Annotated in this window: 56 protein-coding genes and 2 pseudogenes (1 of these 58 only partly in view); 11 read left to right on the plus strand and 47 right to left on the minus strand. The window is 38.1% G+C overall.

Going from position 1 to position 57,671, the window contains the following annotated elements; translation table 11 throughout:
- From BMZ06_RS08785 to BMZ06_RS08800, 4 genes are all read right to left on the minus strand, one after another.
- On the minus strand, positions 1-833 hold an 833-nt coding region (locus BMZ06_RS08785), incomplete at its 3' end, for an Ig-like domain-containing protein (RefSeq protein ID WP_175477842.1).
- Between the two features lie 76 nt (positions 834-909).
- On the minus strand, positions 910-1,590 hold the full coding sequence (locus tag BMZ06_RS08790; RefSeq protein WP_089751683.1) for a class C sortase: 681 nt from the start codon (positions 1,588-1,590) through the stop codon (positions 910-912).
- Positions 1,583-2,425, minus strand: coding sequence for a class C sortase (locus BMZ06_RS08795; protein ID WP_089751684.1), 843 nt, complete (start codon positions 2,423-2,425; stop codon positions 1,583-1,585). The genes BMZ06_RS08790 and BMZ06_RS08795 overlap by 8 nt, the downstream gene beginning before the upstream one ends.
- Positions 2,426-2,452: 27 nt before the next feature.
- Entirely contained in the window at positions 2,453-4,189 is a 1,737-nt protein-coding gene (locus BMZ06_RS08800) for a SpaH/EbpB family LPXTG-anchored major pilin (RefSeq protein ID WP_089751685.1), read from the minus strand.
- A gap of 195 nt (positions 4,190-4,384) precedes the next feature.
- Here BMZ06_RS08800 and BMZ06_RS08805 point away from each other — a divergent pair.
- A pseudogene (locus tag BMZ06_RS08805) lies at positions 4,385-4,827 on the plus strand (hypothetical protein); the annotation flags it as partial.
- A 353-nt stretch (positions 4,828-5,180) separates the two neighbouring features.
- Here the strand turns inward: BMZ06_RS08805 and BMZ06_RS08810 are convergent.
- The 5 genes from BMZ06_RS08810 to BMZ06_RS08830 form a co-directional block, all read right to left on the minus strand.
- The gene (locus BMZ06_RS08810) at positions 5,181-5,432 is read right to left on the minus strand and encodes a hypothetical protein (RefSeq protein WP_089751686.1); all 252 of its coding nucleotides are present in this window, start codon (positions 5,430-5,432) and stop codon (positions 5,181-5,183) included.
- Between the two features lie 229 nt (positions 5,433-5,661).
- On the minus strand, positions 5,662-6,063 hold the full coding sequence (locus BMZ06_RS08815; RefSeq protein ID WP_089751687.1) for an HI0074 family nucleotidyltransferase substrate-binding subunit: 402 nt from the start codon (positions 6,061-6,063) through the stop codon (positions 5,662-5,664).
- Positions 6,039-6,362, minus strand: a complete 324-nt coding sequence (locus BMZ06_RS08820; protein WP_089751688.1) for a nucleotidyltransferase family protein — start codon at positions 6,360-6,362, stop codon at positions 6,039-6,041. The genes BMZ06_RS08815 and BMZ06_RS08820 overlap by 25 nt, the downstream gene beginning before the upstream one ends.
- Before the next feature lie 267 nt (positions 6,363-6,629).
- Positions 6,630-8,945 carry a TOTE conflict system archaeo-eukaryotic primase domain-containing protein gene (locus BMZ06_RS08825; RefSeq protein ID WP_089751689.1) on the minus strand — a complete coding sequence of 772 codons (2,316 nt, stop codon included), beginning with the start codon at positions 8,943-8,945 and terminating at the stop codon, positions 6,630-6,632.
- A 3-nt stretch (positions 8,946-8,948) separates the two neighbouring features.
- Positions 8,949-9,149: a hypothetical protein gene (locus BMZ06_RS08830; protein WP_245755986.1), complete on the minus strand. Its 201-nt coding sequence runs from the start codon at positions 9,147-9,149 to the stop codon at positions 8,949-8,951.
- 1,207 nt (positions 9,150-10,356) lie between these two features.
- Between BMZ06_RS08830 and BMZ06_RS21275 the strand changes: the two genes are divergently transcribed.
- Positions 10,357-10,500: a homoserine O-acetyltransferase/O-succinyltransferase family protein gene (locus BMZ06_RS21275; protein ID WP_139205812.1), complete on the plus strand. Its 144-nt coding sequence runs from the start codon at positions 10,357-10,359 to the stop codon at positions 10,498-10,500.
- A 34-nt stretch (positions 10,501-10,534) separates the two neighbouring features.
- Positions 10,535-12,007, plus strand: a complete 1,473-nt coding sequence (locus BMZ06_RS08835) for an alpha-amylase (RefSeq protein ID WP_089751690.1) — start codon at positions 10,535-10,537, stop codon at positions 12,005-12,007.
- Positions 12,008-12,188: 181 nt separating this feature from the next.
- On the opposite strand, the gene BMZ06_RS20655 is transcribed toward BMZ06_RS08835, so the two are convergent.
- The 31 genes and pseudogenes from BMZ06_RS20655 to BMZ06_RS08990 all read right to left on the minus strand — a co-directional run bounded on the left by BMZ06_RS20655 (position 12,189) and on the right by BMZ06_RS08990 (position 40,962).
- A complete protein-coding gene (locus BMZ06_RS20655) occupies positions 12,189-12,344 on the minus strand; it encodes a hypothetical protein (RefSeq protein WP_175477843.1) in 156 nt (51 codons plus the stop codon).
- Between the two features lie 187 nt (positions 12,345-12,531).
- Entirely contained in the window at positions 12,532-12,978 is a 447-nt protein-coding gene (locus BMZ06_RS08840) for a threonine/serine exporter family protein (protein WP_089751691.1), read from the minus strand.
- 18 nt (positions 12,979-12,996) lie between these two features.
- On the minus strand, positions 12,997-13,740 hold the full coding sequence (locus BMZ06_RS08845) for a threonine/serine exporter family protein (protein WP_175477844.1): 744 nt from the start codon (positions 13,738-13,740) through the stop codon (positions 12,997-12,999).
- 42 nt (positions 13,741-13,782) lie between these two features.
- A pseudogene (locus tag BMZ06_RS21280) lies at positions 13,783-13,966 on the minus strand (hypothetical protein); the annotation flags it as partial.
- Positions 13,967-15,159: 1,193 nt separating this feature from the next.
- Complete coding sequence (hsdR, locus tag BMZ06_RS08855; protein WP_089751693.1) at positions 15,160-17,484, minus strand: EcoAI/FtnUII family type I restriction enzme subunit R; 2,325 nt, start codon at positions 17,482-17,484, stop codon at positions 15,160-15,162.
- 13 nt (positions 17,485-17,497) lie between these two features.
- Positions 17,498-18,718 carry a restriction endonuclease subunit S gene (locus BMZ06_RS20960; protein ID WP_217646820.1) on the minus strand — a complete coding sequence of 407 codons (1,221 nt, stop codon included), beginning with the start codon at positions 18,716-18,718 and terminating at the stop codon, positions 17,498-17,500.
- Complete coding sequence (locus BMZ06_RS08870; protein ID WP_089751694.1) at positions 18,715-20,169, minus strand: class I SAM-dependent DNA methyltransferase; 1,455 nt, start codon at positions 20,167-20,169, stop codon at positions 18,715-18,717. The genes BMZ06_RS20960 and BMZ06_RS08870 overlap by 4 nt, the downstream gene beginning before the upstream one ends.
- A gap of 844 nt (positions 20,170-21,013) precedes the next feature.
- On the minus strand, positions 21,014-21,919 hold the full coding sequence (locus tag BMZ06_RS08875) for a toprim domain-containing protein (RefSeq protein ID WP_089751695.1): 906 nt from the start codon (positions 21,917-21,919) through the stop codon (positions 21,014-21,016).
- A gap of 59 nt (positions 21,920-21,978) precedes the next feature.
- Entirely contained in the window at positions 21,979-23,472 is a 1,494-nt protein-coding gene (locus tag BMZ06_RS08880; RefSeq protein WP_089751696.1) for an ArdC-like ssDNA-binding domain-containing protein, read from the minus strand.
- On the minus strand, positions 23,459-23,740 hold the full coding sequence (locus tag BMZ06_RS08885; protein ID WP_089751697.1) for a hypothetical protein: 282 nt from the start codon (positions 23,738-23,740) through the stop codon (positions 23,459-23,461). Before BMZ06_RS08885 ends, BMZ06_RS08880 begins: the two co-directional genes overlap by 14 nt.
- 40 nt (positions 23,741-23,780) lie before the next feature.
- A complete protein-coding gene (locus tag BMZ06_RS08890) occupies positions 23,781-24,209 on the minus strand; it encodes a hypothetical protein (protein WP_089751698.1) in 429 nt (142 codons plus the stop codon).
- A gap of 9 nt (positions 24,210-24,218) precedes the next feature.
- The gene (mobP2, locus tag BMZ06_RS08895; protein ID WP_089751699.1) at positions 24,219-25,382 is read right to left on the minus strand and encodes a MobP2 family relaxase; all 1,164 of its coding nucleotides are present in this window, start codon (positions 25,380-25,382) and stop codon (positions 24,219-24,221) included.
- On the minus strand, positions 25,379-25,636 hold the full coding sequence (locus BMZ06_RS08900) for a hypothetical protein (RefSeq protein WP_014641917.1): 258 nt from the start codon (positions 25,634-25,636) through the stop codon (positions 25,379-25,381). The genes mobP2 and BMZ06_RS08900 overlap by 4 nt, the downstream gene beginning before the upstream one ends.
- Positions 25,637-25,883: 247 nt before the next feature.
- Positions 25,884-26,750 (minus strand): hypothetical protein, encoded by an 867-nt coding sequence (locus BMZ06_RS08905; protein WP_089751700.1) that lies wholly within the window; start codon positions 26,748-26,750, stop codon positions 25,884-25,886.
- Positions 26,751-26,752: 2 nt separating this feature from the next.
- Positions 26,753-27,325: a coiled-coil domain-containing protein gene (locus tag BMZ06_RS08910; RefSeq protein WP_089751701.1), complete on the minus strand. Its 573-nt coding sequence runs from the start codon at positions 27,323-27,325 to the stop codon at positions 26,753-26,755.
- Positions 27,326-27,340: 15 nt separating this feature from the next.
- Complete coding sequence (locus tag BMZ06_RS08915; RefSeq protein ID WP_089751702.1) at positions 27,341-28,441, minus strand: lysozyme family protein; 1,101 nt, start codon at positions 28,439-28,441, stop codon at positions 27,341-27,343.
- A gap of 2 nt (positions 28,442-28,443) precedes the next feature.
- Positions 28,444-30,366 carry a VirB4 family type IV secretion system protein gene (locus BMZ06_RS08920; protein ID WP_089751703.1) on the minus strand — a complete coding sequence of 641 codons (1,923 nt, stop codon included), beginning with the start codon at positions 30,364-30,366 and terminating at the stop codon, positions 28,444-28,446.
- Between the two features lie 3 nt (positions 30,367-30,369).
- Positions 30,370-31,029, minus strand: a complete 660-nt coding sequence (locus BMZ06_RS08925; protein ID WP_089751704.1) for a hypothetical protein — start codon at positions 31,027-31,029, stop codon at positions 30,370-30,372.
- A complete protein-coding gene (locus BMZ06_RS08930) occupies positions 31,030-31,236 on the minus strand; it encodes a hypothetical protein (RefSeq protein ID WP_089751705.1) in 207 nt (68 codons plus the stop codon).
- Positions 31,220-31,543 carry a DUF5592 family protein gene (locus BMZ06_RS08935; protein ID WP_245755987.1) on the minus strand — a complete coding sequence of 108 codons (324 nt, stop codon included), beginning with the start codon at positions 31,541-31,543 and terminating at the stop codon, positions 31,220-31,222. Before BMZ06_RS08935 ends, BMZ06_RS08930 begins: the two co-directional genes overlap by 17 nt.
- Before the next feature lie 27 nt (positions 31,544-31,570).
- Positions 31,571-33,472: a pLS20_p028 family conjugation system transmembrane protein gene (locus BMZ06_RS08940; RefSeq protein WP_089751707.1), complete on the minus strand. Its 1,902-nt coding sequence runs from the start codon at positions 33,470-33,472 to the stop codon at positions 31,571-31,573.
- Positions 33,473-33,502: 30 nt separating this feature from the next.
- Positions 33,503-35,992 (minus strand): VirD4-like conjugal transfer protein, CD1115 family, encoded by a 2,490-nt coding sequence (locus BMZ06_RS08945; protein ID WP_089751708.1) that lies wholly within the window; start codon positions 35,990-35,992, stop codon positions 33,503-33,505.
- A 13-nt stretch (positions 35,993-36,005) separates the two neighbouring features.
- On the minus strand, positions 36,006-37,115 hold the full coding sequence (locus BMZ06_RS08950) for a hypothetical protein (protein ID WP_089751709.1): 1,110 nt from the start codon (positions 37,113-37,115) through the stop codon (positions 36,006-36,008).
- A 14-nt stretch (positions 37,116-37,129) separates the two neighbouring features.
- The gene (locus tag BMZ06_RS08955; RefSeq protein WP_089751710.1) at positions 37,130-37,393 is read right to left on the minus strand and encodes a hypothetical protein; all 264 of its coding nucleotides are present in this window, start codon (positions 37,391-37,393) and stop codon (positions 37,130-37,132) included.
- 15 nt (positions 37,394-37,408) lie between these two features.
- Positions 37,409-37,603, minus strand: a complete 195-nt coding sequence (locus BMZ06_RS08960) for a hypothetical protein (protein ID WP_089751711.1) — start codon at positions 37,601-37,603, stop codon at positions 37,409-37,411.
- Positions 37,604-37,672: 69 nt separating this feature from the next.
- Complete coding sequence (locus BMZ06_RS08965; RefSeq protein WP_089751712.1) at positions 37,673-38,113, minus strand: hypothetical protein; 441 nt, start codon at positions 38,111-38,113, stop codon at positions 37,673-37,675.
- 421 nt (positions 38,114-38,534) lie between these two features.
- On the minus strand, positions 38,535-38,777 hold the full coding sequence (locus BMZ06_RS08970; protein WP_139205813.1) for a hypothetical protein: 243 nt from the start codon (positions 38,775-38,777) through the stop codon (positions 38,535-38,537).
- An 8-nt stretch (positions 38,778-38,785) separates the two neighbouring features.
- Positions 38,786-39,805: a DnaD domain-containing protein gene (locus tag BMZ06_RS08975; protein ID WP_089751713.1), complete on the minus strand. Its 1,020-nt coding sequence runs from the start codon at positions 39,803-39,805 to the stop codon at positions 38,786-38,788.
- Positions 39,806-39,816: 11 nt separating this feature from the next.
- Positions 39,817-40,308 (minus strand): helix-turn-helix domain-containing protein, encoded by a 492-nt coding sequence (locus BMZ06_RS08980; RefSeq protein ID WP_089751714.1) that lies wholly within the window; start codon positions 40,306-40,308, stop codon positions 39,817-39,819.
- 99 nt (positions 40,309-40,407) lie between these two features.
- Positions 40,408-40,731: a DNA-binding protein gene (locus tag BMZ06_RS08985; RefSeq protein WP_089751715.1), complete on the minus strand. Its 324-nt coding sequence runs from the start codon at positions 40,729-40,731 to the stop codon at positions 40,408-40,410.
- Positions 40,732-40,752: 21 nt separating this feature from the next.
- Positions 40,753-40,962, minus strand: a complete 210-nt coding sequence (locus tag BMZ06_RS08990) for a helix-turn-helix transcriptional regulator (protein WP_089751716.1) — start codon at positions 40,960-40,962, stop codon at positions 40,753-40,755.
- 191 nt (positions 40,963-41,153) lie between these two features.
- On the opposite strand from BMZ06_RS08990, the gene BMZ06_RS08995 reads away from it, so the two are divergent.
- Positions 41,154-41,564 (plus strand): helix-turn-helix domain-containing protein, encoded by a 411-nt coding sequence (locus BMZ06_RS08995; RefSeq protein WP_089751717.1) that lies wholly within the window; start codon positions 41,154-41,156, stop codon positions 41,562-41,564.
- A 146-nt stretch (positions 41,565-41,710) separates the two neighbouring features.
- Here the strand turns inward: BMZ06_RS08995 and BMZ06_RS09000 are convergent, their stop codons facing one another.
- Both BMZ06_RS09000 and BMZ06_RS09005 read right to left on the minus strand, forming a co-directional pair.
- Positions 41,711-43,036, minus strand: a complete 1,326-nt coding sequence (locus tag BMZ06_RS09000) for a protein kinase family protein (protein ID WP_089751718.1) — start codon at positions 43,034-43,036, stop codon at positions 41,711-41,713.
- Entirely contained in the window at positions 42,981-47,072 is a 4,092-nt protein-coding gene (locus BMZ06_RS09005; RefSeq protein WP_175477845.1) for a hypothetical protein, read from the minus strand. Before BMZ06_RS09005 ends, BMZ06_RS09000 begins: the two co-directional genes overlap by 56 nt.
- 245 nt (positions 47,073-47,317) lie before the next feature.
- On the opposite strand from BMZ06_RS09005, the gene BMZ06_RS09010 reads away from it, so the two are divergent.
- From BMZ06_RS09010 to BMZ06_RS20660, 3 genes are all read left to right on the plus strand, one after another.
- Positions 47,318-47,815, plus strand: coding sequence for an ImmA/IrrE family metallo-endopeptidase (locus BMZ06_RS09010; RefSeq protein WP_089751720.1), 498 nt, complete (start codon positions 47,318-47,320; stop codon positions 47,813-47,815).
- A 23-nt stretch (positions 47,816-47,838) separates the two neighbouring features.
- Complete coding sequence (locus BMZ06_RS09015) at positions 47,839-49,011, plus strand: site-specific integrase (RefSeq protein WP_089751721.1); 1,173 nt, start codon at positions 47,839-47,841, stop codon at positions 49,009-49,011.
- 254 nt (positions 49,012-49,265) lie between these two features.
- Positions 49,266-49,427, plus strand: coding sequence for a hypothetical protein (locus BMZ06_RS20660; protein WP_175477846.1), 162 nt, complete (start codon positions 49,266-49,268; stop codon positions 49,425-49,427).
- 32 nt (positions 49,428-49,459) lie between these two features.
- Here the strand turns inward: BMZ06_RS20660 and BMZ06_RS09020 are convergent, their stop codons facing one another.
- The 4 genes from BMZ06_RS09020 to groES form a co-directional block, all read right to left on the minus strand.
- Complete coding sequence (locus tag BMZ06_RS09020; RefSeq protein ID WP_089751722.1) at positions 49,460-50,440, minus strand: hypothetical protein; 981 nt, start codon at positions 50,438-50,440, stop codon at positions 49,460-49,462.
- Between the two features lie 361 nt (positions 50,441-50,801).
- Positions 50,802-51,227 (minus strand): hypothetical protein, encoded by a 426-nt coding sequence (locus BMZ06_RS09025; protein ID WP_089751723.1) that lies wholly within the window; start codon positions 51,225-51,227, stop codon positions 50,802-50,804.
- A 357-nt stretch (positions 51,228-51,584) separates the two neighbouring features.
- Positions 51,585-53,222, minus strand: coding sequence for a chaperonin GroEL (groL, locus tag BMZ06_RS09030; protein ID WP_089751724.1), 1,638 nt, complete (start codon positions 53,220-53,222; stop codon positions 51,585-51,587).
- Between the two features lie 63 nt (positions 53,223-53,285).
- The gene (gene groES / locus BMZ06_RS09035; RefSeq protein WP_014641699.1) at positions 53,286-53,570 is read right to left on the minus strand and encodes a co-chaperone GroES; all 285 of its coding nucleotides are present in this window, start codon (positions 53,568-53,570) and stop codon (positions 53,286-53,288) included.
- 305 nt (positions 53,571-53,875) lie between these two features.
- Here groES and BMZ06_RS09040 point away from each other — a divergent pair, with 305 nt between their 5' ends.
- The 3 genes from BMZ06_RS09040 to BMZ06_RS09050 are packed head-to-tail and all read left to right on the plus strand — an operon-like array spanning position 53,876 to position 55,357.
- A complete protein-coding gene (locus BMZ06_RS09040; RefSeq protein WP_089751725.1) occupies positions 53,876-54,586 on the plus strand; it encodes a CPBP family intramembrane glutamic endopeptidase in 711 nt (236 codons plus the stop codon).
- Between the two features lies 1 nt (position 54,587).
- Positions 54,588-54,788 (plus strand): YdiK family protein, encoded by a 201-nt coding sequence (locus BMZ06_RS09045; protein WP_175477847.1) that lies wholly within the window; start codon positions 54,588-54,590, stop codon positions 54,786-54,788.
- Between the two features lie 23 nt (positions 54,789-54,811).
- Positions 54,812-55,357: a GNAT family N-acetyltransferase gene (locus BMZ06_RS09050; protein ID WP_089751727.1), complete on the plus strand. Its 546-nt coding sequence runs from the start codon at positions 54,812-54,814 to the stop codon at positions 55,355-55,357.
- A gap of 28 nt (positions 55,358-55,385) precedes the next feature.
- Here BMZ06_RS09050 and BMZ06_RS09055 read toward each other — a convergent pair whose 3' ends face one another.
- Positions 55,386-56,810 (minus strand): MDR family MFS transporter, encoded by a 1,425-nt coding sequence (locus tag BMZ06_RS09055; RefSeq protein ID WP_089751728.1) that lies wholly within the window; start codon positions 56,808-56,810, stop codon positions 55,386-55,388.
- 249 nt (positions 56,811-57,059) lie between these two features.
- Here BMZ06_RS09055 and BMZ06_RS09060 point away from each other — a divergent pair, with 249 nt between their 5' ends.
- A protein-coding gene (locus tag BMZ06_RS09060) for an SDR family oxidoreductase (protein ID WP_089751729.1) crosses the window boundary here: on the plus strand, positions 57,060-57,671 show its 5' portion. Its footprint extends 213 nt past the window's final position; only the first 612 of its 825 coding nucleotides appear in the window; the start codon lies at positions 57,060-57,062; the stop codon falls past the right edge of the window.

The following is a 57,671-nucleotide window of genomic DNA, read 5'->3' on the forward strand; positions in this document are numbered from 1 at the left end:
TCTTCTGTTTCGTTTGAAGAATCCTTTGTTTCTTCGTCAGTTTCTTCTTCTACATTGGAATCTGATTCTTTACTTTCTTCCTCTGGTTCTGGATCCTTCTCTTCAGCTTCTAATTCAAAAGAAAGTGTTTTTGTTTCATTATTAGCTAATTTGAACTCAGCTGAATGTTTTTCTTTTTCCAAGTCTTCTTTCAGTATAGCTGAAACTGTGATATCAGCTTTTACACCTTGACCAATGATGTCCTCATTGAAGACGACTTTCACTTCCTGATCGGAATCAATGGAATATTTACCAACAACTTGACCATCTTCACCTTTTACGTCTGTCTGAGACTCTTTGGCAACGGCAAGAAGGTCTGGTATTGAGAATGTAAATGCAGCTTCATCTCCGTATTCATGATCCTTTGGCAGGAACAAAATGTACGCTATATCTATGTTTAATTCCTGAGCTTCTTCAGCGTTCAGAACCTTTGGGAGGTCTCCACCCTGCTTTTTCGTCCATTCAACCTCATTTATTATGTTTTCTTCTACAGCTTTTCCTTTCTCAGGAAGTTCTTTTTCTTCTTCCTGCTCTGGAGCCTCAGAACTTTCTTGGGTTTCTTGCTTTTCATTTTCTTTTCCTTTATCGGTTTCTTCTTTATTGTCTTCCTTTTCTCCATTTTTAGTTTCTTTTTCTTCATTTGTTTCCGCTGGCTCATCCGTTGAAACTTCTGCATCGCTGCCTTCAGCATTAACAATCCCAGATGAATAAGGAAGTGTTTGCGTACTAACCATGATCGCCATGATCCATACTAAGGCCATTTTCTTCATCATTCGTTTCATATTTTTATTCAAACGCACTCACCTCTTTCTAAATAGCTGTGTGTGAACTATGTTAATTTTACTTTCAACTTAAGAGCTAGAGGGAAGTTTAGTCGACCCGTTCCCCCCATTTAAGCAGTCTTTTATCATTGACTGGATAAGGATGACAAGTAAATAATGTAACAAGATCTCTTCCTTCTTGTATGCCAAGATGATCTGTTTCCCACGGTTGCACAACTTCTGTTTGAAAAATTCGATAAGTCAGTTTTTTATCGAAAAAATAAATATGGAATTTATCGCCTTCCTTGAGTTTGTCCAAATGCCTGAACATCTCCTTAGTTGCCATTCCTCGATGACCAGCTAATAAAGAGTGGGACCCTGATTGACCTGTAGGTAAAGAGGATCTCTCCACTATCCCCACCCCTTCAGATAACTGAGCTTCTGATGCCCCTAAATATATTGGGAGCTGAATTTCAAGTTTAGGAATCGATAATACAGCAAAGACTTCATCTCCGTAGTCAGCAAAACAATCTTCGACAGGAGAGTCTTTCTCAAATGGATCTTCTAATTGATCAGACGTATTAATAAAATTCTCATTACACTGCTTAATCAGTTCAATTTCTTCCTTTTCCCTTTGGTTGAGCTCATATTCTTTAAACTCATGCATATAAGACTCAGCTGTTTTGGAGAGAACCTGGTTATTTACCCACTTCGCAGCCCAGGGGTACAGGGTAATGGCTAGTCCGAGAAACAGTACGAATAAAGCGATAACTTTACCCTTTTTACTCAATTGACTTCACCCTTTTCATCCTCCTCCACATTACTATGGTTAAAATAAGGAGGAGTACTCCAGTAAGCACTACGAGGCTACCAATATTGCCCCCATTGCTCTCCCCGCCACTTGCGGATTCTTCAGTTGTTTCCGCAGTCATTTCTTTCTCTGGCTCTTCAACTCTTTCTCCTCGAACGAGCATTCGGTGAGTGTTTTTTCCGTAGGGAGTACAAGTAATTAAAGTGACCAGGTCTTTGTCCTGCTTAACTCTTAAATCTTCTGTCTCACTAGGGAGAACCACTTTTACCTGATCTATCTGATAGTAAAGTGTTTCAGAAAGAACTTGAACTTGAAAGATATCTCCTTCTTCCATCTGATCTAAATCTGTAAACATATCGGCACTCGGCAATCCGCGGTGGGCTGTAATCACCGAATGAGTACCTTTGCCTCCCCCGGGAAGTGAGGTGTTTGACATATGTCCTGCCCCCCGGCTTAACACTTCTTCTCCTGTACCGTGATAGATGGGAAGTTTAACACCAATTTTAGGAACTTCTACATATCCCATCGACTCTCCAATGTTTAGTACATTGTAATAGCCGCTTTCTGCGGTTTGTTCTTCATCAGTATCAAATGGATCGAGAAGGGGAGCATTGTCAAGATTACGATTCTCATTATAAGACTCAACTTCCTGTTTCATCGCTTCAATTTCTTCAGGATCAAGGTTTTCTACCTCTTCTTCGTAATCATTCGTAATTTTGACCTGCTTTTCCGTCATTATCCAATTGCTTACATAGGGGTAAGAAAAAATTCCTAATCCTAACAGGAAAATTAAAAGAATCATTAATTTGCGCACTTCTCCCCCTCCCTTCTCTTAAACATCTTACAATTCGCTGTCTACTTTTCTTTTTCTCATCATATAAACACCTGCTGCAACCATCATAAGAAAACCAATTATGGTGAACCATGTGGTGCCCATACCACCGGTTTGTGGTAGTTCCCAGCCAGATTTAGAGTTCTCTACCGTCACATTGTAATCATCGGCTGAAGCTTCCGTAATAGTAATATCGATTGGGCTTGTTAATAAGCGGTAAGAATTGGTCTCTCCGTTTTCATTCACATAAGTAGGAGCCTCAACTTCTTCCAGCTGATAATCGCCAAGATTCAATCCTGTAACTTCAAAGCGTCCCTGCTCATCGGTCGTTAAACCTTGGAGGGAAGTCACGACTTCTCCATTCACTCGAACGACAGAGTTTTCAGGTACAGCAATTGGGTTTCCTTCAGCATCATTAAGATCAAACACTGCACCTTCTAGAAGAATACTGTTATCATCTTCATCCACTTTAATAACAGTAACTCCACCATCAGCCGGAGTTACGATAACAGGCGGTGTTGTCGGTGGGTCTTCTGGATTTTCTCCTCGGTCGTTATCAAAGTCTAAAGTAGCGGTGTTTGGAATACCTGTTTCTTCTGGATTTAATTCAGCATCCGAGTTAATGGTCGCATCAAAAGTTACCGTAAGCGTTTCTGCGCCAGCTAGAGCTGAAAAATCATTGACCGTGGTTATAATCGTCTCTCCTTCAGTAACGCTCACAGCATCTCCAGCTGGATTTCCGTCAATAAGTACTTCGACAGATCCTCCCACAAGAGATAAACGATCATCTAACGAATCACTAATTTCATATTCAGCGTATTCTCCAATATCTCCTGGCAGGTTAGAATCGATTTGGTAGGAATAGGCCTTATCACGGTTAATATTAAGGTTATCTATCAAATCGCCCGTTTCAGGATCAACAATCTTCTTATCTATTTCAGGCATCTCATAGTTTACTCTCTCTGTATCTACTACCACTCCTGTTGTCTCTCCATCAGCAGATATCGTCCCCGGTTCCACTATTGAGAATTCAACCGGCGTGTTATCAATCGCATGGCCTTCGGGAGCTTCGGTCTCTACGAAATAATAATCCCCATAGGCAAGGCCATCAATTTGGATAAGACCAGCCGCACTAGTAGTATAGGTACCGCTTGATACATCTTCACCCGTTTCTGATGCTTTAAACAGTTCAAAGACAGCTCCAGAAAGAGCCTGACCGTCTTCTCCTGTCTTCGTGAGCTCAACCGCACCACGGATAATTTCATTTTTCGGATAAACGTTGACATCATAATTCAACGTATTGCCATCATTTTGTGTTAACGGAACATCAACAGAAAAAACTTCCGTATTCAACACGACATCCTCAGGACCATCGATTTCTTGGAACGTATATCTTCCTAAAGGAAGATTATTAAGAACAACTTGTCCGTTCTCGTCCGTAACCCGCGTGTAATCGGCTCCTGTTCCATCAGTGATTTCTGTCCAAGTGTTAGTTTCTGAATCAAAGGTATGAGTTTGATTGATTTCAAAAGTTACACCTGGCAGTGGATCTCCTTCTACATCATTAATTTCTGATCCATTTCCTTCTCCATTTTCAGAACCTTGTTCTTGTTCGTATTTATTAATGGTAAGAGAAGGATTATCTGGAGACCCGCTTACTGTAAGCGCAGAAACACTTTGAGGAGTAATGACAGATCCAATTAACACTAAAGCCATTAACAATATGCTATTTATTTTTTTATTCATTTTTCTTACCTCCCTGACATTTTATAGTTTAGTAATCACCCAAAAGAAACGGAGTTCTCTCCGCCCTCCTTTCAAATCAAAATGACTGATTCCTAAGTAAGTAGAATGGAGAAACGAGATTTTCAATCAATATGTACTTAGGCACAATTATTCTATCAGTGGTAAATATACAAAAAATCTACATTTACGACATTCTTATACAAAAACGAAATCCTCGCGTACAGAATTAGCGGTAAACAATTAGATATGTTAAGGAAAGTTTGCGAAGGACGTGACGTATATGGAGTGATCTTTCATAGCGATCAAGATTCGCAGTGTACGTCCTATGAATTTCAAGAATTGACCATAAAAAGAGGCATTATCAGAGCATCTCCCGATGAGGGAGTTGCTCTGATAATGCCGTCTTCGAATCTTTTCAGTCTACGTTAAAATCGGAAGAATTCATTCCTGTAGATCGAGGGAAGATTTGTCATCATATCGTACGCTCAAAAATCGACACGTACATGTATTACTACAATTATTGTTGCCCTTTTCAAAAGCTAAACTGCCAAACTCCAATTGAATTCAGAATAAAGGTAGCCCAGATGTTTTCTGTTTTTAAGACCACATACTTTTTAAAATTTAAACATTTTTCTTAATTTCTTCTTTTGTTAACAATTTATATAATAGCTCAATAACCTCATGTTGTTTTCGTTTTTTAATATAACCTCTTCTAGCTAAAGATTTCCTATCACAACCAAAAGATTTCTATAAAATATTTAGGAAGTATGAGGAACCTTCATTCTAAAACTTATTAACCTAATAAAAAGTCTTGTACAGTATTTTTCACCTACTTTAAAAAGTAAAAAAGCCTCTCAAGAGTTCGGGGAACTAATGAGAGGCTACCTAGATTTAGACATTAAATTATAGAAATCCAGTCATCTATATTGGAATAAGTGCATTTTTTGAATAGGTTTTAAAATAATTTTTTTAAATAAATAAGAATTTTATTTCATGACCAACACACTTCGTCAATCTCATAATCTTCTGAGGCATCCGCTTCCCCAGTTATACAAGAAAAACATCCCTGGTAAGCAACTGCACTGCCAATAGCCCAAATTTCCTGATCACAGGTGAAGCAGCTGGCCCCATTTTTCTTATCAATAACTGCCTCTTTAAGCCTTTTTTTTAATTTACTTGGTTCTTCGGCAGGATTACTCTTACAATGTTTATTCACAAAGGATCCTATAGAAATAGGTACCATAAATGATTTCCTTTCTTATCGTTTTTCTTTTATTCATTAAAGGATTTTAACTTCTTTTCAATACTAGCTAAGGAATGTTTATACTCTTTTGTGTATTTTAGTTAAAGATTCAATTTCAATATAAATGAACGCCACTGTACTAGAAGTTTGATTTAATATACAAACCAAAATACACCTTCTCAGCGAACTAGAAATCATAAAGCCATTCTTAGCTGTAACCGCTGGAACCTTATCTTTTAATGACTTTCCCATTCATCCGTTCAACCCACTGATGGAGTAGGTTATTATACCGGAGAAGGTTTTTGTGGATTTTAATGGCCACTTCTTCATTATAGGTATGGACGGTCAAATTACGATCATTTACCATTTCCAAAGCCAGAACAGTCTCTTCATCCTCCAACAAGTGGACCTCCCTGCAACTGCGAATGACGCTCTTCGGAGAACCGGCATCCACCCCTTCTACGTCATATAAATATTGCTTAGCCGCTTTCCAACTTGCCTCGAAAGTGAATTCAAATCGTTGAATCGCTGCATCTCGTTCCACATCATTCGGATTTTTAAGGGTAGCTAGCTTTTCAAAGGCAACCAACGCTTTTTCTGCTGCTTCTAATCGTTGGCGTAATCTTTCCATAAAATCCCCTCCTCTTTCACTTGTTGGACTAAAGATTCTTTGGCATCATGTAAATCGACCACATCTACCTTGTAAGGAATGGTAGACTCTTCGATTTGCTCGATCAATTTATTCCATTTAAAAGCAGAGATCGGGGAGTGGGAATCAATAGCGATGTCGATATCCGAACTATGTTTTTCTTCCTGTCGAGCCCAAGAACCAAATAAGTAAACACGTGCTTTTTCCTTGCTGAGTTGTTCATTCAAAATCGATTTTAGTTGTTCTAAAATTTGTTCCCGTAAATCTGCAGGAGATCCCATAGAATCCCTTCCTCTTTTTTTGTACCATTATAGCATATGTACGTTTTCTCTTTGCTGGATTTTCCTTCCCCACTTCCACCATTCAGAAATTCGATTGGTAACAGCCCCAATATTAACTACATTAATACCTAGATGGGTCTTCCGATAACTGCGCTGTAAAGTTATTGCAAAAAAGTCTCTGCTAGTGCTAGTTAATTTCACACGTCTTTGAATTATGAATTTCATTCTTATATTTTAAATACTCGTTCAGACCCATAATTTTATCTATCAAAATAGCTTCATCTGCTTCCCACTACTATTTTCTTCATCATTGCCTTGAACTTTGTAATCCATCGACTTATATCCGTGCATGCGCTTTTCATACATTGCCCTCAACTCGGGAACCTGATAATCAACATAATCATACACTTTTACCACATTCTTATCCGCATGAACGCGATGCAATCTACCGACATATTGTTGAAGCGTTCCTTTCCAGGCTATTGGCATGGCAAGGAACAAAGTGTCCAATCTAGCATTGTCAAATCCTTCTCCAATATACTTGCCAGTTGCAATAATAAGCCGCTCTTCATTATCTGAAAGATTTTCTATTATCTTTAAGCGGTCTTTCTCTTCTTGCTTACTCAGTTTACCTGTTAATACGATTATGTTCTTAGCAAATCCTTCAAAGAGCTTCTCCAATTCATGCACATGATCAATCCGCTCTGTCAGAATAATTGGATGCGAATTATTTTCAAGTTCTTTTAATACATCATTGAATATCAACTTGTTCCGTTGTTCATTACTAGCCAAATTTGCATAAATCTGTTGAATGTTGTCGCCATTATTTTTGAAACTAGTAAATCGTGGAATAAGTATGTGGTCAAACGGATGGAGTTTCGCCTGGCTTTTGGCGGTAACTTTATAACAGATTTCCCCACACTGCATAGCAACTATCTTTTGTAGCCCGTCTTTTCTAGTTGGTGTTGCAGTTAGTCCGTGAACGTAAGCAGCCTCAACTTCCCTTAACACTTTTTCAAAGCTTACCGCTGAAATATGGTGGCATTCATCGACAATTACCTGTCCATAGTCCTTAACTTTTTCACGCATATCTTCTGATCTGCTCAAAGTCTGAATCATGGCAATATCCAATTTACCTGTTGGCTTCTTTTTACCTCCACCTATTTGACCAACCTTGTTTCCATCCAAATCAAGAAAGGACTGCAAACTTTCTTTCCACTGAGTAAGCAGTTGCTTGGTGTGCACGATGATTAATGTGTTGATATTTCTCTCTGCAATTAGCGCTGCCGCCACAACGGTTTTACCAAAACCAGTTGCCGCTGATAGGACACTACAAGTACTTATTTCCATAGCGTTGACCGCTTCTTTTTGTTTTGGCAGAAGACTCCCACGAAAATGTATATTGTAACTGCTACCTTTGGTGGTTTGATCATCGATGTAGAATTTGATTTTGTTCCTAAATAAAACAGCTTTTATATCTGCCAGACAACCGCGCGGGATAATCACCGAGTCTTCCATCTCATAACTACAGTCAATTTTTCTGGGGATCCTGTGCGTAGAGAGCCTTTTGGATTGTGCTTTAAAAAATTCTGGATTGTTAATGACGGCAAGTTTTATTAACTCGTTCAAAACATTTGGTGGAAGCTTATTTTTGGGAATATGTATGCCGTTTTTTCTTATGATGGTTACTTCAGAAGGTATATTTACCTCATATGATGATGGTTTACTTTTTACAGTGTAACTGATGGAATCATTGTGTCTTACCAGAATGGATTCAACTGTTTTTTTACTGATTTTTTTTACAGACTCCAAGTACGTCCATTGATCAATATACGGTTCGAATTTTTCATTAACAAAAACACTATAACCGTTTTTCCTGGGGAATTGCTGTAAAGGTAGTGCAATCAGGTTTCCAAATCCTCCTTTAGGCATAGTATCCTGATTGGGGAAAAAACGATCAAACGAATCCACACCTGTCTCGTAACGTTTTTCCAGGGTCCGGTTCATAAGAAGATTCCCTAATCTACGAGCAGTTTTCGCAGTCATTTTATCACTAAAAAAAATCCAGACGTGGCAACCATCTCCGGATCTAGAGATTTCCATACTTGCAGGTACGCCTGCTTCCTTACAAACACCGATGAACGTCAAAGCGTCCTTTTGCCAGTCTTTTTTATCAAAATCAACTGCCAAAAACCAACACGTTTCATCTTTTAATAAAGGATAGATTCCAATAGTTTTATTGCCACGCAAGTGATTTTCAATAACATGGTCCGTTAGTGGCAACAACTCACGCTCTTTATATTTTTTATTGTGGTCATATTTTCTTGCCGGTGCATAATTTGACCCTCCATCGGATACCCAATGCACCGCATACACGTCTGTTCGTCCTTTAAACAGACCTCTAAAAATATTGATGCGCTTCTGTAAGATTTCATTTCTCGCCATGTGTTGACTTTGGGGGGCCTGATTGTTAGAGACAGGAATTTGATGCTTTGCCAGCATTTTTTTCAATTTGTGGTTTTCATCTTTTAGCTGGGTAATTTCCTTTAATGCGATTTCCAATTTCCGCTCTAAATCGTTCATGAATTATCCCTCTTCATGCAATTTGATCTCAGCTTTTAAATATATTAAGTCATATCTAACAAATCGTCTAACATCATCAAGTTGCTTATAGAACCTATTTTTATTGTAAAATGAGGATGTTAATCTGTCTATTAGAAGTATATTCAGTTTTTCATGTCCTAACAAGCTTTGAATAACTACGATTGTCTCTCCATTATTAAGCATATGAGTAGAATAACTATTTCTTAATTGATGAGGTGTTCTTTATTAATATTTACGCGACTTGAAACCCGTTTAATACTATATCGAATAAGCTTAATACTCATTCCTTCTTAGATCCTCTCTTTTTAATAAATATCCACCATAATCAGTGCATTCCTCTAATATATCTCCAACCAAAGCTAACAACTTTATTAAAGCAGATTTCTCTTTCTTTCCCTGTAAACACTCCTATTTATTAATCTTGGGATAAACAAATGTATCCTCCCGGCTCATATTTAAGAATAAAAGAAAAGCCTCTCAAGAGTTTATAAACTCTTGAGAGACTTTTAGATTTAGTAAAAGATTTTAAAAACCAGTCAATTTGTTCTCAAACCCTATGATGATAGGGTTACGGGGGCTATCACATCATGCCACCCATTCACTGTATTTAATAAAGAATAACGAATAGGATATAGAAACCCCTATATAATCGGCTTTCTAGCTTTACTCTATTAGTATGAGTTTAAATAAGATATCAGTAATAATATAGAAAATCCAATCAATATTAGGTTAAACCCTATTAAATCATTCTTTCTTAGTATTAAATACTACCGTTAAACAAATGGGGCAATAATAATAATAAAATTCTGCCCCATCTCATGTGTTGTTAGTTTTGAAGTTACTTCATTATAATTAATTATCTATAAAAAGCAAAGACCCGCTAAGAGAATGTACAGGTTTAATTAAAGCACCGCAAATTTGACGGAATAATTATTAAAAAGGGTTCCTATTGAGCACTTCCAGTTTGAAAAAATCCAATATTGGGAAAAGTTGATTATGGATTGAGTAGAGGAAAATGTAACCTCTGTCCTTCATATATGCTAGGGCGCTCAAACGACACTTTTTCATCATTATGGTACCGATAGATTTGCCCTTCAGGAAAAATATTTAAGTACTTTTACCATAGAACCTTTAATAGTCACGGAGACATTAAGCTCTTGCAAGGATTTGACGATGAGTTTATAGCTTTCCCCTCACTACATACAAATAGATCAGCAGATTAAATAAATGCAGCAGTTGAAGAGTTAGAGCTGTTAGTTTCTTCATAAGAGGCAGACCGATTTCTCATGATGTCCAAGGTTAGTACACACATTATAGGTACTGGACGATTGGAATACGATAAGGAGATCCCTTAAGGAAATATAGGAGCGAGATTTAGACAGAGAGTTAAGTGCAGAATTTACCCGCGCATTATTTTCCAACTAATCCCCCTCCAGAACTCCCATCGAATCGGTGGCCTTCTCATGCTCGTTTATTATTTTTAAATTGTCCCAATTATTATGAGTATAAGGAAGCGCTATATAAGTGGAAATGAGAGAGACAGAAATTAGTGAAATGAGGAAGATAATATGGAGCGTAATCACACCATGATGCAATTTTTTGAATGGCACTTGGCTAACGACGGTGACCACTGGAATCGTCTAGCGCTGCTAGCAGGTGAAATAAAAGAATGTGGCATCGATGCTTTATGGATCCCCCCCGCAACAAAGGGTATAAGCCAGGAAGATAATGGATACGGAATTTATGATGGTTACGACTTAGGCGAGTTTGATCAAAAGGGTACAGTTCGTACAAAATACGGAACGAAGCAAGAACTCTTAGAAGGCATAGCCGCTTGTAAAAATGTAGGAATTCAAGTTTACTCAGATGTTGTCATGAATCATAAAGCCGGTGCCGATGATACGGAGCGCTTTGAAGTGATCGAAGTAGATCCTAATGATCGATATAGAGTTGTCTCTGAGCCCTTTGAAATCGATGGATGGACAAAGTTTTCATTCCCTGCACGAAACGGGAAACATTCCTCCTTTAAGTGGTCCCATTACCATTTTAACGGCACGGACTATGATGCCAACGAAGATAGAATTGGTATTTTTCAAATATTAGGAGACAATAAACGCTGGAATAGACATGTTGATAAAGAATTTGGAAACTATGATTATCTCATGTTCGCTAACATTGATTACCACCATCCAGCCGTACAAGCAGAAATGCTTTACTGGGGTGAATGGTTTATTAACACAACCACATGCGACGGTCTTCGGCTAGATGCGATTAAACATATTAATCATAACTTCATCTCTGTTTTTGTTCATTCCATGCGTTTGAAATTTGGAAAAGATTTTTATTTTGTAGGTGAGTTTTGGAAGCCAGACCTAGAAGCATGTCAAAACTTCTTAAACTATGTAGATTACGAAATTGATATATTTGATGTAAGTCTTCATTATCACTTTCACGAGGCTTCATTGGTTGGTCGTAATTATGATTTAAGTAAAATTTTTGAAGACACCCTTGTTGGTACTCATCCTAAGAACGCAGTGACATTTGTTGATAATCATGATTCGCAGCCTCAAGAAGCTTTGGAGTCCTGGGTGGAAGACTGGTTCAAACCTTTGGCATATGCCCTCATCCTCCTTCGTAAAGATGGTTATCCATGCGTTTTTTACGGAGACTATATTGGTATAAATGGTGAAAATCCGATCCAAGGTAAAAAAGATATGATTGATCCGATCTTAGATGCAAGATATCATTACGCTTACGGTGACCAAAAAGACTATTTTGATCATGGAAATACGATTGGTTGGGTAAGAAAAGGCGTCTCGGACTTTCCAGGATCAGGGTGTGCCGTAGTCATGACTAATGGTGATGATGGAAAAAAACGCATGTATGTCGGAAAAAAACTCGCTGGACAAATCTGGATAGACATAACGGGTAACCATCCCTCACGCGTAAAAATTACAAAGGATGGCTTCGGGCAGTTCCGTGTAAAAAGCTCTACCGTCTCTATATACGTTAAAGAGAATGCATTAGAAGAACAAGAATAAAAGCGCTAACGCGCCTTCTCCACGTCCCAAGCATCGGTTAGTCTCTTGGGGCGTCTTTCGCTATGTCCATCGTGCTTCGCAAAAAGGACACACCACTTCCACTTTCCAAAAGTCACGTAAGAATATTCCACGTAAAAAAGCAGCCAGAAGGGACACCCCTGGCTGCTTAATGCTTGTATTGTCAGTTTACTGGACCTTTGTTGGCACCAGTAGAATCATTATTATTATCGTCATCTTTTTGTTCGAACGCGCTTGTGGTAGCTACTACTTCATTCTCTGCAGAATCCGACAGCTCATCTTTAGCTGTAGAGGTTGAAAGAGTTTTGAGGGCTATCACATCATGCCGACCATTCACTCGTGCTATATAATAGGACAATAATAAGACCTACAAAACCTAATTATACTATGGTTTCCATCGCAAAGTTAATTTATAATACAATAACTTTAAACACTTTATGAACTGTATCCAGTCATAATCCATGTGGATTATAAAGACAAACAAAAACGCAAGTGAGGCTCACCCATTACCTCAATTGCGTCTTTGTTTGTCTCATCTTTTTCATAATCTGGTTAAGCACTTCCGAGAACACGAGCCCAAATGCAATAGCACCCGATATCATAAAAGCTTTCGCTGCAATGGAGATAGCGGCGCTGTAGTCATTTTGCACAAAGCTTCGCATGGCGTCATACGCGAGACTTCCTGGTACGAGTGGAATAATCCCTGGTACGCTAAATATAATCATAGGCGTTTTGTATATCCTTGCCAGCATCTGGCTGACAATGGCAATAACAAAGGAGGCGATGAGTGTAGCTGGGACACTGTCGACTTCTGCCCATACTAAGGATATGTAAATGACCCAACCAATCATGCCGACGAGACCACATTTGATGATCGTATTTCTTGGCGCCTGATAGATGATTCCAAAGGCAGCTGATGCAAAAAAGCTTGCTATGGCATATTCAATCAACATAGTTATTCCTCACGATCTCTAAAATAGTGCAAACATCACAGCAATACCTGCCCCAATTGCAAAAGCCGTTAAAAAGGCCTCCGCCCCCTTGGCGAGTCCTGAGATAAGATGACCTGCCATCAAATCCCTTACAGCGTTGGTGATGAGCAGGCCAGGGACCAACGGCATGATAGAACCAACAACTACCTTATCAACTTCCTTCCCAATACCTAATAAAAAAAGGGAAAAGGCTGTAAAACCAATCAACAACGAAGCAACGAATTCAGCAACAAATTTAATTTCAAATAATCGAATAAAGTTCATTAATGCAATAAATCCCAGTCCTCCTGCTATGCAGGCTGGCAGGAAATCGTACCAACTTCCCTGAAACATGAGAGTAAAGAAACCACTCGCTAACGTGGCAGCGATGATTTGCATGAGCATAGTATAATCTGTAGGACTGGTTTCAATTTTTCTAAGCTCTTTATACGCTACATGAGTAGACATGTCTCCATTTGTAATTTTTCTAGAGACGTTATTCGCGAGCTTTACTTTTTCGAGATTTGTCTCTCGTGCTGAAACTCTTACTAATTTTGCAGGGGCACCAGGGCTGATCGTAAACAAAATCCCAGTAGGTGTTACATAACTTTGTGCTTCATCCCGTCCAAAAGATTGGGCAATCCGCGTCATCGTATCTTCCACACGATAGGTTTCTGCTCCATTTTGTTGCATAATCTTCCCCATTAATAAACATAACTCAATTAAATCCTCTGTACGCTCCACTCGGTCACCTCAATTCGTATTACAGTATGTTTAGTGTATCTATTCATAGACTAAACGCTTAAAGCCCTTTTTAAAAATTTCCACAATCTCGAAACTTCTCCACTTTCTTTTGCACGAATGGCCGGATCTTAGCTCCATATTTGTTCTTAAAGGCTTCCCAATATTGAAGTTCATCAAAGAAAATTCGTCGTAAAATATTCGTCTCCTTACAAGTACAATACCACATCATCAAGGGCTGAGTATTGTCAAAAGTTATACACTCTTTACTTTGACAAAAACTAATAAAAGAACTATCAGGAAAAGAGGTGTGCATTAGTCCCTTTCCACACCTGGGTTTCTTGAATGTATAAACCATTCGGGTATGGGGACTTTAGATATTAATAATATCTGCTATTTTTTTCTGTGGGCGCGTTCGGAACAGTGGCAGGTGCCATCGTTCACTCGGTTTACGATGGCCAGATGCCCGAAATAAAGTAGAGGGAATTAAAAAACAAATCCTTTTGGAAAAAGTTATTTGGATTGTAACGAAGTTAAATACAGCTCCTAAGAAAAGGATTTGTTACTTAGATAGTTTTAAATCCCCACGAAATATTAGCTCTCATATGGGGCCTTTATGCCTCTGAAATCTATACCAAGCAATTGAGAAACTACATTTTCCTTAATGACACCTTCTTCAACCAAATAATTTAAAAATGCCCTGATTCGCTGTAATTTTGTATTTATCGCTCCAGCATTATTACCATAGTTTTGCCACTCTCTTAGAAATGTTTTTACAAGGCTAGAATTTACGGTCTTCTAAAAAACATGAAATGCAAATTTTAAAAGCAAAAAAGGACTACCTCCTTTATTTAGGAAGTAGTCCTTTAATTACTAACTATTTATACATTGGACAGCTTCATATCAGCTAAATAGGGGAAGTGCAGGATTTTCTCCTACATCATGCCGCCCATTCACTGTATTAAATAAATAATAAAAGATACGATGTAAAAACCCCTATATAATCGGTTTCCAACTTTACGGTATTAGTATGATGTTAAATAAGATATCAGTATTAATAAAGAAAATCCAGTCAATATCCAGTCGGGAGTACCACCTCAAACCGGCCACGAAACGACCTACAGCTTAGAAGGCTGTTGGGGTTACCCTAATTAAAAAGCACTGCTTAGCTTAAAACCCTATTAAATTAACTTTCTCTGGTATCTAGTCAAATATAAAATAAAGAAATTGGGGCAGAAATAATAAAGTTCTGCCCCAATAATTCTGCCCCAAAAGAAAATTTCGCTCTTACAATGCTCTCTCCAACTATAACTATTATCGCATCATTCTTTTTCTCATTGCCAATTCATTTAAAAAACTTATCAATCCATTTTTTCAAATTAAGTGCGCCATTTTGAAGGACTAACTTATACATTTATAGAATTAAGACGCCTCTTGGTGATACAAAGCTTTTTGAAAAGAGGTAAATGTTTCTTGGATCTTACTTACGTCACCAAGTACTTCCAACGCATCTGAAATTGAATGATATTTCAATTCAAGTAATCGTGGTAATTTTTCTTGATCGAGCTCTTCAAAGCCAGTTTCAACATACTTAGATAGTACAAAATCAAGAAATTCTTTTTCTTTGTCTTCTAGATCTTTAAAAATACTAGACTTTGCTTTTGCAACTCGCTCTTCTCTGGAAATAGGCTTGATAGCATACGAAACAAATTCAAGGACATCAAACAAATCACTATTATCAGCATTTATTAAACTTTGTAATGCAGATAGTTCATCTTTTCCATATCCTGCGTCTGCCAGATTTTCTAATAATGCTTTCCGAGTCTTAGGATTGGACCATATTTCACGTAACTCTTCTTCACTTTTAAAGAAGGTCGGAAGCGTACCATACAAATTTTCTAAGAACTCTTCAGCCGAAATAGGTTTTCCATCAACACTCCAAAAGCTCGTAGCAACCGTATGTTGGATTTCTCGTTCTTTTCCATCTCTTAGCTTCACCCTTATTTTTTTATTTGGTTCATTTGGGTCATCTGGATCCCCCGGATCATCCCCTGGATCACCAGGGTTACCTGGATTATCTGGACCTCTTGGATCCTTAGGCTCCTTCGGTTCTGGTTCTACTGGCTCTCCATCCCACTCTGGATCATTAAAATTTAGATAAGCATCAACAAAGTCATATATAGTAAAAAATTTTTTACCCTCATATAGTCTTGTTCCCCGTCCAATAATTTGTTTAAATTCAATCATTTGTTTGACAGGACGCATAAGCACTATATTACGAACATTCCGAGCATCAACACCTGTAGACAGCTTTTTAGATGTTGTGAGAACTGTTGGGATTGTTTTCTCATTATCTTGAAAGTCCCGTAAATAAAGTTCCCCTAAAGCTGAATCCTCTGCAGTTACACGAACACAATATAAAGTTTCTTTACTATTACTATATTGATTAATAAGATCCCGAATAAGTGCCGCATGAGCTTGTGTTGCGCAAAAAACTATTGTTTTTTCTTTCTGATTAATCTCAGAAAGAAAAATTTGCACTCGTTTAGCTTCCCGCTCTCTTATTTCAATATTTCTATTGAAATCATCTTCGGTATATATTTTCCCTTCTTCTATTTCACCCTCAAGTACTTCATCGTCTGATGTATAAAGATAATCATCTAAAGTCGTTTTAATACGTTTTACTTTAAAAGGAGTTAGAAATCCATCATTGATTCCTTCTTTTAACGAGTAAACATAAATTGGCTTGCCAAAGTATTCATAAGTGTCAGCATTATGTTTTCTCTTTGGTGTCGCAGTTAGCCCTAGCTGAACCGCTGGATGAAAATATTCTAATATATCTCGCCAACTACTTTCATCATTAGCTCCCCCACGATGACACTCATCAATAATAATAAAATCAAAGTAATCTGGTGGATAATCACCAAAATAAGGCTTATTATCCTTTCCACTCATAAACGTCTGAAAAATAGTAAAGAAAATGTTGCCGTTTGTTGGTACTCTTCCTTTCTTTTTTATCTCTTTAGGGTTGATACGGACAAGAGCATCCTCAGGAAAAGCGGAAAAAGCATTAAAAGCTTGGTCGGCTAAAATATTTCTATCAGCTAAAAACAAGATGCGTGGCCTACGTGACCCATCACGTTTAAGATTCCAACGTGATTGAAATAGCTTCCAAGCAATTTGAAAGGCAATAAAGGTTTTACCTGTACCAGTAGCCAAAGTAAGTAATATACGCTGTTTCTCTTCAGCGATGGCCGTAACTGTTTTATTAATAGCAATTTCTTGATAATAACGAGGGGTTTTTGTGCCACCTATATCTTCAAATGGAACGCTATTGAACTTATCTCTCCATTCGTTTTGATCTGAAAAGATTCTATTCCATAGCTCATCAGGAGTCGGGAAAGAAGCCACTAAGCCTTCGTTTCCGCTTTTAATACACATCTCGTAAATTTGTTTTCCATTACTTGAATATGTATAATCTAACTCTAGCTTTTGGGCATAATCTTTGGCTTGGGCTACTCCTTCGCCTACTTCTAATTCATCACTCTTCGCCTCAATAACTGCTAACTTAATGCCATTAAAAACAAGGGTATAATCAGCTATTACTGGCTTTGCACGCCCACCAGCTTGAATTTTCCCAGCAGTAATATGAAACTCACGTAATACTTTTGAACCTTCAACAACTCCCCAACCGCTTTCTCTCAACTTTGGGTCAATAAGCTCAGCCCTTGTTTCAGCTTCATTCATATTTTAGGCCTCCTCAGAGTTCACCGTTAAAAGCTTTTTGTAATATTGATTTTCTCAGCTCATCTAAGTTAGTGAGTTTCTTTTGATATATATCTTCTAGTTTTTTTGTTTCTACTGAAAGTGCCTCCAACTTTTCTACAATGCTTTGTTGTTTCTTAAGAGGTGGGAGATTTATCTGCAGTTTTTTTGAATCGGGTACTCTCATATGTTGAACAGTAGAACCAGAAGCCAACGATTGTATTTGATGCTGTATATCATTTGATTGAAATGCATATAGCAAATATCTATTTTCTAAAACAGAACTGTTAACTCTATAGGAAACTAATCGCTGTCCCAAAAATACATGGTCATTGGTTTTAATCATACCGACCTGACCTAATGGAGCCTCACGGGTCAGAATTACATCCCCTCGCTTCGGAACTTGACGCCGGGTCCAAAGATTAAACGTTTCTTCATTTACATATTTCACAGCATCTAGATTTACTTGACCATTTTTCACGTTCGTAGTCCTAATCATCTTGAAAGGTGTTGACTCGTCTACTATTGGAGCTGTTTTATTTATGCAATCTATGATAGATTCACATACATCATCAATATATACTCTCTTAAAATTATCTCTTTGATTAGCAAAAGTTCCTTGCAAAGTTGACTCAAATAACTCTCGAGAATTCTTAAGGTTCTTTTCGTCATTTTCTTTTGTTTTATTAATATGATTAAAAGCTTTATCAATAAGAGCGACTATTCGGCGTTGTTCAGATAATGGTGGAATAGGTACTTCAATTTCCTTATATTCCTTAAGCTGAAGATTTCTAATACCAGTTGAATGTTTTTGTAAATCCTCCGTCAAGCCGGACAAATAGAAATAATGCAAAAATCTATGCAAATAATGACAATCTAATTCTTCTTTATTTACAATCCTTATTAAAGAAGTAAAGTTACTAAAAGAAAAATCCCCGCTCGTTTTATCGAAAATTACTACTCTTCCAACTGGCTGCTTTTTTCCGCCTCCTGATTTTTCCAGGATTATGTCGCCATATTCTAATTTTCTTTTAGCATATTGAGATTGCTGAACATCTAAATATGCTATTTCAGTAAAATCCAGTGTTCCTTCTTTTGTGAAATTTTTATTTCTGATAACACCTACTTCAATATAAGGAGGTTTTTTACCTTTCCAAAGTCCATTTATAAAACTACAAATATCCCCTAGTTTCTTCCTTTCCCAACCTTTCTTCATAGTAACCTCCTGATAGTACTTAATATTTCCGCACTCTCATCATCCAAATTTGCTATTTCATCTAGTATCTCTTCGGGGTCTCGTAAAATTATTTCGTTGTTTTTGTTTGGGTTTCTCACTGATAAGTCAAATGTTTCGGAATCGACATCTGAAATATTAACTGTCCATGAATTAACGGAATCAGCTTTAGTTTTCTGTAGTTCAATAAAATCCAGTAAGTCATTTTCATTTAAAGGATTTGTTTTCCCCAAGTTTCTTTCTAAATTTAGTTGATAATACCAAATATCACTGGTTGATTTACCTTTTTCAAAAAATAGTACTACTGTCTTCACCCCTGCTCCTGTAAAAGTACCACTTGGCATATCCAGAACGGTGTGTAGATTACAGTTTTCTAAGAGCTGTTTGCGAAGGTTAATTGAAGCATTATCTGTATTTGAGAGAAATGTGTTCTTAATTACTATTCCTGCTCGTCCCCCAGCTTTTAAGGTTTTCATAAAATGCTGAAGAAATAGGAAGGCTGTCTCCCCAGTTTTAATGGGAAAATTTTGTTGAACTTCAGCTCGTTCCTTACCACCAAATGGAGGATTTGCAAGTATAATACTATAACGGTCTTTATTCTCAATATCTGCTATGTTCTCAGTTAATGTATTTGTATGAACAACGTTGGGTGCCTCAATTCCATGTAAAATCATATTCATAACCCCAATAATATAAGCTAACGACTTTTTTTCTTTTCCGTAAAATGTTCTTTTTTGTAATGTGTCCATTTCAGCTGTACTTAAATCCTTACTTCCTTTTAAATATTCAAAAGCCTCAACTAAAAAGCCAGCCGAACCTGAAGCTCCATCGTAAATGCTATCTCCTATCTTAGGATCTACGACTTTTACTATAGATTTTATTAGTGGACGAGGGGTGTAATATTCGCCACCATTACGACCAGCATTACCCATGTTTTTTATCTTCTCTTCATATAAATGTGACATCTCATGTTTTTCAGCATGTGAACGGAACCTTAATTCATCTACATAGTTAATAACTTCTCGAAGGTTATATCCACTTTGAATTTTATTGTTTAATTCAGAAAAAATCTCACCAATTTTATATTCAATCGTGTCAGCATTTGTAGCTTCCAATTTAAATTTCTGCAGATATGGGAATAATTCATTATTCACAAAGTCTCTTAGGTCATCTCCAGTAAGAGCTTTATGGTGATTTAATTTACCATTTTCATCTTTTGGAGCTGCCCAAACTTCCCATTTAAATTCAGGTTTAATAATTTCTTTATATGAATGAGCAGATAATTCAGCCATTGTTTTTTTATCTCTCTCAAGGTCGTCTAAATACTTTAAAAAAAGTATCCATGAAGTTTGCTCTATGTAATCTAATTCACTCCCACAACCTGCATCTTTCCAAAGTACATCGTCAATATTTTTAAAAGTTAGTTCAAACATTTATTATCCTCCTGCGCTATTGTTCCTTTTTTATAAAATATTACCTTTTTATGAACTGTCCATAATCCTTATATTATACAACACTTGCAATATGGGGCTCAACCACATTTGAGATGGAGTGTGAGGATTAATTGAATCGTAAACTAGACTAAATATAATATTCCAACTTTCACACACTTAAAGGCAGGTATCCCTTGATAAAGCTTGGAATCCCTGCGTTCCAACATGTAATTGCAATTCGATGATCGCCTGAATTCTTTTGCTGGTCCAACTAATGGCATCTTCAAAAAGCTCGATCAGCTGTTAAAGCGCTACACCCCAATCAAAGTTACTGATTTCAACGCAACGTTCATAAAACATCTCGCCTAATGTGCGGTTGTCGGTGCTATACCGAGGTTGTCAGGACCACACAATGAACTGCTAGATAAATGGTTGTATGGCTGATCAAGGAAGTGAAGGAACGAGCCTGAAACCCTTCTGAATGAGGATATGAAGAGATTTTGTTGTTTTAAAGAACACACTCCGATATTCTAGCGCATTCCATAAATAAAGATGACCTCCTGGTCGCTTTAATGTTCAATCAGTGCTTAAAATCCCCAAACAGTCATTCTTTTTATGGAAATTATTTCTATATGTGAATTCATAAGAGAAACGTTCGCGCGATTACACTATCATTTGTCGTCTGTTTTGCTTATAAATCCAGGAGCCATAACTGTTTCTTTCAGTAGTAGTGATCGGGGTGGAACCGCCTCCCTTCGAACCACCTTTTTGAGCGTAATTTTCAAATAAATATACTATAATTATTTAATGCTTAGAAATTCACCCATATTTACATATCTGTTGCTTACCTTTCTATTACTAATTTCCTCTGTTTCTTAACCTCTATATTCCAGTCTTTATAAGAAGGTAAATCAATTTTAGAAACTTCCTTACTATTTAGCCGATGATATTTATTGGAAAACTCCCTTCCAGCCTTATCATTATCCGTACAGAAAGTTATTTGCTTCACGTTATGGCCTTCCTTGACCATTCGTTTTATTTCATCAATCATGGTCTGCCTTTTGAGCCCGGACATAGAAACTAAACGTGTGTCTTGCAGCTTTTCTTTCTTTATACTCCAATATGAAAGTGCATCAATCGGGCTTTCAAAAAGATAAATAGAATTAGGCTTACCAATATCAACTGAAAACCCTGCTGAACCATGGCTGTTCCTATCAATACCTTTAAACATTCGCCCATCTTTCATTGGAGAAGTACCTTGTCGATCTGCCCCTACAATCTCCCCTTGATGCTTCCACTTAAACACTACATTCCCGAGCTTGTCCTGTGCGATTAAATCTTTTTTATCAAGCCAATCAACAATCTTAGGATGAATCTTCCGCTCTTTCGTAAGATAATCTTTAGCTTTTGTCCTATCGTTCACTTCATAATGGGAAGGATATTGATAAGGCTCCTTAGGCTTTTGCACTTGGGAATTGTCTTTCACTTTATAACCTTGTGCATTCAGATCCAGAACAGCTTCCGGAAAACTCATGCCATAAAACATTTTGGCAAAGTTAATGACTCCAGCTCCTTTTTCGTCTCTGGAGTTCCAAGCATACATTTGATCTTTAATTACTAAACTGTCATGCACTTGGTGTCGGTAGTACCTCCCCTCTTTCTTCAATGGCTCCCCTTTACGCTCAAGATAGTCTATGAGATCCACGTTACGAGCAACCTCCACTTGGTCCGCGCTTACATGTTTGGCCATGCAGGACTTCCTCCTTTCTAAAATTAGATATAAAAAAAGACAGGGAGAAAACTCCCTGTCTAGCGTTCAACCTCTACTTTTTCTTTTTGCTTTTCCTTTTGCTGAATAGCCTCATTGTTACCCTTTCCATTCTTCATTTCTGAAGTGGTGCTTTCTTTTTCTTTCTCTTCATGGAACTCTCGGTCCAGCTTACTTTCGATTTGAGATAGTCGCTGCTCCCCACGATCGGTCAATGGTAGTTCTTTTAATTCTTGAAGAGATTCTTTCTTAAGCTGGTACACATCTTCATTGCTGTGAGTCTCCTGAAAAGCACGCATCCGGTTTAAACGGTCTTGCCGGTCATTGTTTTCTTCTTTATCCAATTCTTTTCCAACTGTTGGTTCAATAAAGTTCATGAGCTCCTTCTTATAAGCATCTTTGAAATCATGATGAGAATATTCCTCATCGGCCTTTTCCTCCTTACCAAATGGCCCGTTATCCTTTTCAGCCTTGCTCACTTGGCTTCTGTACATCTCTCGAAGCTTTTCTGAAGGTAACTTCTCCCTTTCTTGTTTCTCCTCTTCCACTTCATGTTTTTGTTCTTTAGCATTCATACTCTTCTCCCCTTCCTTTTCTTGTTCCATTGATTCTTCAATAGTCATAATGAATTCTTTAGCTGTTGACTGAACCTCTTGTAATAAGTATTCATGGTCTTTAAATTCATGGTCCTTAGTCCAGTGATGCAGATAATCTAACGAGTAGTCACTGGTATCTATATTGAAATAAGAAGCAACCGTGTAAGCTGTCATTTCCGCCTGAAATTCTTTTTCAGGTTTAGTGTAGTCATTTATATTTTCCTTTGTGTGAAGCTTGGCATGAGTTAGTTCATGTAATAGAGTCTTTGTATCTTGTCGCTCAGAGTTACGCGGATTAAGAGCTACTTCTCCTTTTCCTGTGTAACTTACTCCTTTAGCTGACCCTAACTCTTCATAAGGCTCTACAATCTGAATATTGTTTTTATCAGCTATAGCTTCCATTCCTTGCCGTAGCTGAGTGTAGTTTTCAATCTCCCCATCAATCCATTTGTTAGGAAAGATTTGTGGCAAATCTTTTTGATTTGCTGTTGTCTGGGATACATCAAACACACTCCCGGTAGAATAAACAAGACGGCCATCTCGTTTGTCGAGTTGACCGTCTTTGACTTGTTGCTTTTCTGTTTTCGTCGCATATTTCAAAGGTTTCCATTCTCCTTCTTTATCTTGAAACTGCTGGCCTAAACGATTAGGCACGAGAACCTTTAGACTTTTCTCTCCTTTGTTTACGGAAAACCCTTTATCTTTCCAGTATGCGTAGGAACCTACAGCTTCTGCTCCTGGAAACTGTGAATCAATTAATGCCGTATTACGTGGGGAATACCGGTGAAACTTCCCCATAAAGTCTAGATACTCTTTCATTTGTTCAGGAGAATGAAAGTGGTTTGAAATACTTTTTTCCATTCCCTCTGTCAGTCGATTGATTTCCTCTTTAACCTTTTCTGGTGATTTCTTACTATAAGATTGTTTAGTCTGCACCATGATCCCCAGCTCCCTCGCTGATGTTCATGAGTTCTTCCATTTCTTCCTCATCGTAATTGGGTACTGTATTTAATATCAGTTCCTTTGTTTTCTTATGAAAAGGAATGAGTAGGTTCTCTTGATTCACTAAATGTTGCTCAAGATCATCCATTTCCTCATCACTTAACGCTAAGGTATATTCCTTCTGTCCCACGTCCATTACGAGCTCATTATTTTCACTTAAACGCTTAAACACACCAACTTCATAATTGCTATTAAACAAAAGCATTCCTTCCACTCCTTTATTGGATAATTCCTCATGAATAACCTTAGCTTGATGCTGGTTGAGTCTCTCCGGCACTTATTCTCTTCTGACGCTGATGACTGATTCTTTCTTCTACCGCTTGCCTCGCATCCTTCATCGCTTGGCTCTCAAAAATTGGTGTCGTCACACAGCTTTCTAAGTTTTGGTCCATCGCAAAACCATTCATTAATTCAAGGAGTACCTGCGTATTTTTATCACTTCGATTGGCTGCTAACCGCAGTCTTTTCATCTCTTCAGAAAACACTTCTTGAAAACGTTGAGCCATTAAACTCATGACATATTCCTGAGAGTTGTCCTTCGATTTTTGCGTTTCCCACTCTTCAATCATTCGATCTAAGGCTTCACCAGGATAACGAATATGATGCTGTTCCTGATACTCATTAATTAACGCTATCGTTTCTTCATGAAGCGTAACATTTTGCCGCCTTCCCATTTATACACCCTACCCTTCTCTTTCGATTTTTCGTTCCAACTTCTGATGATCCAAGTCATTGATAAACTGATCATACGTTTGTCCCATCGAACGTTGAATGCTTCTCAAGGAACGTTGTAATTGAACTCCTGACGGCATGGACTTATAAGGGTGCTTTATATTGGAAGTTTGTCTAGGATACTGCTGACGATCGTACCGTTTCATTTCTTGTAAGAAAGCATTGCCCATTCGTTTATAGAGGTCATCCAACTTGTTTTGTTTGTAATGCTGATATCGCTTCTTATCCTTAAGCCCATCACCATAGGCTTGTTTTAATTCGTTGACTTCTTGATCCAATTTTTCATGTAGCTGGTTCATATCTTTGCCATGATACTTATCTAAATACCTTGTCGTTAGTTCATCAATCTTCGCCCGAATAGGATTCAGCGTTTGATAGCCATAGTGCCACTGCCGCTTATCCTTAGGCAAGTGATTATACACATCGAGGAACATAGGTTTTATTTCTCTATTGCTCCATTTCATGCTGCTATTTTCTTTCTTTGAATTAACCATGTGATCACGAATCAACGAGTTAATTTGATTTCGTTCTTGCGTTCGATTTAACAAGCCATTCACGACTTCACTTTTCATCGCGTCTAGAGTTTTCGGCTTTCGCTTTCCACGTTCACGAGTCGGATTTGGTTCGATTGTGGCCACATGAATATGAATGTTATCGGTGTTATAGTGAATGGCCGCCGACCAAACAGCACTCTCTTGTAATCCCTCTTTTTTCATCATCGACTGCATGGATTTCCGTGTCACTTGCTTCAAAGCATCTTCATCTAAAGTGTGTGTCTTTGAATCATAAACGCCTCGGTTTTGAAGCCATTCATTATCAAATGTAATGACATCTTGCCACATGATACTATTCTTTTTTTGTGCCTGTTCAAACAGAGATTTAATGCCCTGTTTTCCTTCCTGCGATAAATGATCCGACTGCTGAGTAAACAAGGCAGAGGCTTTATCCGGATTGTCCATATAATGATTATACAAACTAAACATGGACCGATGAGCATCACCCTTTCCTTTGGCCTCTTCCCGATCCACGTATTGCACATAATCTTGGAATCCTTTTTTTTTCGCTGTCACGAATTTTGTTTTTAAAACCACGCCAGGCGTTATAGTTTCACTCATGCTTCTTCACCTGGTTCTTCTATCTGTAAGAGATCATTCATTTCTCGAATCGCTGTATAACAATGAGCCATCGTTTGAATGTTTCGATCGACTAATTGCTGGAGTCTTTGTTCACGATGGTTCTCTTCTCGAAAGACAGCCAACTGATGCAACTGAGCATGTAAAAACTCTTGCCGACTTAACCCTTTTTCTTCCGCAAGTTCGTCAATTCGTTGAACAGTTTTCGGATCCATATATCGAATTCTTACTTCCATTACCATCACTCCTTTTGATGAAGTCCCTAAAACTAGTGAATAAAGAGAAGAGCATAAGGGGTTTTTGTTCCCACTTGGCGTGTGAATCCCGGCAGAGCCGGGCAAAACGAGGGAACAAGAAAATCTCCAGATGTGCGGTCACTGTGCGTCTAAAACAGGAACAATCATTCGTGTATTCACCTTGATGTGTGGTCCCTGCACCGGAGGTGTGTGGTCCTTGTGTTGACGTATAGCGTAATCACTGCCCTTATTCGTTTGATAACATCTCCCTTTTTTCTTCTAACATCTTTATCTTCTCCTTGATGGTTTGAATGGCTAATTCATGCTCGGCTGCTTCTTGATTGATCTGCTCTTTTTCATTTTCCAGATGATGAATTCGAGCCTCTGTTTGCTTTTTCTCTTCCTCTGTTTCGTATAGAAGCTCCGATTCTAATTCAACGGTTTTTTGATCAATTGCTTTGATTCGTTCATCAATGGATTGGATACGTTTCTTCTTCTCTTTCCTTGTTTCTTTCGCCTCTTCAATCTCCTCAGATACAGCAGCCACTTCATACTTTTGCGCTGATAAAATGCTTAATTGCTTGTCCATTTCTACTTCGCGTTGATCGGTATAAATCCTCGCCAGTTCTTTCTTTTCCTCACCTCCTTTCAGGGAATTTTGAGCATTCCCTTTGGTTAATAGCGTATTGGTATTTTCTTTGTTTACATCTAAGGCCATAACATCAAAGGAAGGACTTACCTGTTGGATGCTTATGACGTACCTGCTTTCATCGTTATACTCTACGTGTGTTGGTAGATCACGTTTGGGATGCTCTTTTTCCTGAGCCGTGAAGCTTAATTTTTCATCTAATAAAGTAGTTGATTTATTAAGGTTCAAGGTGACAACCATCAGGTTTTTCGTTGGATTATAAACCCATTCCTTTATGGTCAGTTCGCCTGATCCTTGTAAGTTCAGAGGTTGATTGACAGGCGTTTGCTGAACTTTACTCTGCTCTTCATCACCAAAGATAAAACCTGAAAACAAGAAAAAAAGAATCGCCATAGCCATGACGCTTAATCCAATAAGATATTTTTTTGAGGTCCCTTCCGTGATGTGTTTCGTTTGTTTTTTCATGATTAGCCTCCCTCTTCTACGTCTTGGAAATCTGTTATCTTCCAATGGCCATCTTCCCTATGAACTTTTATATGGAGGAACACGGGAGACACCTGTTTTTGATCACTCTGCAAAGAAAAAAGCGTGTGTTTAAATTGAACGAACACGCTTGCTTGATTGTTTGTGAGATTACCTGTTTTGATATATATTTCTACTTCCTCTACTTCCGTTTTCCTGTCTCCTTTATAGGTATCTGTAGGAAAGAAGGTTGCAGCTAAATCGTTGCTCATCACCTCTTTTGCTTTCTCTTTTCTTTCTTGATAGGTCTCTTTATCCTGTTGAAAGGATACCTTTATAAACGTAGAAACCTGCTTCACTAAAGCGTTATATCTCGCTTGAATGTCCGCAGGTTTCCGTTTTTGTAACGTCTTCTTTAATTCCTTATTTTCTTCCAAAATCATTTCGTTTTTCTCTTCTAATTGTTGCAATTCCTTCTGTTGATCGTCATTGGCTATCGTTTGTGCAGCATATATATTCACCGATGTGAGAATGATTAATAGAGCGACAAACACACCAAAAAGAACCCGTCTTTTCATCCATGTTCTCCTTTCTTAAAGCCCCAGATAAGGAGCAGGGTCCACGTCCGAACGATACTGGTTTTTGGTCATGACTTCGAAATGAAGATGGGGGCCTGTAGAGTTTCCTGTCGTACCACACTTGCCAACTTCTGAACCTTTTTGGATCATCTCTCCGTTTTGTACACTTATCGCATACAAATGGGCATAGTGACTATAAAGTTCCTCTTCATGTTTCACTAGAACGTTATTTCCGTAACCAGAATTTTTTCTTACCACCTCTACCACTTGGCCGTTATCGACGCTTTGAATAGGCGTTACGGCATTCGTACAGGCAAAGTCAATTCCTCTATGCATATCCGGCGTTCCATCAAAGGGATCGGAGCGCATACCGTAATCGGAGGTTTGGGTAAGAGCCCCTTCAATGGGCATCACCCATTCTCCAGTTGGTTGTAAATCGGCTTCAATAATTCCGCCTTTAAGGTAACTTAAAACAGCCTCCACATAACCAATATCGCCATAACAAGCTCCTGTTTCTGCCGACTCCGGTCGAATGCAGGAATACATGCCTGTGTGTTTCAATTCCTGGTATTTCGTTCTTGAAAATTCGATGGCTAACTCCTTGCTGTACTCCCCATTGTTGTGTTCGTTTGCGTAATCAATAAAGCCTCCCCCGAAGTTATAAGCTTGAAGGGTCAGCTTAATATCTCCTCCGGCTTTTTCCAGCATCTCCGAGAAGTATCGGATCCCCACCTTGATACTTCTTTCGGGATCCTCAATCGTGTTTGGAGGTAAACCAAGAGACTCACTTGCTTGCATTACATCATCTACACGTCCTCCCGATTCCTGCATCGTTTTGGCCAAGAGAAGCTCCACATATTTGGACACCCTATACTGTTCGGCATATTCTTCAAATAGAGGACGATACTCTTCTAAGGCAGGGGAAACTTGCGCTGTACCATTGACTACATCCACGGACCTCACATCTTCACTAGAGGAAGACTTTTGATAACCAATCACCCCTGTGATGACAGATGCATACAAGAGCACTTGTAGAAGGAAGAGAGCTACTAAAATACCAATCAACCATAGCCATACCTTCCGAGGAACTAACCCAAGGAGAAGGGACCAAGGCATCCTTAAGCACCTCCTCCAAATAACGCTAACTCTTCGTCCGATACCTCCACCTTGAAGCGAATGTTTTCCACCGCACGAATGCTTAACATCGTCTCTCCTGTTTGTAGATAAGGGATATCTTTTAATTCACTTTGGCTTAATTGCCCCATGAATATTTGCTGCATCATCTCCAAGTTGTTACTATCCTGCTGCATAATAATTTTGTATTGGGTCAGTTCAAAAAGCTTCTTGATTTCCTCCACCATACTTTGATCCGAACCCTCAGGAACAAAATCGCGAATCGTGTGACTGGCATAGAGAAGAGCACCAAAATACTTCCTGGCCTCTCGGCTAAACTTTGTTAGGAAATCGAGAGCACTCTCACTTTTCTTCTTTGTGTTTATGATATGGTGGGCTTCATCCATTAATATGAGATATCGTACAGCATCTTCAAAAGCTAATTCTCCTCGATTATAAGCATCAAATTGAGGAGACCCATTCGTTAGCATGGAGTCCCATAAGAGATTGAGAACGTTAAACAATTGCGCTTGGAAAACCTCAGCTCTCATTTGAGATAGGCCCCTGAGGGTAAACGTAACGACCTGTTGCTCATCAAAGTGTGCAATGGTTGATACGCCATTGAATAGATGCGCGTAGGTTTCTACAAGGTTTCGAATGTTTAATTCGATGCTCTCCAGACGTCGTTTCCTTTCCTGACTTAACTTCTCCCTTTGCTTTCCTTCCTTGATATTTTCATAGAGTTGTTCTTCGATAAAGGCAAGAAAATCGGTAAAGACCGGGTACTTATGAACAGAAAGTTCGGTTATATTTGATTTTGAATCATCGTTCCATAAGCCGAGCTTTTCATAGAGCTTTCTTAATAGATTTTCATATTCTTTCAATTCACTATCATTCGCTTCAGGGGCTAAGAATTTATAGAATGTCGTCAACTTGGATAAATGCTGAGTAAAGGAGGTATATTCATCCTCTGCCGTTCGATATACCTGCAAAGGGTTGATGACCCCATCTGACCCATCGAGCGCAATTTGTTTCCCGCCTAAAGCTTCCGTTAGCTCTACAAATTCTCCGGTTACATCAAACGTCCGAACCTTATATCCTTTAATCGCGTTATCCATCATAATTTTCTTAAGCGTAGTAGATTTTCCTGCTCCCATCGCCCCCACCATGACTCCGTTATAACTCTTACGCTGCTGATCTCTATGAAAAAGATCAAAGACGACATTTCCTCCGGTGAGTGTCGTACCATAGAACGTACCGTAAGGATCGTTTAAGCTAGTAAAATGAAAAGGAAAGCCACCCGCTAACCCTAGTGCGGGTATCGGATGACCTTCCCTCTTGTTTCGATAAGTGGATTGTTCTGTATAATTCGTGAGAAGTGATTTCCATTCGAATTCCTGTTCGTTTAAGAAAATAGATCCTCTGAAATTCTCGTCCTGTAATATCGATAAGACGACTTTCACTTTATCTTCCAGCTCTTCTCTTGTTGGCGCACTTACATAATGTCTTAGGTGAACACGTTTAATGATTTCTCCTTCCTCAGAGACCTGATTGTATAGCTCCCTCAAATCATCGTAGTTATTTTGCGCCTCTATAATGCCAGCATTATCTTTTTCATTAATCATTCGGGAACTTTGTTCAGCCATCCCTTTGTTTAAACCATCCCGGACTTTGTAACGATCGTCCGAGACAATATCCATCGTTGTAATGACATTCTCCATATTGAAAATAGGTTCTAGCCAAAAGTCCGAAACGTTTTTAGGGAAGGCATACACATGGACACAAACTTCATAGCCATCTCCTTTACGAATAAAAGATTCTTGGAACTTAACCCCTCCTTGTGGTTGGATATGGGCAAGCAAGAAAGGATTGTAGCCTTTTTCTTGGATTGCTTCGGTATCACTTTTCTTTTTTAGAAATGAGAACAAAATTTAACCCCTCTTTTCTAATTTGGAATTTTGATTATAAAGCTTATAGAGCAAATCGAGCTTCTTTTCATCCGTTAACTCCATAATCGGAGCGACTCGCCCGAGATAGCGCCGACAATTGTTTCTGTATTCAGCAAGCTGTTTAAGACTAGTTGCATAAATAAATAGATAAAACTCTCTATTCGTCCGATAGGTCTCTAAAAACTGAAGTTCCTCTCGTTTTCGAATTAAAAAGCGCTCGTATAGAGGCGCTTCGTTATGAGCAATCTTATAATTAATCGCATCCAGTTGCTTTTTCATATTCACCGGAAAATTCATGGAGACGATCTTGATATCCGGCGCATACGATTGAAAGAACTTGGCCATCTTCATGATGTCGTATTCGGTTTCCTGGGTAGATGGAGAATAAATATCTTTACTCTGCAACTGCATCACGTCCATGTAGCCCATTTCCCCCTGTAAATGAAAGGATCCTTCCTCGGTCATGTCCTGAATGGGAAGAATCTCCGCTATGGATGGAATGGCCACCTCTCTTTTTTTCTTATTAGCTTTCAAACTTATTTGTTTCTTCTTTTTCTCAACAGTTTTTCGTTCATCAAAAAGAGCCATTTTTTCGGAACTGTCTTCTTTAAAGACAGGGTGGTCTTTCTTATTCTTCTTCATTTAAAGTCCTCCCTCATTTTTCTTTCCAGCTACTTCATGAATCAGGTCAAAAAATACGCCGACCGTCTCATGCTCCCATCCAGACAACCACCGAACCTTCCGTGCTTCTATTATTGTTAGGTTTCGTCCAAGCTGTTCTTCAAGAAGTACCTTAAACTGTTGAAAGGCATATTCTTCATCATGAAACCCTTCATATTTGATCCCCATTCCTACCATCCTCCCTTTCTTTTTTATCGATGGCACAATAAGTCATTCGATCTCTTGTGACAGCTAAGAACAAGGCTTTCGCCATACGCAGTTTTGGATTCGTTTTGGGTCGGATCAACCAAGCAACCATCAATAAGATCCAAAAGATTGCATACCACCACACCAATGAAGAATGAACGACATACCGGAATGTAAAGCCTATGCCGCCTAGGATGAGGACCACAAGTAAGTCTGTAAGGTAAAATAGACGGTTGATCTTCAACTCACTTCCAATTTCGGATGGTATCTTGTATTGCAATAAAACCACTCCTTCATAAACAAAACGCGGACGAAGTTATTCCTCTGGTCCGCGTTTCTTAATTTTATTTATCCAGTTTTCCGTCGTATTTCGAGATAAGTTATACGTCCTCTTTGCATTTTGAACCTTGGGATTATGATTGAATCGTTCCCTAAATCGATCTTTCATATATCCTCCAACGGTTCGCTGCTCTGTTCTGTATTGATTCGGCATAGGAATATCCTCCGTACTTTCTGGCGTTTTCACATCTGATGTTTCTGGTTTCGTGCTTGCTTCTATTTGGTCTGTCCCCTCCTTAGGTTCATTATCGTTCGCACCTAAACGTTCGCTTCCTGTTTCACTACTATTTATATCTTTCTCTTGTTTTTTATCTTTATTAGGTGGAGTAGATATAGGCTGCTCATTGCTTTGGTTGGAAGACGGTAGGTCCGACCCACCTGGGGTGTCTTCTTTTGTAGTGTTCATAGAAGACCCTTTCCGAGAAGAAGGATGAGACGGCCCCTGAGTTTCATTGGTGGATGAACGATTTCCTGCTTCTGGACTTCTCGTTTCTTTTCCTCCCAACGAACCTTTTTGTCCTTCCTGATTGGATGTCATTGGACTTGGCTCTTGTTTTTTCTGGTCTCCTTTACTTCTATTTCCTTGGGGTGATGATAGATCACTGTTTCCATTTGTCTTAGATTTTCCCTCATCCTTGCGCCCATAGATACCAGCGACCGCACCAGCTGTCCCGGCACCTGTATTCATTAGGGCTGATGTTCCACCGCTTGTAATAGCTCCTGCAGCTTTCTTCACAGGAGGCCCGAGGGTTTTAGAGGCTAGGTAACCACCCATCGCAACATGCCAAGCATTTTTCAATCCAGCATCAATGCCAAACAGCTTTTGTACAATATTAGGTCCATCAATGACGGCTAAACTCCCGGCAATCAAAGCAATCAAGTACCCAAGTCCTTCAAGATTATTATCTATAAAGGTTGTGTAATACATATACACACGCAAACTTAAAAAAATCATGATAAGAGAAGCAAAAATGCTTCCAATATTCTTAATGATCGCTTTCAAGCGCTGACCTGTGGAAATATCCGCATAGGCCATGATTAAGGCTACGATATGATTAAAGCCAAGCTCAAAACAGAGCTTGGCCACTTTAATGGATATTAATATCATGGTAAAAGCCATAACGGAAAGGGTTACGATAGCCGTAAACCAATCTACATGCCACCGGTAATAATTTTCTGGAAGGAAATCAAACAGACCACTTTTTCCTAACTCCACAAGTCCTTCTTCACCATTTGATTCTAATCCTACTTTGTTCATTACAATTTTTTGGCCTTTATTCGATAGGCTATCCCCATTAGATTTTTCAAAACTATCGTCAATCGTTTCATTAATGGATATTTTATCAATTGAGGCTGGACTTATATGATGTTGTTCTTCTATATCCGGGGTTTTCCAATCGGATTCTTCATAAACGGCTATATCAGTAATATAGTCTTCCATTACTCGATCAGAGGTAGTAAATGAATCGGTCTGTACCTTTGCTACATCCATGGCATCGCCAGTAAAGTCATTCACTTTCCCCATTCCAAATGACAATAGAGTAATCGTCATGATGGATATAAATAGGTTCATGGGTACATCAGATCGATTCTTTTCTTTATTAAAAACTAATCGAAAGCCGATCATTCCCAATGAAATGGCTAACAAAATATAGAGAACAGGCTGGATGGTTTCTAGAAAGTTAATCACAGGATCGCTCGAAAAGAAATCCGTTAAGATTAAAACTTTATCGACCATGCCTTCTAGGCCATCGACAATCATTTTCAAGAATAGGATTGTTCCCCACCCCATGATCCTTAATCCAGAGGTGAAAATATTATTGGTCGATAAGACGTCCGAAAACCTTAACAATATCTCTAACAACTCTTCATCGGACATTCCATCACCACCTTAAAGATTTTTCCCTTTTCATTCTTGCACCACGGGTGATTCCTGTTCTTCAATTAACTTATCTACTTGTTTGCGTATGTGACTATACACTTGGCGGTTAATTTCTTCATGATCGCCCAGAAGCTTTAAGTTATAAAGAAAAGCTTCCATAGGTTCCTCATTCATTTCCTCTTCACTGTGTTCCAAATGTGGAGCAATTTGCTGATGGATCAGGGCAAATGTACTCTTATCAAAGAAATCTCCGACTTTTTCCTTCTGCCACCATTCCGTTGATGGTTCTGCATCACTAAATGGTCCATTTTTCGAGAAACTTTCCATTTCCTCTGCTACCTCGTCTGTCTTTTGTTTATTAGATTCGTCAACTTGGAAATCTATCACTAAGTCTGATGGATGAACATGGCGGTGCGGAGTCAAAATTTCTTCTTCCGTAATCGACCGCCCTGGGCGAAATTCTGAACTGAGGTACGTATGAGCATATTTCATACTGTACTTTCCTGTATTATAAATAGGAAAAGCACGAATCTTTCGCCCTCTCTTGTCACGTCGTAATAACACACGACGTACGACCGTATCTCCTTCCTCTAATTCCTGCAGCTCATTGGCCGTTAAAAGATCTCTTCCTTCCGTACTTTCCGTCTTCGACTTATCCAAGGAGAAAGTAGATCCAGACCGAGTTTGTGTATTCAATGTTTTCTTTCCTAACTTGGAAGAAAAATAGGAAGCTGAATCATAGTCAGCACTCAAAATATAAATTTCATTCCCACAGTTTCCACGAATAGTCGCTTGCCCATCTTCTCCATACAAATCTTTTAATTGAGCATAGGATTGAACCACTAAGTGAAAGCGAATATTCCTTCCCAAACATACCGTGATTTTATTATCCATATCGGCTATTGCAGGCATATTGCCAAACTCATCTAACATGAAGACCACTTCACGTAAGCATTTTTGTCCTTTGGCAATAGCTGCATTTTTGGATAGTACATAATACAATTGGCTAACGAAAATTGATGGAATAGCATGCGTAGAGGTATCATAATCAGGTGTAACCATAAACACAGCGATAGGCTTATTCGAGTACATAATTTCTTTTACTTCGATAGTGTCGCTCTCAGAAAGATAAGTGAAGGAAACGTTGCCGTTTCTCTCATCCACTTCGTCAATCCGGATGGTCGACCTATCCTTTTGAACTTCTTCATCTTCCGAAGAGACTGGTGTGGCTTCCTGAGACACAACTACCTGATCTCCGGCCAATAATGAAGTGTTAAAGTTAATGGTCCATGTGCCACTTTCTCCTGATTGATTGGTCTCGGTTGTTCCATCGGGAAAGAAAACCTTTATTCTGGAAAAAGGATGTCCTCGCCCCTTAATACTTTGACCGAATCCCACTCTTTTTAAATCTAAAGAGTTTTTAGCTGTCATCTTTGCCGTTTCACTCATTGTAAATTTCGTCAATCCATTCATAGCTGTCGTAAAAATGCTAGATCGAGTATTCCCTTTGGAAAAATTACTCGTTGCATATTGACCTTTGGCTACATGGGATTGAGGTAACTCTTGGAAGAACCGATCCAATGCATTATATTCTTGGCCATCTTCATCGATCTCATTTCTAGTTCCTAACTCGGAGAGCATATTAGCGACCGTATACATCGTAATTTTTTCTTCTGTTTCTTCCGTTATGCTCTTCTCTGTAACGGCAAGGATCATGGCATTCACAAGGGATTTAGCTGAATCATCCCACATGGGTTCTTTAGCATTCGGATTATGGTAAAGCATATGAGTAATGGTTTCGCAAAGCGTCTGAGCTGTAGAATAATCCCCATCCTTATACGATTGTTTAACCAACTCCAGCAAATTAAAGCTCATGCTTTGCATAGGATTCATTAGGTTTAATACCTCTACCTCATACCCTCTTTTCTCCAATGTCTCCCGGCTAGAAGCGAATAACTCTCCTTTAGGGTCATTAATGACTAAAGAAGGCTGATGTTCAGCACGAGAATAGGCATCGATGGTTGGAATCACATACGTTTGACCCTTACCACTCCTTGTCGTACCAATGATTAAATTATTGACAGGGGATGGATCAATAAAAGCTTTGTCCCCCTTTCTCGATAATACAGGACCACCTTGACCTTCATAAGATTGCTTTCGGTCAGGAATAGCTTTGTACTGTTGTTGGATTTCTTTTCTTGTGGCAAATCTCTGAGAACCCTTTTCATCTGTACCTACGGGTTTAAAGTTACTTCTAAGTTTGTAAATCATGTGAGCTATACCGACAAAACCAATTAAAGCAGCTATTCCGTAGTAGAGTGATTGCTCCTTGAAATGAAAATCTGTCCAATACGAAAATTTAAACTCTATGGGTTTACTGAATTCCGGGAATGTCTTTAAGCTTTCCCACATGGCCTCTCCTAGATTCCATAGAAAAGTACTGACCAGCATCGTGGTTATAAAAAAACAGATGCTTAATACCATAAGCACCTGTTTCTTAGCAATGACTGATTTCAAATGAATCACCTTCTTATATACTGTTCTTTTGACTCTCCAGATCTTCTTGTTGTTCTTTAAGCGAATCGATTTTAGATTCATTTTGATCTTCTGACTTCTTCTCTGCCTCTATTTGACTGTTAATCTTCATCAACTGCTTCTCAATTTCTTGATATTCATTAATCTTTTTATTCAGTTTATCGTCTTTCGCTTCACTGGCCATTTTTTTGGCATTTTCTAATTGCTCAAGTCTCAGATAGGCGATTCCCTTTTGTTTATACAATTTAGAAGACATCGGCATATCTCGAATATCTACCGCCTGTTTGTATTCCCCATGATGAAAAGCTAATTTAAATTCACCTAAAGGGCTCGGATAAGATTCATTGAACGAACTCAATTCTTCCAGACCATGAACTTCCATGACTTGCGCAGCTAGAGAGGAAGTATTTTCCTTTCCTACATAGTGCAAAGCTCGATCATACTTTTTAAGGTCCACCAGAAAATGAAGCAATGTTTGGCGCTCCGATTCCGATAAATTTTCCATTCCTAATAATTGTTGAACAGCTTGTTCCTGCTCACCCGTCCAATACCCTTCGTATGCCATTTTGACATTCTCCATTTTTTCCATCTCTTGAGATGTGGCTTTTAGATCCCTGCCTTGATTGTTTAGGAGTATAAATAGAGTGATGGATGTAACTATGGCTACCAATAACGTGGTGCTGAGCACACTCACAAAAACTCTGCCTCGCTTACCAAGCTGCTTCCAACTCGACTTTTGTCCTTCTTTCTCTTTCCATACTTCTGTCAGATCTATTTGATAAGATGCTGGGGTATGAGAAGTTAATTGTTGAAGAAAGACATCCCTTTTTGTTTCTTCATTTTTATTTTTCATAGGTAAGTCTAAAAGCTTTTGACAAACATGGTCATAAATATTTGAGGTTCCTTCTCCTCCCACTTCATAGGAGCCGTTGTACAACTTATCTCCTTCTTCATTAAAAATCATAAAATCAAGCATCATTGGCTCAGCATTTTTCTTTTTTAATTTAGCATCCAATTCTGCCGTTAGAACGACAATTTCTTGAAAGGAGTAAGGGTGAAAGCTAGAAATTTCACCCTCCACTTTTGATGTAAATAATACCCTCATGGTCCTACACTCCTTTAAAAGATCACCTGACTGTCAATGTATTCAGCGATAGCCGTAGCCCCCATTAGTACGACAAGCCCAACAGCACCGCCGATAAACCAAACAATAGAGCTCTGACGACCTCTCACTCCACCCCAAATAAGGTGGTAGGCTCCGATACCAAAAGCAATGGCAGCCGAAACAATACCTAATAGTTGCATGGCCGATAAAATAGAAGCCCCAGTAGATTGTAAATTACTAATGGCAGCAAGCATGGAATGATGTGCAAAGTATTTCATTATTATCTCTCCTCATTAAATATTATTTTTCTTGTTTTCTTCACCAACCCCTTTGTAATGAAGCAATGACTTCATAACGACATCTTGGTTTTCTTGAATGTACTCCTGATGTTTTTCATGAAGCCACTCATTGTAAGAAATGTCCTGGATGGTTAGCAGCGTCTGAACTAAGTCTTTGGATTGCTTAAGTTCACGATTGGTAACGCTCATTCCCATTCACCCCCTTTCAAGGTTTTTTGTCCATAAAAAAAAGAAGCGATCTATTAAAGATCACTTCCATTAAGCTGAAGTATCGTTGATGAAATTTTGTATAGCTTGTTCCCTATCCTCAAGGGTTTTGTATTTCTGTGTTCTTAAAGAGATACGATTCTGTAATTGTCCATCCTCATAATAACTTAGAGATTGGAACAATTCACTACCTTCCAAACCTATTTCATTCAGATCCATATCTCCATCAACAATTTTTGGATTTTGCGCATTCATCTCTTTTACATTAATCTCTTCAATGTTCTCTTCTACAACCTCGATATATTCATCTCTCTTCTCTTCCTCCGAGGCATCTGTTAACAGAACATAAACTTTTTCACTATCTTGGATAGTCTCTTTCATGTCCTCTGGTGATAAAGACTCGACTTGACCTGTGGCTCCTTGGGATCCGCAACCAACTAGGATTAAAACTATAACAAATCCAGTCAAACCACCGATCCAACGCTTTGCCATCAGATCAATCTCCTCTCAAGTGATTTGTATAACGATTCTAACACCTACTTAAATATAAATCCATGATTTGGTAGATCATCTTAAGGGTATAAAGATTGTTTTTGGCAAGATACAATCAACCCTATGCAGCATTCACTAATGATAATACTGTACTGCAAAGCACAACGTTTCTAGCATATACGAAGAACTTTATGTATCTAGAGCTCTTACTATTAAAAGTTTCATCAGTACTCCCCTCACTTTAAATAGAAAAACCATCGTTGATACATCGCTTTTCCGGTCACTAGATGCGTTTCGCGTAACACGCACCCAACACTTATCAACAGCTAGGAAAATTCTGTGACCTTTCTTTTCCTAGCATAGATATGTAATTTTCAAGGATCTGAGTGTGCTATTTAAGCACGTATTAAAATCGTTATATTTACTTAACAGGTCTCAATTCACTCATAGGATTTTTACGTTTAGCAATGGTTCTAAATTGACCATCCTTTACCGTTCGAATTCGATAATAGATACTGGCAAGCTTTTCAGCATTACCATGGCGATCCACCGCCCAAATGCCATGCACATTATACCTTTTTCCTTCAAAGGTTTTTACATTGTCAGCTTGTGAAGAAATGTCATAGTAAGCAAAGTGCTTTTTATTTGATTTCAACCTTACCACCTCCCATGTTATGGCTCCCCAGCTACTCTAAGCTTTAATTGTTCTAATAAAACCTCTTTAGCTGAACATTTACCTTCCTTAATAGAAGCTATATCTTCTTCAGAAAGTTTATAACGATCATTAATCGATTCAAGAATATTCTCCCTCGATCTTTTTAGCTTAATCGCTAACTCAATGGTCCGAGCTGTATCATCAATGCTAGGTTGTTTATTTATATCATGCTTTTCTTGTTCTTCTCGGTCATTGAACCACTCAGGAATCACTTCCTTTTGGGAAGATCTTTTAGTAAATGGACCATTTCTATTCTTTTTATTTTTATATTCAACTTCTTCTGCCTCTGCTTGTTCAATTGTTCGAATTCCTTTATTGATCCAAGACTGAAGAATACTCTTCACATACCCCCAAGTTGGTTTATTACGATCCAGAGACCTCCTCATGGCTTCCAAGATTAACGATTCTCCAAGGTCTTCACTCCAGTTTGCTATTTCTTCTGAGATTTTAGGACGTATAGCGCCAATGTTGTTTTTATAAAATTGAATGGGACACTCCATCTGTTCTGCAGTAGTTGTAGTAATAAATTCTTTTACATTCTTAACTTCTTTAAGTTCTCTACCATTCTTGTATGTGTCTTTCTGCTGTCTTTCTGATGGTAAATTGCTGTTATTTTGCTGGTTATCTGGTGTTGTTTTGTTGTCGTTTTCTTCATCGTTAGATTGATAAATCCCCCAGTTTTCAACGGCTATGACACTATATTTGTTGGTGGTATTTATACTAATAACACTGTCTTCCTGAAGTATTTTTATATAGTCACGAACGGTGGATTCATTCATACTTAATTCTAAAGCAGCTTTTTTTCGGCCAAATATAAATTGACCAGGTTTAAGAGCAACCTTTTGCCTCCCTACTCTCGATTCTGTACTTTTATGGCTTGCTTTCGCCAGACAATAAATGAACACTTTTAACAACTTCTCATTTTCGAAAATTTCACTATGAAGAATTTTACGATGCAGCTTTAACCACCCCTGCACAACCTCACCTCCTAATTTAATAATCTCTTAGAATATAGAGTTTGGTGATGATCCTTCCAAATCTTTAGCCAATTGATTTCATATTTTTCACAAACAGTCGCTAAATATAGGGTAGAGTAATGAATAACACCAGTCATAATTTCAGCTGATTTCCGTATGTCATGAATCTTAATAGAGTGCTTATCGTGTAATTTGGCAGTTAAATTTACATTAGCTAATACATTCATAGCCTTTTGTAATTCATCCTCTAATAGAAGTTGCAAGAGAAAATTGTCCTCTTCTACTTCCGGTCCCTCTAAGCGAGAGATCCCCCACCCAACATATTCATTAACAACTTCAAGTGCTAACCAAGGATTGTTATACTTCTCAATAAAATATTTAGTGGATACGGGAGGAATCTTCCGTTTTCCCCCCTCCTGTTTAGAGATATACTCTCTTGACTGGAACATATCTACAGCTAACTGTTGCTGGGTTTTATTTTTGGTTTTTCTTAATTCCTTCATTAACCGCGCCGATTTACTTTTGTTAATAGTCTCCCCCTCCTTACTTATTGATTTGTACCATTAATTACTTTCTCAGAGGTATATACTAGATTCATAGAGTCAAATAACACCAAAGTTTCTTTCTGGAGCAATATCATTAGATACATCAACATGATTTCTAATCCATGTAATGACTAAATCCTTGGGGTAGAGTGTCCGGCCACCTACATGAACTTTTGGAAAGTCCTTCCGCTTTAATACGTGAGCATCAAGAGATTGTACACTGACATTAAACACACACTCAGCTAATTTTGTTCGATCAAGTAAATAGGGTAATTCCAATTCTTTCTGAACATCTTCTTGTGCTTTTTTAGCAATATCATAAAAAATATCATAGACCTTGTTATTAAAATCAGATTCAGGTTGTAGTTTAGCTTCAAACATCTATAACATCTCCTTATTAGTTTATTGTTCCTTTAAAGAACATTGACTCTCAAAAAAATTTGTCCACTTGAACTCTAGGGCAAAAGCTATGTCCTTCGCAGTTTCTACTGTAGGTTTTTTGACACCAGATTCAATATGAGTATAATAGCTTCTCGATATGTTTGATTTAAAGGCTGTTTGTTCTTGCGTTAAATTCTTCTGAAGTCGAATCTCTTTTAACCACATCCTCAATTTAATCACCTCCTAAAGTTCCTTTAAGGAACATCTTGTATTGTATTATAAGTTCCTTTAGGTAACATTGTCAACAATATCCATAAACTTTATTTTTCACTTTTAGGAACTTTGCTTTAAGTTACTTTGAGAAACATTTATAATGGATACATAACACACTATAATTTAGTGAAAAGCATGGTGGTATTAACATGAATTTTTCAGACAGGCTGAAAAGATGCCGACAAATAAAAAAAGAGGAAAATCCAAATTGGACTCAAGATTATATTGCGAGGAAAATTGGAGTAGCTCGGACAACTTACACAGCTTATGAAAGAGGAACTAAAATTCCTACTTTAGATACTGTGAACAAAATAGCTGATCTTTTTGACGTCTCCACCGATTACCTTTTAGGCCGATCAGATATTTCAGATAATCAAGTGGATAAAAGTAATGAATTTGATTCTATAAAAGAATTAAATAAATTGATGGACCATTACGGGATCGAAGATGCAGCTTTTTTTGACTTGGAAAAGTGGAAGTCAATGAGTCCTGAGCAAATAAGGGAATTAGAAAGTTACTTTCAATACTTAGTGAAAAAATCTAAAGATCTAGAAAAATAGAAAATCAAAAAAAGCAGAGAACTCAAGATTTAAAGTTCTCTGCCCATTATTTTAAGAATGTATTCCTAAAATTCTTTTATCACCCTTATCAAACCCTTACATAAAGATACCCTTAAAAGTTAAGATCAGTTTATTTTATTTACAGATTAGTCACCTTTAAATACTATTCTTTCTTCTGCATGGAGAACAATTTTGGGTGCTGTAACTTCAGAAGTAGCTGTCAGCAAATCTAGGGCTGTTACATCTTCTGACATTATTATCTCATCTTCCAGCACCTGAATTTCTTCATCCGAAATCTCCTCAATTTCTAGAATAAAATGTGTTTCTGGCTTTGTTTCCAATGTGATTTTTGTTGGTTTAAAGATATAAGTAGTTCTTTCATCTCCTACCTCCAAACATCCTGGAACCTGGGATGGCTTACATATTTTCAGTGATAGATCATTAAACTGGTGGCTGCTAAACACATAAGAATCAATAATCCTTTCTATAATATCTAAAATAGCTTCAAACTCTGTAAAAATGGTGCTTGCTGGCCTTAAAGTACGTCTAATGGATTCTTCTGCGACCATCCTCTTCTCTTGCTTCAATAACACTTCATCCGAATTGACTCGCTCCCACTGATCTATATAGTTCAGAACTTCTAAAACAGTTGGTCTCTGACCTGGATCATCATTCGTCGAATCTATAAGTAACCGCTCAATACACTCAATTGAGTCAACAGCAAACTGATGAACATTTAATGCAAAAACTTTTTCTTTCCCGTATTGTCCTTCAAAGCAATCTTCATCTTCCATTAATATAATCCATATTAATTTCGCAAAAGAATAAACATCTGCTGGCTGAGCATCTGTTATTTCACGAGCCTCCCTCTGCATCTCTGGAGCAATTGTATTCCAAGGTCCTACTCGCTCATTCACTCCTGTTAAACGATCATACTCCTCATGACTAACTAATCCGAAATCGCTAAGTACTACATGATCATTATAAATCAACAAATTATCTAGTTTTATATCACGATGGGAATAACCCTCATTATGAATTCGGCTTAAAATCCGCCCTATATCTTTTACCAACTTCATTTTTTGAATTATATTAAACTGATTTCCAAATATGTGATCTTTAAACTGTCTCGCAAAAGGCATGACAAACCAAGCTGGATCATTTTTTGGGGGCACATCATCAGGTAAGTAATAATCTATAATAGGCAATAATCCTTCACACATATGATAAAGGCGTTGAACTGTAAGTACTTCATGTTTAAACCGGGTAAATTTTTTCTCGAAGTTTCTTTGAGAATAGGTTAGAATTTTCACCACTAAACGATTGTCAGAGGGCGGGATACAAACAATTTCGTGTACAACACCATTCCCCCCTCTTCCTAATTTCTCAGCTTTTTGGAATTCTAACTTCTTGCCCCTATAAATCATAAGTGGCTCTCTCTCTATCTGCTTCAGCCTGTCTAGAATAATCATCTGCCAGTTCCTTTAAGGCATCTGCCATAAATGGGTATTCTATCCTTAAGGACTTAGAATATCCTTCATATAGATTAGACAGTTGTTTTTCTTCTTTTCCATTCGATATAGTGTAAACACCTCGGCTATTTATCATCCCAATTAAAAAGCCACGCTTTAATTCATCTGAATAATATTCCTCAAAGATTTTTCTTATCGATTCGTGGGGAAAGTTCCCATCTGTACCTATAGGTGATTGAGAAAAACACTCCCCTAATTTACTCCTACCTATATTAAGTTGGTTATTTTTTTCAATCAGTTTTAAATATTGTTCGGTCCATTCTTTTAATTCTTCAAACGAAATATTTTTTTCCTCATCCACACAAGGACAAAACTTCAATTCAAATAATATACTAAATGCCTGTTTTGCTAGTTTTTCTTCACTTTCAGTTAATTCTTTGGGGCTCTCTGGTTCATCTTCTGATTTAAAGGCGTAACGAATTAATTCAGCCATTAAAGTAGGGTCAGTCTTTAAATCTTCCTTTAAATATTTTGGTTTAAATTCAGTTATTAACATGCTAAAATAAGCCCACTCTAGCTGTCTAACTAATGTATGTTGCTCCGTGGTTAAATTGTCTAACTCATAAATATGTTGAAAAGCTCTGCAGATATAATATTTGTCACGATAAACATCGTAGTCCCCTTGATCCTCTAAGATTTTCGTTAATAATTCGAGGTGTTTAGGTACATCGTTGAAATAACTTCGATTTAGCATATTAAGTGCCGCTGAGTAATTCTTATATTTCAACAAATTATCCCAAATAAGCAGCCCTACAGCTTGATTTTTTCCTTCCTCTATATAACTTGTAATAGTTTCCCAATATTTTTTAGTTACCATTGGCCCACAACTGTCTACCAACGCTATTAAATCTTCATCTATTTCAGCTATTTTGAGTAAATCAACTTTCAGATTATCCTCCGTTTTTTCTAGTAAATTTTCTATTACCTGCAATCCTTCCTTAGTATAAATAGTTCGTATATAAGAAAGAAAAGCTACTATTAAACCTTTTTCTAACAGCTCATCTATGAATTCCGCATCGGGTTTGTTTTCATGGAACTCAGTTGCCATAATCTCCCCGATTGATTTAGCCCCATTTTGGTGTTCTTCTTTTAGCATCAGTAATAACTCCAAGATAGTTACTTGAGGGGTATCTTGTATTTCATACATAACAGCAACGCGTTTTTGACGTAATAATTTTCTCTCCTTGATATAATCGTATCCCTTTTTACGGTAAGGAATTGGATGTATTGAAATCATTTTCTCTGTCGTAAATAAATGGAGGTAATCATAGAGTCTGTTTTCAAATTGAATTGCTTCATAGACTTCTTTTTCTATTCTCCAAAGATTTTCTTCCTTAACTGCCCATTTAGAGTCCGAGTAAAAGCGATGTCGATACAATAAATCAAGCACTTTCTCTTTAAATGCATATTTTGTTATATCTATACTACAGCGAGCTATTGCCTTAGTTACTCCAGTTATCACATCATCTGCAAGCCCTAATTCAAAGAAAAAGAACTTATCAAAAAAAATTCCCCATTTGTCCAAGTCATCCTTAGCTTCTCGTATAGCAATCATAGTATAAGCTTTGTAAGTGTCGATAATCTCTTTTCTACTTGTTAGCTTGTAATTCATCTTGAACAATCTATATTGAGGCTTACTTATACTCATCATAGTCTGACCAGGTGTTCTTTCTGGCATTAATAACTCCAATAATTCCCAGCCAATACTGCTTTGTTTAACTAGATAGTCCGCCAATTGTATCTTTTCATCAATAGATACATTAATTTCATGTAACCAAGCGCATAAAGCGCGATGCAATGTCGACATTGGGCTATTACTAATAGAGTATTTAACATTCCGTTCTGCAAGTAAAGCCAACACTTTTACAGCTTTTGGAGAAGTGTCTTCTATACATAATAATTTTTCCAATGACCACAATATATGCGTATAATAGTTTCTCCCCCAGAAACCGTCACTATTTTGCTCAAATAAATTCCAAAAGTCAGATTCTTGATTTGTTGCTTCTTGGTTAAGTACAGTAAGTGTTATCTTAGGTGAAGCTTCTGCAATCATTGGCATATATCCTGAAATTGCGAACCATTTCTCACGAGAATCAACCTGGTCAAGTACTAGTTTCAATGTTTCATCCACCCAAATTTGTGTTGATTCAACGCCCATAGAGTTATCTTTACCATCCATGTTAGCTAACATTATTAATGACCTTATCATACCGTTTTTCAAAGTCTCAGAATACTTTGTTCCTTTGGTCATTATATTTCCTTTATAATGTTCTTCTATAGGTAAGTTATAAACAGGATCAACATCAGTTAGTACGTCTACTACTATTAGCTTGAAAGCATTCATTACATCTTCGGTCAAAAGTTGAAAGTTTAATTCCCAAGCTTCTTCTATATTAGCCAACCTATAGACTTTATCACGGTTGTTTTTATACGTTATAAGAAAAGGATCTTCACCTCCAACTATTTCGTTAATTGAATTTAAATATTCATCATAAGTGGACTGTGTTAGTTTGCAAAGTATCTCTTTATCAGCAAAAGATTCTGATTGTATCCAACTGCCCAATAATAACGCAGGGGTGAAAGAGCGATTAATACGTGCTTCCCACTTTGGATATCCAGTCTTCCCTTTAAACACCATTCTCTTAAAAGTAGTATAAAGACCATTAGACTTATTAACTATTTTGTTAGTTAATTCCTGATTACTTATCTCATTTTCTAGCATTTTACTCATATTACTTAGAATTCTCTTATTTAATTCGATGGGCTGTTTGTTTCCCACATAGTCTTCTTCGCTATAAATAATAATATTGGTATTATTAGGAATAATCTCCACCACAGCTGCATTAAAGTTTGGAATTAATATCTTTCCTTTGCATTTCCCTCTAAGAGTCTCCCACTGTTCCTTTGAGTCAATAATGTAAGTGTCTTGTTCAAATTTTGGCACTTGATCCCTAATAATAAAGAGTGTGTAGAAAGCTACCTCTTCTCTTGTTTTCCCCTTTAAGTAAATAACATCATTCTCTAACTTCTGAATAAACTGCTCCTCAAAGGATTTTTCCTCATAATTAAAAAAATCTAAACTAATCGTCGGATCAGTACTTTCCTTTAACCATTGATCAACTTCATTAATAGTCCAATAAATGCTGCCATATGAACTCATAAATTCCATTATCTCATTAAGCTTTTGCATTACTTCTTCTTTATCGTTATCAAGGTTTTGGATATAATTTTTAAAAAGTTGTGATTCATACGATACTTGATTAACGAATGCCTGATATTTTTTTTCTATCTCTTCTAACATCTGTTGTTTGAATGTTTTCGTTTCTTCTTCAGAGACATCTATTGCTTTAAGGATAGTATTAAGTAATTCATCCCAATAGCTTTCTTTATTAAAAGATCCTTCTTCAATAAAACTTTGCATAAACTTACTTTCACGTTCTTCATCTAAACGACTAATGCGCTTTTTCTCTTCTTCCTCGACATGTCTTGTAAGTTTCCACTGTGCAAACAGCGTGTCTCTTCCATTTAAACTATTTTCTATTGTATTTTTAACGGCTAACCTAGACAATAAGACTGCCGTAAGTCTGCATTTCTCATACGCTTCTAGTGCCTGCTTCTCTTTATTCTTGGTATCTAAGCGATGAAAAATCCTTTTTATTTGGCTAGAAACACTTGCTCCCAACAATGTATATGCAGAAGAGGCCGTAGATCCTACAACAGGGTTTACAAGCATTAATCCAGTTACTGTTACACTAGCTAACAATTCTAATTTATCCTTATGGTTCTTTCCGTTCACATAGTTTATGATATCTTCCAAATCTAATAGTGATCTTTCTTTAGACACATAATCTTCCTTTCTAAAATCTAGTTTAGGGACAAACGATGCTTCTGAGCTAGTACCTCTATATTTATTATTTTCAATAAAAAGACCAAGTATCTTATTATTAATTATTCCAAACACCCACATTTTTGGCAATATTTATCTAATAAATAGAAAATTCCTTTAAAACCTTTCATGTGAATTATCAAAATTTAAACAATTCATCTTTGTTTCCCTAGCTAAAAACCTCTCTTATTTTTTCTTTAAATTCATTTCTACAAACACTTGTGAATCCTCAAAACATACGATTAATTAATACAGCCAAAAAATCTATTGTATGTAATTAGTATTGAAAACAAGAACGCATGTTCGTATAATGTTTTATAAGGATGGTGATTAAATTGAGATTCCCTTACTACACAACCACAACTCTAGAAGACCTTATAACTCATTGGTATAAAGCTCATAATTTTACAGAACCGACCGATTTAAGTGTTCATAACATTGGATTTGAGAACCAAATCTTTATCAACTGCAGACCAACTCAGGCTAGTTACATGAAAGTAGGAAATTTTCAAGAAATTGTTTTAGATAGTCGCCTTCCGCACATAAACCAACGAGAGCAATTTTTCCATGAGCTTTGCCATGCACTGAGACATGCTGGCCGGCAGTTAATAATGCCTAAAGATTTTTATGCGCTTCAAGAAAGAGATGCAAGGCACTTCACTCTTTACGCCTCTTTACCCTACCACATGATTAAAGAATACACGTTGAGTGACCCTGAAATCATTAATCTATGGTCTCAAGATTTTAATATTCCGTTAGAGGTATGCCAGGAACGACTAGAAAAAATAAAACGCCGCCCTATTGTACCAGTCAAAAGCCATTTTATAACTTAGTATTTATATGGGAGGTAAAAACTATGGCATATATAAGGAAAAGAGGTAACAAGTGGTCCTACCAAGTAGAATGGTTTGATTCAATAACTGGCAAAAGAAAAACAAAATCTAAGGGTGGGTTCAATAGAAAAACCGATGCAAGAATTGAAGCAGAAGAATTAGAAAGGGAGGTAAGGGAAGACTCCTATGTTGAAGAAAACAATATTACTCTAAACGAATTTGCCGATAAGTGGCTTAACTTCTATGCCAAAAATTCTAAGATTAGTTCCCATCGCGGGCGTACGAAAGAATTGAAACACCTCAGAAGATACTTCTCGAAAATGAAGTTATCTGATGTTACACGAAAACATTATCAAGCATTCCTTGATGATCTACATGAAAAAGGATACGCTCACAATACCTTAGATGGGATCCATACAACTGGTCGAATGTTATTTAAGAAGGCACTTGAATATAATCTTATTAAAACAAATCCAAGTGAATTCGCAAAGATCCCTAAGAAAATTGAAACGGTGGAGGAAATTGAGCAAAACGAAGAGGTAATAAAATTTCTAGAGAAGAATGAACTAATAACTTTTTTAAAAACAGCTAAGATACAGGGATTAGATCGAGATTTTATTATGTTTCTCACCCTTGCCTACAGTGGTTTACGTGTAGGTGAAATGCTGGCACTTAAATGGCCAGATGTGAACTTTGATAATGAAACCATACGCATTACAAAAACGTGTTACAACCCAAATAACAATACAAAAGATTATCAGCTGCTCACTCCTAAAACAAAAGGCTCTATTCGTACAATCAAAATGGATAAACAAGTAATGAGTGAGTTTAAGAAGCATTTAACTCATCAAAATGAAATCAAGATGTCTCTTGGAGATCATTACAATGACTTTGGATTTGTTTTTGCTAAAGAGATTAACAATCCAGGCTATCCTGATTTTATAAAGACTATTGAAAACCGGATGAAACGTCTTTTAAAGCTTAGTGGACTCGAGAAAAAAGTTACACCACATTCCTTTAGGCACACCCATACCTCTCTTTTAATTGAAGCAGGTGTAGGAACCAAGGAAATACAACAAAGATTAGGTCATGGAGATATTAATACAACTATGAACATCTATGCTCACATTACTAAAAACATGGAACAAAAAGCGTCTGATAAGTTCAATCAACTCATGAAAGGTTTATTAGATTAAACGTTAAAAGTATATAAAGAATCGTGAAGATACCATTATTAAAAGCCTTAAAATGATACAATGAGGCCATTCAAGAACTAGAGGAAGTCCATAAAACACCGATTTTTATACTACTAAATAAAAATTGTTCGCAAAGACAGGTTTATTTATGTATAATTAAGGAAATAGCTTTACAAAAGGAATTTACACATCTTTCTAATTGTGATTACATAAAATAAATTAGCACAAATCTAAATACCAAAGGATTGGTTATCATGGCTATTTTACTTGGTGTTCTAATTACTTTAGCGCTGAGTTCCCTTTTTATGGTGGTTACATCTAATATTAAACTTCATTGGATTTTAAGCACTCAAAAATTCCCAGATGAAACTGCTACAAAAAACCCTTATGAAATAAATGGAAAATACTCTAGCTAAAAACCAGTTCCGAATTGGAACTGGTTTTTTTTTTAGATTAATTCATAAATCATTGCAGCGAAGATACTACTAATTATATTAATTACTACAGTAAAGAGAAATCCCCCCAGTATAATTCTAAAATTATACTTGTTCTTAGCCTCTAGTTTTTCTTTTTTTTGTATATCCCCATTGGTTAATTCAAAAACAGAATACCCACCAAACTCATCTAAGGAATGATATATTCTTTTTGCTAACCAATACCCAAACTTTGAAGAAGCTATAAATATTACCGCCACACTTAACCCCCAATACATAATTATACTCATATCACTTCCGAAACCATTAATTTTCGTGGTGAGTTCAATACTTGAAAAAAGTAAAATAATTATAAAGGCGGGTATTGATAATCTAATAATATCAGCTATAATTTTTTTTCTTTTTTTTAACTTAAAAGGCCAGTTATAAATGTGCGGAGGATTAGGTAAAGCCTCATTCCATTTTTCAACAATATCTATTATCTCCATGCCTAATCTAGTATTAACAAAATCTACTCTTACAAACATTGGAGACATATTTAGTTCTATTTTATCTGCGTCTTCAAAATTATTAGAGAAGAGCGCTTGAATCATTTCTTTAGTAGAATATCCCGAGGATACCCTCATTACAACGGTATGTCTTTGAGGAGTTTCAAAATTCGGCATCTTTATTAAAAAATCCCACTTTAAAACCATAGTAGTAATAGTATTTTTTATATTCCATCTATGCTTTTCGAATTCCTCCCACGAACCAAATTGCTTATTTATATTATCGCTCAACTTAAGGTCCGCATGAAAAGTTAAACCTTCAACTTGAAAATGATTGAGTTTTTCTATAATTTGCTCGTGCAGGTTCACTATTTCATCAAATGCAATAATTTTGTTTTTATTAAAGACCTTTACCATATTATCAGGGCGTCCTGTTAGCATGTGAAACATAGGCTTTAAGACTTTTTGAAATACATTAGGTTCTACTATTGCACTATCTTTACTCAATATTAAACACCTCACCTATATAGTCTTCATTAGATCACTTTAAATTCCTATCTTTGGAACCTAAAAATATTGAATATTCCAAAATATACTTATATAAATAATACCATAAATAACAAAATAACCCACAATTTTCTATAAATAAATCTATTTCCAGAACAGTTCAAAACTCCTCCACAAATATAAAACTCTTCACTTGTTAGAGATTAACTCTCCATTACTCAAGAAAATTTCGAGGTGTAGTGAAGTAGATTTTAAGCTAACGCTACGGATACAAAATAAGCAAAAAAAAGACCGCCGCAGCGATCTTATAATAATCGTTTGAGCCTTCTTATATAAAGATTAAGTATCGATCTTCCCTACCCTATGCTTGGATTGCTACTTTGTTTCTAGTAGATAAATACTTTCTTGAATAGTCATCTTCGTATGTAATCTCGAGTTCAAACGGCGGTGCTATTTTTGAAGTTTTCGAAGTAAAATACTGTATATTGCGAACTTGACCACCCGAAAGTAATGAAGGAGATTCATTATCAAGGAATATATTTGTACCTTCCCACTTTACTCCGTTTATTTTTATTTCGTGAATATGTGCCGTGCTGCCCTCGTTTTTAAATATAAGATATTTTGATTTAGAACTATCTTTACGTTCTACCGTGATTTTTGCTTTTGTCCCTTCAATTCGCTTTTGCTTTCTATCGTAAATCTCAATAAAGAATTTACTTACGTTCACCACAAGTGCAAGAATTGCAACGCATAACGAAATTATTGAAATAATAATTGGTGTTGTCAAAGAGACTTTCCCCTTTCCGTATTTCTTACTCTATCATTTTACAATATTAAAAGTTAAATTTGATCAAAATCGGCGAATAGTTTTCATAATAAAGGACAATTCACGAGGGTTGTTATTCAACTAACCTGCCCGTTTCTTAAAGACTCAGTTTAGAGATAAACATTTAAAGAACATTTGTCCAAATATTAACAACAAAATTTAATAGAGCCTATTTTAAAAAAAGCCTCTCAAAAGTTCAAGTGAACTTAATGAGAGGCTTTTTTGTCAGACTTGAATTCTTAAAAATCCAGTCAAAATCCAGTCAATATTCATTTATAGGGTTTCAAACCCCTGTCTATCAAAGGGTTTGAGGACAGCTTACATCATGCCGCCCATTCCGCCCATGCCACCCATGTCAGGCATGCCGCCACCAGCGTTGTCGTCTTCGCCTGGCTTATCAGCAACTACGGCTTCAGTAGTCAAGAACATAGCGGCTACGGAAGCTGCGTTTTGAAGTGCAGAACGAGTTACTTTTGTAGGGTCTACGATACCTTTTTCGACCATGTTAACCCATTGGCCGGTAGCTGCATCGAATCCTACGCCGACTTCTTCGCCTTTCAGACGCTCGACGATGATGGAGCCTTCAAGACCAGCATTGTGTACGATTTGACGTACAGGCTCTTCAAGGGCACGAAGTACGATGCTTGCGCCAGTTGCTTCGTCGTCAACTAAACCAAGTCCTTCAACAGAGTTGATGATGTTGACTAGAGCTGTACCACCGCCGGCAACGATTCCTTCTTCTACAGCTGCTCTTGTAGAGTTCAGGGCGTCTTCGATACGTAGTTTACGCTCTTTCAATTCTGTTTCAGTAGCTGCGCCGACTTTGATAACAGCTACGCCGCCTGCTAGTTTAGCAAGACGCTCTTGTAGTTTTTCTTTATCGAATTCAGAAGTGGATTCTTCTGCCTGGGCACGGACTTGAGCTACGCGAGAAGCGATTTGCTGCGGATCTCCGTTCCCTTCAACGATTGTTGTATTTTCTTTCGTGATGACCGCTTTAGACGCACGCCCAAGCTGATCAATGGTTGTATTCTTCAGATCAAGTCCAAGGTCTTCTGTAATCACTTGACCACCTGTTAGGGTTGCAATGTCTTCAAGCATAGCTTTACGACGATCGCCGAATCCAGGTGCTTTCACAGATACTGCGTTGAATGTACCGCGCAGTTTGTTCACAACAAGTGTAGCCAGGGCTTCGCCTTCTACGTCTTCAGAGATCAGAAGTAATGGCTTGGACTGTTGAACCACTTGCTCAAGTACAGGAAGAACTTCCTGGATATTGTTAATTTTCTTATCTGTAATTAGAATGTAAGGATCTTCAAGAACCGCTTCCATTTTATCCTGGTCTGTAACCATGTATGGAGAAGCGTAACCGCGGTCGAACTGCATACCTTCAACCACTTCTAGTTCTGTGTTGAAGCCTTTAGATTCTTCAATTGTAATAACGCCATCGTTTCCTACGCGCTCCATCGCTTCAGCAATCAGCTGGCCGACTTCGTTATCGGAAGCAGAGATGGAAGCTACCTGAGAAATGGACTCGCGGCCTTCGATTGGCTTGGAGATCTTGCGAAGTTCCTGAGTAGCAACTTCTGTTGCTTTTTCAATTCCGCGGCGAATACCTACTGGGTTCGCACCGGACGTTACGTTTTTCAGACCCTCACGGATCATCGCTTGCGCTAGAACCGTTGCAGTTGTTGTACCGTCACCGGCAACATCATTTGTTTTAGAAGCTACTTCGGACACAAGCTGAGCGCCCATGTTTTCGAAGTGATCCTGAAGTTCGATTTCTTTAGCAATGGTTACACCATCGTTAGTAATGAGTGGAGAACCAAATTTCTTATCTAGAACGACGTTACGTCCTTTTGGTCCTAGTGTTACTTTTACAGCATCTGCTAATGTATCTACTCCGCGAAGCATCGCACGGCGTGCGTCTTCACTAAATTTAATTTCTTTAGCCATTAAAAATGCCCTCCTTATTAAAATCGTACCGATTCTTCATCTATAAGTATGAGATGGTTGTACTTATTGAATAACAGCTAGTACATCTGATTCGCGCAGAATCAAGTACTCATTGCCTTCATACTTCACTTCCGTACCGGCAAACTTCGAGTAAATTACGCGGTCGCCTTGTGCGACTTCAAGAGCAATCTTCTCTCCGTTATCTGTGATACGGCCAGTACCGACAGCAATGACTTTACCTTCTTGCGGCTTTTCCTTCGCAGAATCCGGAAGTACGATACCGCTCGCAGTAGTCTGTTCTTCTTCGATTAATTCAATAACAATACGATCACCAAGTGGCTTTAACAATTAGGACACCCTCCTTGATAAGGTTGATTTCAATTTTTGTCGTTTATTAGCACTCGTGATACATGAGTGCTAACACAATTCTTATCATAATCAATTCACTTCCATTTTTCAAGTAGAAAACCTAGAAAATTTTCACATCTTTTTTCGACAAATTATGTATGATAACCCTTTATCCTTAGGGATGGTTTTGAAACTATGATAAAATACATAAAGTATGAATTGTGAGATATTTTAAGGCGTAAGCTTTGTTGAATATCGCATGCATGAACTTACATCATATATAGATAAAAGGAGTCGTTCACCCTATGCCAAATCGCTATTGGTATATTATTCTGACGTATGTCGCTGCTCAGCTCTCTGCCTTAATTGGGGTACCAATTGTTAAGCTGTTTGGCGTCAGCAATTATGACGCGATTGCGATCTGGTCGGTGCTGAGCTTTTTAGCTGCAACGATCATTATTATCGTTCTGCTTAAACCGGATATGAAAGAAACCGCGATGCGGGAAGATAAGGCAGGACCGGGAGGCATCGTCCTCTGGTCTATTCTCGGAGTCATTTTAGCCCTGCTTGCCCAAGGTGTCGCTGCTGCTATTGAGAATCAAGTTTTCGGGATTCCGCCTGGATCGGAAAATACGATGGGGCTTATGGAGATTGCACGTGAATCACCATTGTTTATTCTGCTGCCTGTATTGTTCGCTCCAATTACCGAAGAAATCATTTTTCGAAAGGTAATTTTCGGTTCGATTTATAAGCGGACGAATTTCTTTCTTGCCGTTTTAGTTTCTGCCTTGGTCTTTGGTGCTTTCCACTTTGATTTTAAGCACATGCTTGTTTACTTCTCCATGGGGGTTGTATTCGCCTTCCTATATGTGAAAACAAAACGAATTATCACACCAATCATTGCTCATATGGCGATGAACTCGTTTGTGGTCATTACGCAGTATTTCGTGGATGAGGAAGATATCCGGCGGATGCAGGAACAATTGGAAACCATCTTTATTGGAGGATTTTTATAATATGAGGACTTCACCACTGCTTATGGCTGTCCTCTACTTCGGTGTGGGAATCGCCTTTATGTTTCTCGCGTCCCAGGCCGCAGTGGAAACGATTTGGAATGCTACAACGATTGTCTTATCGGGTGTCGCGACAGTAAATATTATTGTAGCGATCCGTTTGTATAACTTACACGTTCGTATGAACCAGTCGAATAATAAATAACGAAGCCTAAGGAGGGAATGGCGATGGAACCTTTACTCACCGGCGAACGCGTCAGACTGACGCTGCTCGATGATCATGATATTGATCACATGGCGAAATGGTACAATAAAACCGATTATGCGAGGCATCTGGATGCCCTTCCCGCAAAGCCCAAACGAGCGGAAGACTTGCGAAAGTGGCGGGATGAAGCTCATGAGCATGACAGCCATTTCCTCTTTGCGATTAAGGAAGCTGACCAGTTTATCGGGTTTGTGGAGCTGGACGGCATTCTCTGGACCCAGCAGAATGCCTGGCTCACGATTGGAATTGGGGATCCGGATATGTACGGTAAGGGCTATGGAACAGAGGCCATGGAGCTTTTAATCCAGTTTGCTTTCCACGAGCTTAATTTGCACCGGCTGCAGCTTACTGTTTTTGAATACAATACCGCGGCCCGCCGTTTATATGAGAGGCTCGGCTTTGTGCACGAGGGTTCGCACCGGGAGTTTATTCTCCGGGATGGCCATGCCTACGATATGCTGTTATACGGCCTTTTACGAAAAGATTGGAATCAAAGAACGCAGGGATAAGACATCATTGTCTTCCCTGCGTTTTTTATTAGGCTTCTTTTTCCTGCTTTTCTGTATTCTTGTCGTCCTGTACTCCTTTTAAAATAAAAGAAAAGGGCAGGGCAATCATCAGGACCACTGCGGATACGAGAAAAGCTTCATTCAGTGTCTGCAAGGTAGCCGCCTGCATATCGATATCAGGAGCTGCCGATACCTGTGCGCGCCTCACTTCGTAATAAATGGAAAAGAACACGATCCCTAAGGATGAAGATATCTGACGAATAATATTGTTCATCGCGGAACCCTGTGCTACAAGCGGCTCCGGAATGGAGTTCATACCGGATGTGGTCGCTGGCATATTGCTCATTCCCATACCCATACCCCGGACTGTGTTCAGCGCAAGAATCAGCCAGTACGGCGTAGATAGTTGCAAGAAGCTTAGACCAAGTGTTGCCAGGATCATTATCGCAAGACCTGGTGGCACAACGTACTTGGGTCCTTTTTTATCCAGCAGTCGTCCACCAAGAGACATGAATATGCCGCTCGCAGCCGCTGCCGGCAGGAAGAGCAGTCCGGTCATGACGGCATTCATTCCATAGACATTTTGAATGAGTAAAGGCAGCAGGAATATACCTGAAAACAACCCGATGGAAGCTGCACTCGTTACGATGATGGACACTGAGTACGTAGGTACTTTAAAGACTGATAAGTCCAGTAACGGATCGTCCTGTCGGTTTTCATAGAATACGAATAAAATGACGGCGATCAAGCCTCCGACAATTAAAGCGATGTTGAGCGGGTCGAATAAGTTCTCAACGCTCCTCCCCCGGCCTAAGGCAAACAGAATCGAACCGATACCTGAAGTAATGATCAGGAATCCGACTAAATCGAACTTCTTCTCGGGATGCGTCTCTGTTCGTTCCAGAAATTTAGAAGATAGTATTAATCCTGTTAACCCGAACGGGATATTAAAGGCAAACAGCCAGGGCCATTCGAGGTATTGAATTAAGAATCCGCCGATTGTTGGTCCGATGGCTGGTGCGACCATCGCAGCAATGCCGTAGACTCCGACTGCAAGACCACGTTCATGTTTCGGAAAGGAATTAAAGATTAATGCCATCGCAATGGGAAGCATTAAACCACCGGCCATTCCCTGTATAGCCCGGGAGATGATGACCATGGCTAACGTTTCTGAGAAAAAGCCGGACACGGAACCTGCGATAAAGATGACAAGTCCTGTGACGTACACTTTTTTCTTGCCAAAGCGGTCTCCAAAATAACCCGTCAGCGGCATCGTCATTCCCATAGAGACCATGAAAATGGTTAAGATCCAGCCCACAGCCACCGCATTGGAGTCGAAGATCTCAATAAACTTCGGCAGGATTGGATTTAACATACTATTATTTAGGATAACTGTGAATGTACCGAAAAGAACGGATACAACCACGAGCCATTTATTAGGTAGTTTACTCATCAGATGCCTCCTCTCTTAATTACTTCGGAACTCGAATTATTTTTCAACTATACCACTGATTATCTTGTTTCTCCACGTGTATGCTTATCTCTTTACCCAAGCGTTTCAAAGATCCTTTTAGATTATTCCACATCAGAGATTTAAAAAACATTTTCAACCGATTGGAAGCGTTTTAAAGAGATAGAGAGAGTTTTTGCTTTAAAAAAGGGGGGTATGCAGTAGGAGAATGATTAAAGGAGGCTTTCGAAAATGGGACGACTAAATCAGAAAATAGCCGTAGTGACAGGCGCTGCTACAGGAATTGGCCAGGCAACGGTCAAGCTTTTTGCAGAAGAAGGTGCAACTGTTGTCTGTGCGGATGTGAACGAAGAAGACGTTCAAAACACGGTTAACGAAGTAACAGAAAACGGCGGAAAAGCCGAGTTTGTATATGTAGATGTATCGAATGAAGAAAGCGTAACAAGCTTAGCCCAACACGTTAAAGACACGTACGGATCCATAGACGTCTTATTTAATAATGCTGGAATCGACGAAGAAGGTGGAAAAGTCCACGAGTATCCCGTGGAGCTGTTCGACCAAATTATCGCCGTCGATCTGCGCGGTACCTTCTTAACAAGTAAATACTTACTCCCTCTTATGCTGGAAAAAGGAAGCGGGTCGATCATTAATACGTCTTCAATGTCCGGAAGGGCGGCTGATCTGGACCGCTCCGGATATAACGCAGCTAAAGGCGGCATTACGAACTTTACCAAGGCCATGGCGATCGATTACGCACGTGAAGGCATTCGTGTGAATTCAATTGCGCCAGGAACGATTGAAACACCGCTGATCGATGAATTGGCCGGTTCGAAACAGCAGGAG

This window comes from Halobacillus alkaliphilus, assembly GCF_900113125.1.
Taxonomy (GTDB): Bacteria; Bacillota; Bacilli; order Bacillales; family Halobacillaceae; genus Halobacillus; species Halobacillus alkaliphilus.

Bases quoted from the DNA above. Each gene is read 5' to 3' on its own strand.
- BMZ06_RS08840 (WP_089751691.1), bottom strand. From the start codon at position 12,978: ATGTTGATTGAATATGCCATAGCAAGCTTTTTTGCATCAGCTGCCTTT.
- groL (WP_089751724.1), bottom strand. From the start codon at position 53,222: ATGGCTAAAGAAATTAAATTTAGTGAAGACGCACGCCGTGCGATGCTT.
- BMZ06_RS08800 (WP_089751685.1), bottom strand. From the start codon at position 4,189: ATGAATAAAAAAATAAATAGCATATTGTTAATGGCTTTAGTGTTAATT.
- BMZ06_RS08815 (WP_089751687.1), bottom strand. From the start codon at position 6,063: ATGGAAAGATTACGCCAACGATTAGAAGCAGCAGAAAAAGCGTTGGTT.
- BMZ06_RS08875 (WP_089751695.1), bottom strand. From the start codon at position 21,919: ATGGCCAAACATGTAAGCGCGGACCAAGTGGAGGTTGCTCGTAACGTG.
- BMZ06_RS08910 (WP_089751701.1), bottom strand. From the start codon at position 27,325: ATGAAAAGACGGGTTCTTTTTGGTGTGTTTGTCGCTCTATTAATCATT.
- BMZ06_RS09055 (WP_089751728.1), bottom strand. From the start codon at position 56,810: ATGAGTAAACTACCTAATAAATGGCTCGTGGTTGTATCCGTTCTTTTC.
- BMZ06_RS08830 (WP_245755986.1), bottom strand. From the start codon at position 9,149: ATGCTTAATAATGGAGAGACAATCGTAGTTATTCAAAGCTTGTTAGGA.
- BMZ06_RS08905 (WP_089751700.1), bottom strand. From the start codon at position 26,750: ATGAAAAAACAAACGAAACACATCACGGAAGGGACCTCAAAAAAATAT.
- BMZ06_RS09015 (WP_089751721.1), top strand. From the start codon at position 47,839: ATGGCATATATAAGGAAAAGAGGTAACAAGTGGTCCTACCAAGTAGAA.
- BMZ06_RS08820 (WP_089751688.1), bottom strand. From the start codon at position 6,362: ATGGGATCTCCTGCAGATTTACGGGAACAAATTTTAGAACAACTAAAA.
- BMZ06_RS08900 (WP_014641917.1), bottom strand. From the start codon at position 25,636: ATGGAAGTAAGAATTCGATATATGGATCCGAAAACTGTTCAACGAATT.
- BMZ06_RS08825 (WP_089751689.1), bottom strand. From the start codon at position 8,945: ATGAACGATTTAGAGCGGAAATTGGAAATCGCATTAAAGGAAATTACC.
- BMZ06_RS08950 (WP_089751709.1), bottom strand. From the start codon at position 37,115: ATGAGGGTATTATTTACATCAAAAGTGGAGGGTGAAATTTCTAGCTTT.
- BMZ06_RS08965 (WP_089751712.1), bottom strand. From the start codon at position 38,113: ATGGCAAAGCGTTGGATCGGTGGTTTGACTGGATTTGTTATAGTTTTA.
- BMZ06_RS08955 (WP_089751710.1), bottom strand. From the start codon at position 37,393: ATGAAATACTTTGCACATCATTCCATGCTTGCTGCCATTAGTAATTTA.
- BMZ06_RS08940 (WP_089751707.1), bottom strand. From the start codon at position 33,472: ATGTCCGATGAAGAGTTGTTAGAGATATTGTTAAGGTTTTCGGACGTC.
- BMZ06_RS08980 (WP_089751714.1), bottom strand. From the start codon at position 40,308: ATGAAGGAATTAAGAAAAACCAAAAATAAAACCCAGCAACAGTTAGCT.
- BMZ06_RS08960 (WP_089751711.1), bottom strand. From the start codon at position 37,603: ATGAGCGTTACCAATCGTGAACTTAAGCAATCCAAAGACTTAGTTCAG.
- BMZ06_RS20960 (WP_217646820.1), bottom strand. From the start codon at position 18,718: ATGAAGAAAGGTTGGGAAAGGAAGAAACTAGGGGATATTTGTAGTTTT.
- BMZ06_RS08985 (WP_089751715.1), bottom strand. From the start codon at position 40,731: ATGTTTGAAGCTAAACTACAACCTGAATCTGATTTTAATAACAAGGTC.
- BMZ06_RS08915 (WP_089751702.1), bottom strand. From the start codon at position 28,441: ATGCCTTGGTCCCTTCTCCTTGGGTTAGTTCCTCGGAAGGTATGGCTA.
- BMZ06_RS08995 (WP_089751717.1), top strand. From the start codon at position 41,154: ATGAATTTTTCAGACAGGCTGAAAAGATGCCGACAAATAAAAAAAGAG.
- BMZ06_RS08930 (WP_089751705.1), bottom strand. From the start codon at position 31,236: ATGGGGATCAAATATGAAGGGTTTCATGATGAAGAATATGCCTTTCAA.
- BMZ06_RS08835 (WP_089751690.1), top strand. From the start codon at position 10,535: ATGGAGCGTAATCACACCATGATGCAATTTTTTGAATGGCACTTGGCT.
- hsdR (WP_089751693.1), bottom strand. From the start codon at position 17,484: ATGAATGAAGCTGAAACAAGGGCTGAGCTTATTGACCCAAAGTTGAGA.
- BMZ06_RS20660 (WP_175477846.1), top strand. From the start codon at position 49,266: ATGGCTATTTTACTTGGTGTTCTAATTACTTTAGCGCTGAGTTCCCTT.
- BMZ06_RS08880 (WP_089751696.1), bottom strand. From the start codon at position 23,472: ATGGTGCAGACTAAACAATCTTATAGTAAGAAATCACCAGAAAAGGTT.
- BMZ06_RS08870 (WP_089751694.1), bottom strand. From the start codon at position 20,169: ATGTTTGAACTAACTTTTAAAAATATTGACGATGTACTTTGGAAAGAT.
- mobP2 (WP_089751699.1), bottom strand. From the start codon at position 25,382: ATGAGTGAAACTATAACGCCTGGCGTGGTTTTAAAAACAAAATTCGTG.
- BMZ06_RS09000 (WP_089751718.1), bottom strand. From the start codon at position 43,036: ATGATTATTCTAGACAGGCTGAAGCAGATAGAGAGAGAGCCACTTATG.
- BMZ06_RS08885 (WP_089751697.1), bottom strand. From the start codon at position 23,740: ATGCTTTTGTTTAATAGCAATTATGAAGTTGGTGTGTTTAAGCGTTTA.
- BMZ06_RS08810 (WP_089751686.1), bottom strand. From the start codon at position 5,432: ATGGTACCTATTTCTATAGGATCCTTTGTGAATAAACATTGTAAGAGT.
- BMZ06_RS09050 (WP_089751727.1), top strand. From the start codon at position 54,812: ATGGAACCTTTACTCACCGGCGAACGCGTCAGACTGACGCTGCTCGAT.
- BMZ06_RS09040 (WP_089751725.1), top strand. From the start codon at position 53,876: ATGCCAAATCGCTATTGGTATATTATTCTGACGTATGTCGCTGCTCAG.
- BMZ06_RS08890 (WP_089751698.1), bottom strand. From the start codon at position 24,209: ATGGGAAGGCGGCAAAATGTTACGCTTCATGAAGAAACGATAGCGTTA.
- BMZ06_RS09045 (WP_175477847.1), top strand. From the start codon at position 54,588: ATGAGGACTTCACCACTGCTTATGGCTGTCCTCTACTTCGGTGTGGGA.
- BMZ06_RS08925 (WP_089751704.1), bottom strand. From the start codon at position 31,029: ATGAAGAAGAATAAGAAAGACCACCCTGTCTTTAAAGAAGACAGTTCC.